Source organism: Salinicola rhizosphaerae, from assembly GCF_014652715.1.
Taxonomy (GTDB): Bacteria; Pseudomonadota; Gammaproteobacteria; order Pseudomonadales; family Halomonadaceae; genus Salinicola; species Salinicola rhizosphaerae.
Map to the genome: position 1 here is coordinate 97,551 of NZ_BMZI01000005.1, position 57,671 is coordinate 155,221.

At 62.6% G+C, this 57,671-nt stretch carries 48 protein-coding genes (1 of these 48 only partly in view); 17 read left to right on the forward strand and 31 right to left on the reverse strand.

Going from position 1 to position 57,671, the window contains the following annotated elements:
* Positions 1–822, reverse strand: an 822-nt coding sequence (locus tag IE125_RS11855; RefSeq protein ID WP_189444895.1) for a creatininase family protein, incomplete at its 3' end; no start/stop codon positions are given.
* A gap of 237 nt (positions 823–1,059) precedes the next feature.
* Here IE125_RS11855 and IE125_RS11860 point away from each other — a divergent pair.
* The 3 genes from IE125_RS11860 (at position 1,060) to IE125_RS11870 (ending at position 3,722) form a co-directional block, all read left to right on the forward strand.
* Positions 1,060–1,902, forward strand: a complete 843-nt coding sequence (locus IE125_RS11860) for an EamA family transporter (protein WP_189444896.1) — start codon at positions 1,060–1,062, stop codon at positions 1,900–1,902.
* 99 nt (positions 1,903–2,001) lie between these two features.
* Positions 2,002–3,018, forward strand: a complete 1,017-nt coding sequence (locus IE125_RS11865) for an amidoligase family protein (protein WP_229809074.1) — start codon at positions 2,002–2,004, stop codon at positions 3,016–3,018.
* Entirely contained in the window at positions 2,982–3,722 is a 741-nt protein-coding gene (locus IE125_RS11870) for a gamma-glutamyl-gamma-aminobutyrate hydrolase family protein (RefSeq protein ID WP_229809075.1), read from the forward strand. The genes IE125_RS11865 and IE125_RS11870 overlap by 37 nt, the downstream gene beginning before the upstream one ends.
* Here IE125_RS11870 and IE125_RS11875 read toward each other — a convergent pair.
* The 15 genes from IE125_RS11875 to IE125_RS11945 form a co-directional block, all read right to left on the reverse strand.
* Positions 3,715–4,065: a RidA family protein gene (locus tag IE125_RS11875; protein WP_189444898.1), complete on the reverse strand. Its 351-nt coding sequence runs from the start codon at positions 4,063–4,065 to the stop codon at positions 3,715–3,717. The two genes, IE125_RS11870 and IE125_RS11875, sit on opposite strands and share 8 nt — an antisense overlap.
* A 48-nt stretch (positions 4,066–4,113) precedes the next feature.
* The gene (locus IE125_RS11880; RefSeq protein WP_189444899.1) at positions 4,114–5,265 is read right to left on the reverse strand and encodes an NAD(P)/FAD-dependent oxidoreductase; all 1,152 of its coding nucleotides are present in this window, start codon (positions 5,263–5,265) and stop codon (positions 4,114–4,116) included.
* Positions 5,262–6,713 carry an FAD/NAD(P)-dependent oxidoreductase gene (locus IE125_RS11885; RefSeq protein WP_189444900.1) on the reverse strand — a complete coding sequence of 484 codons (1,452 nt, stop codon included), beginning with the start codon at positions 6,711–6,713 and terminating at the stop codon, positions 5,262–5,264. The genes IE125_RS11880 and IE125_RS11885 overlap by 4 nt, the downstream gene beginning before the upstream one ends.
* Positions 6,710–7,009 (reverse strand): (2Fe-2S)-binding protein, encoded by a 300-nt coding sequence (locus IE125_RS11890; protein WP_189444901.1) that lies wholly within the window; start codon positions 7,007–7,009, stop codon positions 6,710–6,712. The genes IE125_RS11885 and IE125_RS11890 overlap by 4 nt, the downstream gene beginning before the upstream one ends.
* On the reverse strand, positions 6,984–8,102 hold the full coding sequence (locus IE125_RS11895) for an NAD(P)/FAD-dependent oxidoreductase (protein ID WP_189444902.1): 1,119 nt from the start codon (positions 8,100–8,102) through the stop codon (positions 6,984–6,986). Before IE125_RS11895 ends, IE125_RS11890 begins: the two co-directional genes overlap by 26 nt.
* 103 nt (positions 8,103–8,205) lie before the next feature.
* Positions 8,206–9,012, reverse strand: coding sequence for an ABC transporter permease (locus tag IE125_RS11900; RefSeq protein ID WP_189444903.1), 807 nt, complete (start codon positions 9,010–9,012; stop codon positions 8,206–8,208).
* Between the two features lie 2 nt (positions 9,013–9,014).
* Entirely contained in the window at positions 9,015–9,938 is a 924-nt protein-coding gene (locus tag IE125_RS11905) for an ABC transporter permease (RefSeq protein WP_229809076.1), read from the reverse strand.
* Positions 9,935–11,017 carry an ABC transporter ATP-binding protein gene (locus tag IE125_RS11910; protein WP_189444904.1) on the reverse strand — a complete coding sequence of 361 codons (1,083 nt, stop codon included), beginning with the start codon at positions 11,015–11,017 and terminating at the stop codon, positions 9,935–9,937. Before IE125_RS11910 ends, IE125_RS11905 begins: the two co-directional genes overlap by 4 nt.
* 97 nt (positions 11,018–11,114) lie before the next feature.
* Positions 11,115–12,149 carry an ABC transporter substrate-binding protein gene (locus IE125_RS11915; protein ID WP_189444905.1) on the reverse strand — a complete coding sequence of 345 codons (1,035 nt, stop codon included), beginning with the start codon at positions 12,147–12,149 and terminating at the stop codon, positions 11,115–11,117.
* Positions 12,150–12,305: 156 nt separating this feature from the next.
* The gene (locus IE125_RS11920; protein ID WP_189444906.1) at positions 12,306–13,229 is read right to left on the reverse strand and encodes a LysR substrate-binding domain-containing protein; all 924 of its coding nucleotides are present in this window, start codon (positions 13,227–13,229) and stop codon (positions 12,306–12,308) included.
* 75 nt (positions 13,230–13,304) lie between these two features.
* Positions 13,305–14,615: an MFS transporter gene (locus tag IE125_RS11925; RefSeq protein ID WP_189444907.1), complete on the reverse strand. Its 1,311-nt coding sequence runs from the start codon at positions 14,613–14,615 to the stop codon at positions 13,305–13,307.
* Positions 14,616–14,687: 72 nt separating this feature from the next.
* Entirely contained in the window at positions 14,688–15,995 is a 1,308-nt protein-coding gene (locus tag IE125_RS11930) for an MFS transporter (protein WP_189444908.1), read from the reverse strand.
* A gap of 313 nt (positions 15,996–16,308) precedes the next feature.
* A complete protein-coding gene (locus IE125_RS11935) occupies positions 16,309–16,740 on the reverse strand; it encodes an OsmC family protein (RefSeq protein ID WP_189444909.1) in 432 nt (143 codons plus the stop codon).
* Between the two features lie 132 nt (positions 16,741–16,872).
* A complete protein-coding gene (gene tpx / locus IE125_RS11940) occupies positions 16,873–17,376 on the reverse strand; it encodes a thiol peroxidase (protein ID WP_189444910.1) in 504 nt (167 codons plus the stop codon).
* 78 nt (positions 17,377–17,454) lie between these two features.
* A complete protein-coding gene (locus IE125_RS11945; protein ID WP_189444911.1) occupies positions 17,455–17,976 on the reverse strand; it encodes a DUF1415 domain-containing protein in 522 nt (173 codons plus the stop codon).
* A gap of 221 nt (positions 17,977–18,197) precedes the next feature.
* Here IE125_RS11945 and IE125_RS11950 point away from each other — a divergent pair, with 221 nt between their 5' ends.
* Complete coding sequence (locus IE125_RS11950) at positions 18,198–19,097, forward strand: aldo/keto reductase (protein ID WP_189444912.1); 900 nt, start codon at positions 18,198–18,200, stop codon at positions 19,095–19,097.
* A 60-nt stretch (positions 19,098–19,157) separates the two neighbouring features.
* The gene (locus tag IE125_RS11955) at positions 19,158–20,261 is read left to right on the forward strand and encodes an alpha/beta fold hydrolase (protein ID WP_229809077.1); all 1,104 of its coding nucleotides are present in this window, start codon (positions 19,158–19,160) and stop codon (positions 20,259–20,261) included.
* 21 nt (positions 20,262–20,282) lie between these two features.
* Here the strand turns inward: IE125_RS11955 and nfi are convergent, their stop codons facing one another.
* Positions 20,283–21,032, reverse strand: coding sequence for a deoxyribonuclease V (gene nfi, locus IE125_RS11960; protein ID WP_189444913.1), 750 nt, complete (start codon positions 21,030–21,032; stop codon positions 20,283–20,285).
* A gap of 240 nt (positions 21,033–21,272) precedes the next feature.
* Here nfi and IE125_RS11965 point away from each other — a divergent pair, with 240 nt between their 5' ends.
* The 3 genes from IE125_RS11965 (at position 21,273) to IE125_RS11975 (ending at position 27,649) form a co-directional block, all read left to right on the forward strand.
* A complete protein-coding gene (locus tag IE125_RS11965) occupies positions 21,273–22,499 on the forward strand; it encodes an exonuclease SbcCD subunit D C-terminal domain-containing protein (RefSeq protein WP_189444914.1) in 1,227 nt (408 codons plus the stop codon).
* A complete protein-coding gene (locus IE125_RS11970; protein WP_189444915.1) occupies positions 22,496–25,870 on the forward strand; it encodes an AAA family ATPase in 3,375 nt (1,124 codons plus the stop codon). Before IE125_RS11965 ends, IE125_RS11970 begins: the two co-directional genes overlap by 4 nt.
* Before the next feature lie 483 nt (positions 25,871–26,353).
* On the forward strand, positions 26,354–27,649 hold the full coding sequence (locus IE125_RS11975) for a CitMHS family transporter (protein WP_189444916.1): 1,296 nt from the start codon (positions 26,354–26,356) through the stop codon (positions 27,647–27,649).
* Positions 27,650–27,726: 77 nt separating this feature from the next.
* On the opposite strand, the gene wrbA is transcribed toward IE125_RS11975, so the two are convergent.
* A complete protein-coding gene (gene wrbA, locus IE125_RS11980) occupies positions 27,727–28,332 on the reverse strand; it encodes an NAD(P)H:quinone oxidoreductase (RefSeq protein ID WP_189444917.1) in 606 nt (201 codons plus the stop codon).
* A 318-nt stretch (positions 28,333–28,650) separates the two neighbouring features.
* On the opposite strand from wrbA, the gene argE reads away from it, so the two are divergent.
* Positions 28,651–29,844 carry an acetylornithine deacetylase gene (gene argE / locus IE125_RS11985; RefSeq protein ID WP_189444918.1) on the forward strand — a complete coding sequence of 398 codons (1,194 nt, stop codon included), beginning with the start codon at positions 28,651–28,653 and terminating at the stop codon, positions 29,842–29,844.
* A 214-nt stretch (positions 29,845–30,058) separates the two neighbouring features.
* Here the strand turns inward: argE and fdhA are convergent, their stop codons facing one another.
* On the reverse strand, positions 30,059–31,252 hold the full coding sequence (gene fdhA, locus IE125_RS11990; protein ID WP_189444919.1) for a formaldehyde dehydrogenase, glutathione-independent: 1,194 nt from the start codon (positions 31,250–31,252) through the stop codon (positions 30,059–30,061).
* A gap of 295 nt (positions 31,253–31,547) precedes the next feature.
* Positions 31,548–32,648, reverse strand: a complete 1,101-nt coding sequence (gbcB, locus tag IE125_RS11995) for a glycine betaine monooxygenase reductase subunit (protein WP_189444920.1) — start codon at positions 32,646–32,648, stop codon at positions 31,548–31,550.
* 397 nt (positions 32,649–33,045) lie between these two features.
* On the opposite strand from gbcB, the gene gbca reads away from it, so the two are divergent.
* Both gbca and IE125_RS12005 read left to right on the forward strand, forming a co-directional pair.
* Positions 33,046–34,353: a glycine betaine monooxygenase oxygenase subunit gene (gbca, locus tag IE125_RS12000; protein ID WP_189444921.1), complete on the forward strand. Its 1,308-nt coding sequence runs from the start codon at positions 33,046–33,048 to the stop codon at positions 34,351–34,353.
* 192 nt (positions 34,354–34,545) lie between these two features.
* A complete protein-coding gene (locus IE125_RS12005) occupies positions 34,546–36,030 on the forward strand; it encodes a sugar porter family MFS transporter (RefSeq protein WP_189444922.1) in 1,485 nt (494 codons plus the stop codon).
* Positions 36,031–36,139: 109 nt separating this feature from the next.
* Here IE125_RS12005 and IE125_RS12010 read toward each other — a convergent pair whose 3' ends face one another.
* Together IE125_RS12010 and IE125_RS12015 are read right to left on the reverse strand one after the other, a co-directional pair.
* Positions 36,140–38,320: a TonB-dependent receptor gene (locus tag IE125_RS12010; RefSeq protein ID WP_189444923.1), complete on the reverse strand. Its 2,181-nt coding sequence runs from the start codon at positions 38,318–38,320 to the stop codon at positions 36,140–36,142.
* Between the two features lie 271 nt (positions 38,321–38,591).
* Entirely contained in the window at positions 38,592–40,649 is a 2,058-nt protein-coding gene (locus IE125_RS12015) for a TonB-dependent siderophore receptor (RefSeq protein WP_189444924.1), read from the reverse strand.
* A 220-nt stretch (positions 40,650–40,869) separates the two neighbouring features.
* On the opposite strand from IE125_RS12015, the gene IE125_RS12020 reads away from it, so the two are divergent.
* The gene (locus tag IE125_RS12020) at positions 40,870–41,826 is read left to right on the forward strand and encodes an ABC transporter substrate-binding protein (protein ID WP_189444925.1); all 957 of its coding nucleotides are present in this window, start codon (positions 40,870–40,872) and stop codon (positions 41,824–41,826) included.
* Positions 41,823–43,853, forward strand: coding sequence for a Fe(3+)-hydroxamate ABC transporter permease FhuB (gene fhuB / locus IE125_RS12025; RefSeq protein WP_189444926.1), 2,031 nt, complete (start codon positions 41,823–41,825; stop codon positions 43,851–43,853). Before IE125_RS12020 ends, fhuB begins: the two co-directional genes overlap by 4 nt.
* A gap of 21 nt (positions 43,854–43,874) precedes the next feature.
* Here the strand turns inward: fhuB and IE125_RS12030 are convergent, their stop codons facing one another.
* Positions 43,875–44,684: a sugar phosphate isomerase/epimerase family protein gene (locus IE125_RS12030; protein WP_189444927.1), complete on the reverse strand. Its 810-nt coding sequence runs from the start codon at positions 44,682–44,684 to the stop codon at positions 43,875–43,877.
* Positions 44,685–44,788: 104 nt separating this feature from the next.
* Complete coding sequence (locus IE125_RS12035; protein ID WP_189444928.1) at positions 44,789–45,034, reverse strand: hypothetical protein; 246 nt, start codon at positions 45,032–45,034, stop codon at positions 44,789–44,791.
* Positions 45,035–45,168: 134 nt separating this feature from the next.
* Here IE125_RS12035 and IE125_RS12040 point away from each other — a divergent pair, with 134 nt between their 5' ends.
* Positions 45,169–45,813 (forward strand): transglutaminase-like cysteine peptidase, encoded by a 645-nt coding sequence (locus tag IE125_RS12040; RefSeq protein WP_189444929.1) that lies wholly within the window; start codon positions 45,169–45,171, stop codon positions 45,811–45,813.
* Here the strand turns inward: IE125_RS12040 and IE125_RS12045 are convergent.
* The 6 genes from IE125_RS12045 to IE125_RS12070 form a co-directional block, all read right to left on the reverse strand.
* The gene (locus IE125_RS12045; RefSeq protein ID WP_189444930.1) at positions 45,807–46,733 is read right to left on the reverse strand and encodes an electron transfer flavoprotein subunit beta; all 927 of its coding nucleotides are present in this window, start codon (positions 46,731–46,733) and stop codon (positions 45,807–45,809) included. The two genes, IE125_RS12040 and IE125_RS12045, sit on opposite strands and share 7 nt — an antisense overlap.
* Positions 46,720–47,985, reverse strand: coding sequence for an electron transfer flavoprotein subunit alpha/FixB family protein (locus IE125_RS12050; RefSeq protein ID WP_189444931.1), 1,266 nt, complete (start codon positions 47,983–47,985; stop codon positions 46,720–46,722). The genes IE125_RS12045 and IE125_RS12050 overlap by 14 nt, the downstream gene beginning before the upstream one ends.
* Positions 47,982–49,997, reverse strand: coding sequence for a (Fe-S)-binding protein (locus IE125_RS12055; protein ID WP_189444932.1), 2,016 nt, complete (start codon positions 49,995–49,997; stop codon positions 47,982–47,984). The genes IE125_RS12050 and IE125_RS12055 overlap by 4 nt, the downstream gene beginning before the upstream one ends.
* Positions 49,998–50,171: 174 nt before the next feature.
* Positions 50,172–52,241, reverse strand: coding sequence for a dimethylglycine demethylation protein DgcA (dgcA, locus tag IE125_RS12060; protein WP_189444933.1), 2,070 nt, complete (start codon positions 52,239–52,241; stop codon positions 50,172–50,174).
* Positions 52,242–52,333: 92 nt separating this feature from the next.
* A complete protein-coding gene (locus tag IE125_RS12065) occupies positions 52,334–52,864 on the reverse strand; it encodes a DUF5943 domain-containing protein (RefSeq protein ID WP_189444934.1) in 531 nt (176 codons plus the stop codon).
* A 156-nt stretch (positions 52,865–53,020) separates the two neighbouring features.
* Entirely contained in the window at positions 53,021–53,998 is a 978-nt protein-coding gene (locus IE125_RS12070; RefSeq protein ID WP_189444935.1) for a dipeptidase, read from the reverse strand.
* 243 nt (positions 53,999–54,241) lie between these two features.
* On the opposite strand from IE125_RS12070, the gene IE125_RS12075 reads away from it, so the two are divergent.
* The gene (locus IE125_RS12075) at positions 54,242–54,979 is read left to right on the forward strand and encodes an AzlC family ABC transporter permease (RefSeq protein ID WP_189444936.1); all 738 of its coding nucleotides are present in this window, start codon (positions 54,242–54,244) and stop codon (positions 54,977–54,979) included.
* Positions 54,976–55,323, forward strand: coding sequence for an AzlD domain-containing protein (locus IE125_RS12080; RefSeq protein ID WP_189444937.1), 348 nt, complete (start codon positions 54,976–54,978; stop codon positions 55,321–55,323). Before IE125_RS12075 ends, IE125_RS12080 begins: the two co-directional genes overlap by 4 nt.
* 92 nt (positions 55,324–55,415) lie before the next feature.
* Here IE125_RS12080 and gbdR read toward each other — a convergent pair whose 3' ends face one another.
* Complete coding sequence (gbdR, locus tag IE125_RS12085; protein ID WP_189444938.1) at positions 55,416–56,534, reverse strand: choline metabolism transcriptional regulator GbdR; 1,119 nt, start codon at positions 56,532–56,534, stop codon at positions 55,416–55,418.
* Positions 56,535–56,941: 407 nt separating this feature from the next.
* Here gbdR and efeU point away from each other — a divergent pair, with 407 nt between their 5' ends.
* On the forward strand, positions 56,942–57,671 hold the 5' portion of the coding sequence (efeU, locus tag IE125_RS12090; RefSeq protein WP_189444939.1) for an iron uptake transporter permease EfeU. It continues 131 nt past the right edge of the window; only the first 730 of its 861 coding nucleotides appear in the window; it begins with the start codon at positions 56,942–56,944; its stop codon lies off the right edge, out of view.

A 57,671-nucleotide genomic window follows, 5' to 3' on the forward strand; every position in this document is an offset into this window, starting at 1 on the left:
GGAACCGGCCACGTCGGGAGACTCACGCAACGTTGCCAGATCAAAACCGCCGGCCTCGTCGATCACCGCGGCCAGTCTGGCCGCGAAGTGATCCACCAGCTGACGGCCGGTCGCGGCGTCGGCCTGCAGCGCATTACCGGTGACCCCGCTGGGGTGGAGATCCTGAGCCATCCAGGCGTAACCGGCATCGCCCTCCGGCCCCAATGTCGAACCGGCCTGCTCCCGTCGTCGACCTTCGGAAACGGCATCGATGAGATGTTCGGTACGCACCTTCTCCGGCGCCAGGTAAAGCATCATCGAGGTTTCCAGCTCGCCGCCGTGCAGCCCGTGCCGCTGCTCTTCGGCAGCGATGGCGTGCGGGGGCGCGGCGAAGCGAAAGTAGTTCGCCTTCACCACCAGCATGCCAAGCGAGGCCCGCAGCTTGAGCGCCGCCAGATCGATCACCGCCTTGTTGCCACCGTGGCTATTGAACAGCACCAGGCGCCGAATCCCCGCTCGACTGACGGCCTCGCCGAGCGCCTCGATCACGCCGATGGCAGCCTCCGGCATCAGGCTCAGCGTGCCGGGAAAGGCGGTGTGCTCAAGGCTCGACCCCAGCGCCAGCGGCGGAAGCATGATGACGTGCCGATCTTCCCGCAGCAGCGGTTTGGTCGCCTCGAGCAACCCGAGCCCGATGTCCAGATCGGTCGAGAGCGGCAGGTGCGCACCATGCTGCTCGATGGCCGCCAGCGGCAGCACGGCCACCGTATCGTCGCGGACCAGCGAGACAAGCTCATGGCTGGTCAATGCCTGCCAGTCGTGAACGCGGCGCATTGGCTTCATCTGTCACTCCTTGATTCGAATTCGTTGGCGGCGCAGGCGATGTAGAAGATCAACGCCGGCGCCCCATCGGGCCAGGTTCCGGCGGCCCGACGATCGGTTGGTCTCATCGTAGCGCGACAGGCAGCAGCGAGCACCCGGCATCGACGCCGCCTCGCGGCTCCGGCAAACTGTGGCGGCACTCCGACCGTTTCATGACAATCCAATGACAACTCGGCGTAACGCGCCCTGGGAATACGATTGACCACCACCGTCTTTCTCGCCGTGCTCGCCGGCGCCCTCATGCATGCCAGCTGGAACGCGCTGGTCAAGGTCGGGCTCGACCGCCTGTTGAGCATTTCGCTGATCCAGGCCGCCTGCGGCCTGATCGCCCTCGTGGCGCTCCCCTTCGTGGCGCTGCCGCAGCCCGCGGCCTGGCCGTGGCTCGCCGTCTCGACCGTACTTCATATCGGTTACAACGTCTTCCTGGTCCGCGCTTACCGAAGCGGCGATCTTGGCCAGATCTACCCCATCGCTCGTGGCTCTGCACCACTGCTGGTCACACTGGCCGGCGTCTTCGCGTTGAGCGACCATCCCTCGTGGATCGGCTATGCGGGTATCGGCCTGCTGGTTCTCGGCATCTTCAGCATGGCGATACGCGGCGGCTCGCATCACAAGCTGGAGCGCAGCGCGCTGGTCAACGCACTGGTGACATCGGTGTTCATCGCCGGTTATACCCTGGCGGACGGGAGCGGCGCGCGCGCCAATCACGATGCGGCAAGCTACGTCGTCTGGCTCTTTCTGCTCGATGGCTCGGGCATGCTGCTCACGCTGATCGCCATGCGCGGCGTCTCGGTGCTACCGCAGCTGAGCGCCTACTGGAAAGTCGGCCTGGCCGGCGGCGCCCTGTCGATAGGCGCCTACGGCATCACGATCTGGGCCATGACCCAGGCGCCCATCCCCCTGGTGGCGGCGCTGCGCGAGACCAGCGTGCTGTTTGCCATCGCCATCGGTGTGCTCTGGCTCAAAGAGCCACTGCGACGCGAAAGAGTGCTCGCGGGCGGATTGATTCTCGGCGGCGTCATCCTGACGCACTGGGGCTAGCCGCCACACGAATGCTAAGCTGACGTCATGTATTTTCACCCTGTCAGCATCCAAAGACCGGTTCTACCAGCTGGATCTGCGATCGGCCAGGAGTGCCACGTGTCCCCTAATCCCACACTCGTGCCGCCGGCACATGAAAATACGACCGGCGACAAACCGCGTCGGGTCGGCGTCGAGATCGAATTCGCCGGTATTGGCCCGATCCAGGCTGCCCGCCTGGTCGAGATGACCTTCGGCGGCAACGTCGAACAGCACAGCGCGCACCGGCTGCGAGTCACCGGCACCCCATGGGGCACGTTTCACGTCGAGCTCGACAGCAAATACGTCCACCCCGATGAACAGCTACTCGATCGCGCACGTGCCACCGACGGGCAGCCTCCCGGGCTTGGCGAGCACCTGCGCGCCAGCGTGCACTCGCGGACCAGAGAGTGGCTGGGGGACATGGTTGCCGGCCTGGTGCCCACGGAGATCGTCTGCCCGCCGCTGCCGTGGTCGGAACTGGCTCGGCTCGACGAGCTGTTTGCGGCCCTCAGACGCCACGGTGCCGAAGGCACGGATGCCAGCCTGCTCTACGGCTTCGGCCTGCATCTCAACCCCGAAATTCCCTCCAGCGAGGTCAGCAGCGTACTGGCGCATCTGCGTGCCTACCTGATTCTTGCTGACTGGCTGCGCGACGAAATCGCCGTCGATGTCACCCGAGACATGCTGCCCCACACCCGGCCTTTTCACAGCGACTACACGCGGCGCGTTCTCGCACCGGAGTACCGACCTTCGCTGGACACGCTGATCGACGATTACCTGGTGGCCAACCCGACGCGTAATCGTGAACTGGATCTCCTGCCGTTATTCGCCTGGCTGGCGCCGGAGCACCCCAATCCGCTGCTGCGGGAAACGCTGGTCAAACCGCGCCCCACCTATCACTACCGTCTGCCGAATGCCGCGCTGTCCGACCCCGAATGGGGCGTGAGCGTCGAATGGAATCGCTGGGTGGAAGTGGAGAACCTGGCGGCCGATCCGGCACGCCTGGCCGAGCGCGGTGCAGCCTATCGAGCGCATCTCGCCCAACCGACACTGAGCCGATGGCTCGACTCGCTGCGCCACTGGATGCGCCATTGATGACGGCCGGATTCGCCCGATCGCGACCACTGATCGGCATCACCACCTCGGATCACAAGAGCCGGCTGGCTCGCTGGTGCGACTGGATCTCGGTCTGGCGCGCCGGTGGGCGACCGGTTCGGATATCTCCCTCGCGACCACCGACAACGAGGCTCGACGGCCTGATCATCGGTGGCGGCGATGATATCGGCGCCAAGCGCTACGGCGGCGAGGTACAGCTCGACGTGCGTATCGACCCGGCGCGCGACGATCTGGAGCTGGCCCTTCTCGAGCGCTACCTGCCGCTGAACCTGCCGATACTCGGCATCTGTCGAGGCGCCCAGATGATCAATATCCACTGCGGCGGCAGTCTGATCGGCGATATCCAGACGACCTACCGCCACATCAAAAACCGGCGTACGGTGCTGCCGCGAAAACGCGTCGACATCGAGCCGTTCAGCCGCCTGGCAGAGATTCTCAACCGCCGCTACTGCCAGGTGAATAGCCTTCACCATCAAGCCGTTGATCGACCCGGTGAAGGTCTCGCCATCGTCGCCAGGGACCGCGACGCGCTCATCCAGGCGATCGAGAATCCCGACCATCCGTTTCTCATCGGCGTGCAGTGGCATCCCGAACTGCTGCTGTTCAGCCGCTCCCAGCAGCGCCTGATCAGGGCGTTGGTGAGAGCGGCCGATAAGCAACGAGTCTGCCCGGCGATTACTTGAGGGCAGTAACTACTACTTCCAGCAACGCCCCCGGTGCCAGATCACTGACGCCCAGGGTAGCTCTTGCCGGCAACGTCGCGGGATCAAGCCATGCCGTCCAGACATCGTTCATGGCGTCTTTCTGGCCGAGATCGGTGGCATAGAGTGTCGCTGCAACGATTTTACTCTTGTCGGAGCCCGCCTCAGCGAGGTAGCCATCGATCTTTTCGAGGATCTGGTGTGTCTGGCCGGCCATGTCCTGAGTTCGATCCTCGGCCACGACGCCACCCAGAAACAGAAAACCGTTGGCCTCCACCACACGGTGCATGATTGGAGTTTGAATTCGGCGCTTGATATCACTCATGGGTCATTATCCTCAAGGTTATTGTTGAAAATGCGACGGCAAACACCGTCAGGTTGCATGACCCGCCCTCGCAGTTGAGCGGGGCGTGTCGAAACGCTGGATAGCAAAAGGCGTGATGGGCAGTTTGGGCTCTCGCTCGCAAGCCAGATCTCGGACGATCTCTCCGGTGATGGCGGAGAGTTGAAAGCCATGGGCAGAGTAGCCGAAGGAGTGGATCAAGCGATCGTACCGGGCGCTATTGCCCAGCACGGGAAGCCCATCGATAGTAACGCCCTCGATACCCGTCCAATTGCGGATAATTTTCGTCTCCCGCATGAACGGGAATAGCGCGAGGGCGCTTTCGATATTCTTGGCCAGACGCCGGAAATTCACCTTGCTGCTTTCGCCATCCGTATCGATAGATCCAAACAGCCCGCCACCAATCATCACGGTCCCGTTCTCGCGCTGCTTGAACGAGAGGGCACGCCCCGCGGCGCCGATCACCGGCACGAGAAACGGTGATATCCGCTCGGTAATGGTCATCATCAGGGCCCTTGGCTCCAACTCGACGCGCTCGCCGAGCCACTGGCTGAGTTCCCCGGCCCAACCGCCGGCGCAGTTGATCAACCAGTCGCCTTCGAGACAACGAAAGTCCGAATGGTCGGTCCACAGACGCCAACCTTCACTCCGTATTGTCTCGATATTGGTGACGCGAACACCCTCGAGCCACCGTGCCCCCTTACGCTGCGAGCGGCGTCGCCAAGCCGTGAGCGTCCGGTAGGGATCGGCTGCGCCATCGCCATCGCACGCGAGTGCCCCGACGCAGTGAGAGGCGATCGCCGGTACCCGGCGCCGCAGTTCGGCGCGGGAAAGCAGGATCTCGTGATCGAAGCCCAGCTCACGCACTTGGGCCGCCCGGGCCTCGAGCGCTGTCATCTCGTCAACGTTTTCGGCGACCTTGATCTGGCCACAAGCATGAAAGCCACCGTTGTCACCAATCAGAGCCTCGAGCCGCTGCCAGCGCTCGAGTGCAGCGACCGCTAGAGGAATCTCGGCTGGGTGCCGTCCCAGCCTGCGCACACCGCCGGCATTGACGCCGGAGGCGTGACGTCCGGCGTACTGTTTTTCGATCACCGTCACGTCGAAACCACTGCTGGCCAGATGCATTGCGGCGCAGGCGCCATGCAGCCCGCCACCCACAACCAGCGCACGAGGCTTCAAGAAGAAGCCTTCTCGGTAACTACAGCAGTTGATCCCTGTTGCTGACGCTGTCCGTAGTCAGTACCGTCGGCCGCACTTGCCATCTGGCCCAAGGTAATTGGCTTGAATGGAGGGCGAAGCCGGTAATAACCCGTCTGCTCGATGCTCTGGCCGGTTTCTTCGGCCAGAATCTCGCTCACAGTCAGCCCGCATAGACGACCCTGACATGGTCCCATGCCACAGCGCGTGAAAGACTTCATTTGATTGGGACCGGAACAACCCAGTTTCGCGACCCGTCTAACCTCACCGGCAGAGACCTCCTCGCAACGACATACGATGACCTCGTCAGCCGGCCGCCGCCACCTGTCGCCCGGCCGGTATAGCGCGTCCAGGAACGGACGAATCGCCAATTCCGACGCCAACGCCCTATGCCGCGGAGCAGTCTCCCGGTGCAAGGCTACGTCATCAAGAAGGTCCAATGACGCCAGAGCTGCCAACGCTGCGAGCTCTCCCTGCAGTGCCGCGGACTTGGCACCTCCGATACCGCCCCCGTCACCGGCGATGAAGAATCCCTCAATGTCACTCCGGCCGAGTGAATCCCGGCGAGGACACCAGCATAGTTGCGCTTCGGACCAGTCATGCTCGCCGCCAAGTGCCCGCGTCATCTGGACATTGGGCACGACTCCGTGATGCAAGAGCAGCGTCGTCGCGTCGCACTGCTGCCAAACATCCGGCCTAGCGGCCGTTCGCCAGCGCACGTGCTGAAGACGTCCATTGCCCTCCGCATGCAGCTCGGTGACCTGATGCTCGTGGCGTATCCCCGCACGCTTGAGCTCTTTCAACAACGACAGCCCCTTCCTGAGATAACGCCACCCCTTGACTGCCCCACCGATATGCCCGGCCGCGTGCCGAAAGTTCTCCCTTGGCGTCGTCTCAAGAATCGCGGCGACTGCGGCCCCGGCTCGCGAATACTGCGCAGCAACCAGATAGAGCAGTGGTCCGCTGCCAGCCAGTACCAGTGGTGCCTGCGCCGCGACGCCGGATGTCTTGAGCAGAACTTGCGCCGCACCGGCACCCATGACGCCGGGCAGCGTCCAGCCGGGGATCGGGAACGGCCGTTCCTGCGCCCCGGTAGCGAGAACGATGCGCTCGGCGCGAATCAGTTCGGCACGGTCGCCAGCGAGCAAACCGACCTCACCGTCTCGGTTCAATTGCCACACTGTGTGACCCGGCCGATAGTCGATCGCACCATCGCGCAACGCCTGGACCAGTGACTTGCCATGCCAATAGTCCTCGCCCAGTAATTCGGGACGTCGCAGGGGCGTCGACTCCAGCGCGCGGTAAATCTGTCCGCCGGGGGCCGGCTGCTCATCGAAAAGCACCGGCTTCAGCCCGTAACGGGCAGCCGTCGCTGCCGCCGCCATGCCAGCCGGGCCAGCGCCGATGATGGCCAGTGGGATCGTTCTCATGGCGAGATTCTCCGTGCACCTTGTTGTCTGATCACCGTCATGCCCTCGCTGACAGTAATCTGACATCCCTGTCGATTGGGAACGCCGTCGATCTCTAACAGGCAGTCAAAGCAACCGCCCATCATGCACCAAGGCCCTCGTGGCGACTCGCTCACCGGCGTCGAGCGAAAGATATCGACACCCGAAGCCAGCAGCGCTGCCGCCACGGTATCCCCCTCTCTGACCGCAAGCGCTCGACCCTCGAATTCGATGGTCACCGTCTCCCGCGCGTCAGGCTGTTTCAGGTACGCGAACATGAAATCTCTCCGCCGTGAGTGGAATGATCTCTTCCGGACAGGCGCTACCGGAGATCCAGGGTGCGAGGCGTTTGGCATGTACCGCCGCGAGCGTCACACCGCTGTGGCAACAGGCCAGATAGGCGCCAGGGTGCGTCTCGGAAGCCTGGTAGATAGGACAACCATCTGGCGTCATAACGCGCAGAGCGCCCCAACTACGCACGATGCGCACGTCTTTCAGTCGCGGAAAGGCGCGCAGCGCACGGGAAGCGATATCGGCCAGCACTGCCGTCCGAGTACCGTCGTTCATGCCAACGTCTTCGTGGGAGTCGCCGATCTGCAGCGACCCTTCACCGGTCTGGCGCAGATAAGTAGTCGGCAGTTCCAGAAGCGGCGCGACACGTTCGGTGATCAACACCTCGCCGCGATTCGGCGCCAGCGGCGCCTCCAGTCCCACCTGCTCCGCCAGCCCTCGATTGCCCAGACCGGCCGCCAGAATCACGCTCCCGCACAGGACATCGCCACTGTCACGTTTCAGCCGGAACCCCGAGCCGTCCCGATGAACCCATCGCACCGCGCTTCCCTGGAGATAGTGGCCACCGCGGTGTGCAATGCCTGCATGCAGCGCGCGCAACAGGTAAAGCGGGTTGGCGTGTCCATCCATCTCCGTCCAAGAAGCACCAAATACGTCACCGCCAATAGCAGGCACCAGAGCGGCAAGGGCCTGGTGGTCGAGCATCTCGAAACGAAAGCTGCCCTGCGTTTGTCCGGCCAGCCGATTGAGCGTTTCTCGACGTGCCAGCCAATCCTGCTCGGTATGACAGAGATGGACGCCACCGGGGCGTCGATGCTGAACATCGATGCCGGTCAGCGCCTTCAATTCAGGCGCCAACTCGAGCCATAGTCGGGAGGAACTCTGGCTCCAGTCCGAATAGTTCGGCATGCCAAGCCCTTTGCTCTGAACCCAGACCAGACCAAAGTTGCCTCTCGACGCACGGTAGGCGACATCGCCTTCATCCAGCACTGCGACGCGATGCCCACTACTACATAGGCCATAGGCAATGGCGCTACCGACCAGCCCCCCTCCGACGACCGCGAAATCATAATTGGCCATATGTTTCCAAATCCTGTCCCGCATTGAGGGACTTTTCAGGGTTCGATGACATCGCCACACGGGTAGCGATCATTCGACATGACATCGGCGTTTCGTTACCGGGTTAGCCCTTGCCGCTCAGCACTCGATCCAGACCGTAAAAGCGATCCAGCACCAACATGAATGCCACCGTCAGAACGATGATTACCGTCGACACCGATGCCAGCAGCGGATCGATTGTCTGCTCGATGTAGTTGTACATCTTGACCGGCAGTGTGGTGTTGCCTGGCGATGCCACGAACACCGTCATGGTGAGCTCATCGAAACTGGTGATGAATGCGAGCATCCAGCCGCCGGCCACGCCCGGCAAAATCTGCGGCAGCGTGATACGACGAAAGCCGGTCCACGGGCTAGCCCCCAGCGAGATCGCGGCGCGTTCGGTCTCGCGGTCGAGTCCCATCACCGCCGCCAATACCAGACGCAATGTGTAAGGCATGATGATCACGACGTGAGCAAAGACCAGCGAGGCGAAGGTGCCGCCGATTCCGATCTGAGAGAAAAAGCGCAGGAACGCCACGCCCAGGACGATGTGAGGAATCATCAACGGCGATAAAAACAAGCCGTTGAGGAACTCGCGTCCGGTAAACCGGAAGCGAGCCAGCGCCAGTGCTGCCGGAATCGATAGCACGGTGGCCAGAGTCGCCGAGACCAAACCCAGGTTGAGACTCTGGTAGAACGCCTTGATGAAATCAGGGCGTGCGAGAATTTCCCGGAACCAGCGCAGCGAAAAGCCGTGAGTCGGATACGAGAGATAGCCCTCGGGGGTGAACGCGACCAGTATCACCACCACCAGCGGTGCCAACAGGAAGATCATGAATAGGGTGTGGAACGCGAGCGCTGCGCGTCCGTTGCGACGGCTATCGACACTCATGTTCAGCCCTCCCCCAGCGTGCGACGAAAGCGGCGCTCGACCCATCGGCTGTAACTCATCACGATCACCACGTTGAGGACCAGCAGCACGATCGAAATCGACGCACCCAAGGGCCAGTTCATGGTGCTGAGGTACTCGTCGTAGACACTAGTGGCAACGACCTTCAACCGCCGTCCGCCGATGATCGAGGGCGTGGCGAAATAGCTAGCGGTCAACGCGAAGATAATCAGACTGCCGGAAAGCACACCGGGCAGCACCTGCGGAAAGATAACCCGACGCAGCACGGTAAAAGGCTTGGCCCCCAATGACAGGGCAGCATCACCGGTGCTGAGATCGACCTTGCGCAGCGATGCCCAGACCGAAATCACCATAAACGGTACCAGCACGTGCACCATGGCGATCACTACGCCGGTCTGGGTGTACATCAGACTGAAGCCACGCGTTCCCGCCAGACCCAGCGCCTGCATGAATTGGCTGAGCAGTCCGTTGCCACCTATCAGCAATACCCAACCCAGCGTGCGCACGACGACCGAGATCAGCAGTGGTCCCAGCGTTATCAGGAGGCATATCGAGCGCCATGGTCGGCGCATGCGGTAGATGATGTAAGCCTCGGGCGCACCGAGCACTACGCAGCAGAGTGTGGTGATCAAACTGATCTCGTAGGTGCGCAGAAATATCTCGTGGAAATAGCCATCGAACAGCACATCGGTATAGTTCGACAGGGTCAGCGTCTCGCTGATGCCGGCGGTGTAGTCGAAGGTGTAAAAGGAGAGCACCAGCGTCATCAGTAGAGGCATGCCCAACAGCACCAGGAAGAAGACCGCCGCCGGGCCAGTCAGCCAGAATGGTATCCAGGCAAGCGAACGCGACCTGACACTGGGCCTGGACCGCCCAGCCATACGAGATTCCAGGGTCATCTCGCTCATGACATGCCCCCGGCCGCGGGTGTTGGAGACTCTCGTAACAAGCGTACCGAATCGGGCGTCCAACGCACGCCGACCTCGTCGCCGATATCGAACCCGGCCGGACCACAGTTAGGACAGTTCGCCAACAACAAGCCGACCGATGTTTCGATCTGGTAAAGCCAGTGGTCGCCGGCGAATTGGCGCGTCTTCACGCGACCGTCCACAAGCCCCTGCTGCCATGGGGTCATTTCCACGCGCTCAGGACGAATCGAAACCCGCACCGGTCCGTCTTCCATCATGCCGATGCCGGCGAGTTCAAACCGCTGGCGTCCCATTTCGAAACAGGGGAGTCCTGCGTCATTAGAAGCCATGCGCCCGTCGAGCAGGTTGGTTTTGCCAACGAAGGTGGAAACGAAGATGTCGGCGGGCTCTTCGTAGGCGCGGAACGGTTCTGCGATCTGCTTGACACACCCTTGGTCCATTACCACGACGCGATCGCTCATCGACAGCGCCTCGCCCTGGTCATGAGTCACCATCAGCGTGGTAGTACCAACGTTACGCTGGATGTTGCGCAGCTCCAGTTGCATATCCTCACGCAACTTGGCATCGAGATTGGACAGCGGCTCATCAAGTAGCAGCAGTGGCGGCTCGATCACCAGCGCTCGGGCCAGCGCCACGCGCTGACGCTGGCCTCCCGAAAGCTCGCGGGGATAGCGGTCATTCAGATGGTCAAGTCTCACCAGTTCGAGCACCTGACGGATACGCCGGGTTCGTTCGTGGGCGGCGATTTTGCGCATCTCGAGGCCAAAGCCGACGTTCTCGCTGATGGTCATGTGGGGGAACAGCGCATAGCTCTGGAAAACGATGCCAAAGCCTCGAGCATTGGGCGCCAGGTCGGTCATGTCTCGACCGTCCATGACAAGTCGCCCAGCGGTCGGCGTCACGAAACCGGCAATCATCTGCAGTGTTGTGGTCTTGCCGCAGCCCGAAGGGCCCAGCAGAGAAACGAATTCGCCCTGCTCTATGGAGAGATCCAGCCCTTTCACCGCGGCCGTATCTCCGTAATGCTTGGTCAAGGATTCGAGTGTCAGGAAACTCATGATCAATCACTCCCGGGCAACGCTTCCATGGCGAAAGCGTTACCCCCATGAAGGGTTACCGTTGAGGGTGGTGTAACGTATGAGAGCGGAGTCGGAATCAGCGCTCGATACGCCGGTTCCAGAGATTGGTCCATTCCTGACGATTTTGATTGACCGTGTCCCAGTCCAGCGTCACGAGATTGGAGACACGGTCACCGTAGGGCACCTTGTCAGCCAGATCAGCCGGCAGCTCGACATGCCTGTTGGTGGGGCCATTGCCGCGCTTACGCGCCAAAAGCTCTTGCACATCGGGAGTCAACAAATAATCGATGAACGCCTGAGCCAAATCGGCGTGTTGTGTTCCTTTAACCAGGCAGGCGCCCTGGACCAAGGCAACCGCGCCCTCTTTGGGATAGACGAACTCGATGGGAAATCCGGTGTCCGCGAGTGACTGCACACGCCCACTGCCCCAGACCGACATCACGATTTCATGGTTCTGATAGAGTTCCGATGTCTTGCCGGGAGATGGCGTGAACGAGAGCACATTGGGAGCGATATCACGTTCGAAGGCCTCAAAGCCCGGTTCGATATTTTTTTCTCCACCGCCGTTCATGCGTGCCATCATTACCAGCGCATAGAGGCCGTAGCTGTTGCTGATCGATGGGACGTTGATAGCGCCAGCAAAGCGTTCGTCGCGCAGGTCATCCCAAGAGTCGGGCGCGTCCCAGCCTTCCTCCTGGAAGACTGCCTTGTTGTAGGCCAGACCACCGGCAATGATGCCTACCCCCGTCGCCTTGTCATCGGGGAAACGCGCAAAATCGTAAAGATCATCAAGATTGGGATCCTGGGTCTGGGATTGACACAGCCCGTAGTTGATCGCTTGGTAGGTAGGTCCGTCATCCATGATGGCGACGTCCATCTGCTGATCGTTGCGCTGCGCCTGCAACTTGGCCAAGGTATCGGTCGAGTTTCCGGCAACGTAGGCGATGTTAACGTCATGCGCCTTCTCGAAGGCGGGAATGATGCTATCGCGAAAAATGCTTTCGTAGGAACCGCCGTAGGCGCCCAAATACAGCGTCGGCCGCTCCTGCGCCTGCACGGTAGCCGTCGCGGTCATGGCGATCAATGCGGATACCCATAGCTTGCGTTGCATACTCTTGCTCCATTGTTGTTGTGGGGAGTTGTCGTGAAGAGTTGTCGTTTCAATTGACTGAACCAATGACCCACTGATCGGTGAGGCTTCCCTCGACGCTATCGATGTTTATCCATCAGGCCCAATACCATTTATGCGGTAGGCCATTCGCCAATGTTATGTCCCGTCAAAAATCAGCGATTTATCGTGACCGACCCGTTCGAGCAGCGCCTTGTGCACCTCCTTGATGAATTCGGTGGCCAATCGCGAGGCTGGGCGAAACGCTGGCAGCAGAGCGCTATAGCGAAATAGAATCGCTGGCGCGAAGTCACGGATCTCAAGGCCGCGTGCCTGGTAGCTCATGGCCGTTGCCGGCTCGATCAACGAGATCCCAGCCCCTGCCAACACCATCTCACAGGCCACCGACGACAGCTGCGTCTCCAGGCGCAAATCGCGACGGATACCGGCGCTAGCAAAAATACGATCTATCTCAGGGCGAACATCGAGAAACTGTCCGACCGAGATGAACGGCTGATCGACGAGGTCCTCTACGCGAACGACCGAGCAGGCCGTCAATGGATGGTTTTTCGGCATCACCAGCTTGAGCGGAGCCTCCGCCATCGGGAGCTCCTCAACGCTTGGATCATCAAGGCTCAGCCCGATAAATCCGACGTCACACTGCTGAGTGGAGACCCACTCGACAACTCGTTTTGAGCTATGCGCCTGGAGTGAAATGGAGATCGACGGGTAGCGCAGGGAAAAACGTTGAACGATAGCGGGCAACAACGCTATGGAAAGCGCTGGCATCGCCGAGATGAATAACCGGCCGGAGCGGAATTCGCGGATGTCGCGTGCGGTTTCCGTAATACGCTCAAGGCCCAAGAAGGAGCGCTCGACTTCCTCGTAGAAAGCCAGTGCTTCGGGAGTCGGTACCAATCGCCCCTTTTGACGCAGAAACAGCTCGAAGCCGATGTAATACTCAAGGTCGGCGATCAGGCGACTGACGGCGGGTTGGGAGACGTAAAGCACCTGCGCCGCGCGCGTGACTGTCTTGTGGATCATCACCGCACGGAAGGCTTCGATTTGCCTGAGATTGAGCATTGTTGTTGTGCCATATCGTGAAAGCGGACATAGCACTTTAGGCGTTGGTGCGGGCCGGGCAAAGGACGGCCTCGGTTAGAATTGGCTCATCACCGCCAGTCTTCTGCCTGCCATCGAGTAGAGCAGGTAAAGCCCCAGCAGCATGCCCATCACCGCCAGCGCGCCGACGTAGATCGCCGGCGACATCGGATACCAGCGCATCAGCGTGGTGACGATGATCGGGGTGAAGCCACCGAACAGCGCGTAGGCCACGTTGTAGGAGAACGAGAGGCCGCTGAAGCGCACGGCCGGCGGGAACGCCTTGACCGCAATGACCGGGATGGCACCGGTGATGCCGACGGCGAAACCGGCCAGGGCGTAGAGCGGCATCAGTTGCTGAGGATGCGTGCCGACCACGCTCATCATGAGCCAGTAGCTGACGCCCAGGAGCGCGCTCCAGCCGATCAGCGTCGCACCGCTGCCGAAGCGATCGGCACACCAGCCCGCCAGGACACAGCCGACAATCAGGCAGAGGATCGCGACGACGTTGGCCAGCGACGCATCCAGGCCGCTGTACTGCGCGGCCAGCAACGGCGGTGTCATCAACATCACCACGATGATGGCCGCGGTCAGAATCCAGCTCACCGCTCCGGCCACCAGAACGCCACCAAGATGGTCGCGCAGCACCGTCTTGACCGGCAGCTCGGCTGCCAGTGCGCGGCGCTCGCGCAGTTCGGCAAACACTGGCGTCTCGTGCAACCAGCGCCGCAGGTAGACCGCGATCAGGCCGAAGGCGCCACCGATCAGAAACGGGATTCGCCAGGCGCCTTCGGCCAGCGCCGGCGTCGAGAAGTGAGCCTTCATCGCCGCCGACACCAGCGACCCGATGAGGATACCGGCCGCCAGCCCGGCAGAGAGCGTGCCACAGGCGAGCCCGACATGTCGTCGAGGCACATGCTCGGAGACGAAAACCCACGCGCCCGGCACCTCGCCGCCGACGGCGGCGCCCTGCAGCATCCGCAGGCACACCAGGACGAGTGGCGCCAGATAGCCGATGTCGGCATAGGTCGGCAAGCAACCGATCGCCAGCGTCGGCAACGCCATCAACAGAATCGATAGCGTGAACATGCGCTTGCGTCCGAGCAGATCGCCGAAGTGCGCCATCAGCACGCCACCCAGCGGCCGAACCAGGTAGCCGGCCGCAAAAATGCCGAACGTCTGAATCTGACGCAGCCACTCCGGCATCTCCGGCGGGAAGAAGAGCTGGCCGATCACGGTAGCGAAGTAGACGAAGATGATGAAGTCGTAGAACTCCAGCGCACCGCCCAGCGCAGAGAGCGAGAGGACCTTGACGTCACCGCGAGAGAGCGGCCGCCGGTCGGGCTCGGGAGAGGGTGTCGGGGGCATGTCGGATTTCCTGCAGAGCCAACCGGTGAGACTCACCGGTTGGCGGGACGGGCGTGCCGTCGAATGAATCGTTCAGTGTTGCATCACGGCGAGCCGCTGACCGCTAGGCGCGCGCAGCAGGAACACCCCGATCACCACGCCCAGCAGCGCAAGTGCCGCAATGTAGTAAGCCGGTGCCACCGGATGTGTCGCGACCAGCGTCGAGACGACGATCGGCGTGAAGCCACCGAAGATCGCGTAGGCCACGTTGTAGGAGAACGACAGCCCGGAAAAGCGTACGGCAGCCGGAAACGACTTCACCGCGATTGTCGGTACCACGCCGACAATCCCCACCCCGAAACCGGAGAGACAGTAGAGCGCCATCAGTTGATCGGGGCTTTCCGGTACCACGTGCATCATCAACCAGTAGCCGATGCCCAGGATCAGGCTCCACACGATGATGGTGATGCCACTGCCCAGCTTGTCACAGCTATAACCGGACACGACACAACCGATCACGACGCAGACGATGGCCCAGACGTTGGCGAATGAAGCATCGATCCCATACTGACTCTGCAATAGGCTCGGCGTCATCAGCAGCACGACGACCACGGCGCCGGTCAGAATCCAGGTCACTGCCATCGACAGCACCACGCTGTCCAGATGCCGACTCAATACCCGCTTGACCGGTAGCCCGTCGGAGAGCGCTTTCTTGGCACGCATCTCGGCGAAAACCGGCGTCTCCTCGAGATAGCGTCGCAAGTAGACCGCAAGGAAACCGAATACGCCGCCGATCAAGAACGGTACGCGCCAGCCGTAGGCCACCATCTCATCGGCGGTATAGTAGGACTTGAGAAATGCCGAGATGATCGAGCCGATCAGGATACCCGCGACCAGACCCGATGCCAGCGTGCCGCAGGCGAGCCCGACATGCTTGCGCGAGACGTGCTCGGTAACGAAAACCCAGGCTCCCGGTACCTCGCCACCGACCGCCGCGCCTTGCAGGATACGCATCAGCACCAGCAATAACGGCGCCGCATAGCCGATCGTCGCATAGGTCGGCAGGCAGCCAATCAGTAATGTCGGCACCGACATCAGGAAGATCGACAGCGTAAACATCCGCTTGCGGCCGAGCAGATCGCCGAAGTGCGCCATGATGATGCCGCCTAGCGGTCTGGCCAGATAACCCGCCGCGAAAATGCCATAGGTCTGCACCATGCGCAGCCACTCCGGCATATCCGGCGGGAAGAAGAGCTGGCCGATGACGGTCGCGAAGTAGACGAAGATGATGAAATCGTAGAACTCCAGCGCACCGCCGAGGGCGGAGAGAGAGAGTATCTTGGTGTCGCCGCGTGATAGCGGACGCGACGGAGCCGCATCGTACTGAGGTGCGTTTGCCATAGCCCTGTTCTTTTTTCTGATGTTGCTGTGTCCAGTGTTCCCCTGCCTCGTTGACGGTGCGACTGCGAGAGTCAGCCCTGCCATAAGGGGGCGAATACCTTATCAGACTTTATGGATAGCGTCATTTCGGTTTTGTCAAGTCAAGCACGACGTTACAGCGTCAAAGGTCCAGGAGCATGGGCGTGGAGCAGGAGCATCGGCCAGGCAACAGGGCAGCCGAGAGGAAAAAGCGGCGCCCCGAACGACGAAACCGGCCGCTGGGGCCGGTTTCGGGCTGCTCGCTGGCCTTAAGCGGCAGCGATCTCTACGGGGTTCAGCTCTCGAGCTTGGCGTCGAGCGAGATCTTGGCATTGAGCAACTTAGAGATCGGGCAACCTTCCTTGGCCTTCTGCGCGGCGCTATCGAAGGTCGCCTGATCCGCGCCCGGGATCTTGGCCACGGTCTTGAGCTGCACTTCGGTGATGGTGAAACCGCTGTCGTCCTGTTCCATGATGACCGTAGCGTCAGTCTTGATGCTGTCGGGCTCGATGCCCTCCTCGCCCAGCATCATCGACAGCGCCATGGAGAAGCAGCTCGCGTGCGCCGAAGCGATCAGCTCTTCCGGGTTGGTGCCCGGCTCGCCTTCGAAGCGCGTGTTGAATCCGTAGGGATTCTCCTTGAGCGCGCCACTCTGGGTCGAGACGACACCCTTGCCCTTCTTCAGGCTGCCTTTCCACTCGGCGGAACCGGATTTCTTGATCGTCATCGTCAACTCCTTCTGTGCTGATGCGATAGTCCTGCGCGGCGGTGTCGAAACAGTGGCCACGCAGATGGGGAACCGATCCTCTCGGAGACGGGACAACGAGAGTGTAGACCATGATGACCTGCCGTCACTGGCTTAGCCGGTCAGCGCCGCTGTAGCCGACTCGTAGTCGGGTTCGTTCTTGATCTCGCTGACCAGCTCGGCGTGAAGGATGCGATCGTTTTCATCGGCGACGATGACCGCTCGTGCGCAGAGCCCGGCCATCGAGCCGCTGTCCAGTGCCACGCCGTACCGCTCGCGGAACTCGGGATGGCGAAAGCAGGAGAGCGTGACCACCTTATCGAGCCCTTCCGCCCCGCAGAATCGCGACTGTGCAAATGGCAAATCGGCAGAGACGATCAGCACCGCAGTGTTATCGAGTTCGCTGGCGTATTCATTGAACTTGCGCGTCGACATGGCACAGGTCTTGGTATCGACGCTCGGAATGATGTTGAGCACCTTGCGCTTGCCGGCGAAATCGGCGGTCCCGACCTCTTCCAGCGCATCGTTGGTCAGCGTGAATGACGGTAGCGATTCACCGACTTGCGGGAAGCGTCCACCCACCTCCACGGCGACGCCGCCTCGGGTTACGGTCTGCATCGATTGGCTCCTGTTGAGAATGCGCTTTGCCCAGCATAGTCGATGGCGCTCATACCGCCTCGCCCCTCGCATCCAGTGTCAGCCCCTCGCATCAAGAATGCGCCGCGCCAGACTCAACGCCGGCGAATCTGGCTCGCGCAGCAGATCGATGTTGCGCGCCGGAATGCCCTCGGGGTCATCGTGGTGTCGAAGCGCGCGTTCGAGCGATGCTTCCCGCAGCAGATGCAGGGTCGGAAACGGTGCCCGGTTGGTGAAATTGGCCGGGTCATCACGCTCGGCGCCGTCGAAGACGTAGTCGGGATGGAAACTCGCCAGCTGATAGATCCCCTCGTAACCCAGCGAATCGAGCAGCGCTTCGGCAAGCGACAGCAGCTCCAGATAGTCGTCGAAATCCTCGAGCCCTCGGGGAAAGATCAGCAGCGTCGTCTCGATCTCGGGCGTCGAGTCCAGCCGCTGACATTCGGCGACCAGCGCCTCGAGCATTGCTTCCATCGCATCGCCCGCCGAGACGGCATAGCGGATCGCCCTGCGCCGAAACTCGCGCCCGGCGAACGGGCAGATATCGTGGCCGACCACGAAGGTCTGCAGCCATGTCTGCATGGCCTCGACCGGGTCATTGTCGATACCCGTATTCGGGGAATTATCCAGAGTCGTCTTGATGAGCAGGCTCCATTGATGACAGGAAGGGACGGCAGCCCAGGTTTGCGAACATCGCAGGTGACTACCAAAGTAAGTAAGACCGAGGGTAACTACGACGAAAGCACGTACTACAGGCAAGCATCAGCATACCACTGCCCCCTTCAGTCACGAGGATCATCGCGATGCCATCCAGAACACCCGAGATCGTGCTGCCCGCCACGACCACGGAGACAGCGCTGGCACTGCCCGCCATCGGTCAGGGCACCTGGTACATGGGCGAGAACCTCGCCCCGCGCCATCAGGAGGTCGATGCCCTGCGCAACGGGCTCGACCTGGGCCTGACACTGCTCGACACCGCGGAAATGTACGCCGACGGTGGCGCGGAAGAGGTGGTCGGCGAGGCGGTCAAGGGCCGGCGTGACGATGCGTTCATCGTCTCCAAGGTCTATCCATGGAACGCCGGTCGCGATAGCGCCATCGCCGCCTGTGAGCGCAGTCTGAAGCGCATGCAGCTCGACTGTATCGATCTTTACCTGCTTCACTGGCCCGGCAGCATCCCGCTGGACGAGACCTTCGAAGCGTTCGAGCGTCTGCGGGATACCGGCAAGATTCGCCGTTTTGGCGTTTCCAACTTCGACGTCGACAACCTGCGGGCGCTGACATCGATTGCCGGTGGCACCGACTGTGCCACCAATCAGGTTCTCTATCACCTCGGCTCGCGCGGCATCGAGGTCGACGTGATGCCGTGGATGCGCGACCAGCACCTGCCGATCATGGCCTACTGCCCGCTGGCACAAGGGGGACGTCTGCGCGCCAAGCTGCTCTCGTCGAGCGTCGTCAACGAGATTGCCGAGAAACATGACGCGACGGCAGCGCAGATTCTGCTGGCCTGGGCGATCCGTCCCGTCAACGGTAATCCCGAGGCCCCGCGCCCGGTCATCGCGATCCCCAAGGCGGCAAGCCGAGAGCACGTCAAGGCCAACGCCGAGGCGCTGGACATCACGCTCGATCCCCAGGATCTGGATCGGCTCGACGCTGCATTTCCCGCCCCCAGTGAACCGGTCCCGCTCGATATCGTCTGAAAAGCGGGACACCAAACCGACGCCGTGACGCCATTGCCAACGCCCTCCAGGGAGATCGGAATGAACGATGTATCTCGTAACCTAATTGCCGCTTCACAACGTGTCATGCCCGCCCTCGGCATCGCGCTGAGTACCGGCATTGGCGCCACGATGATCGGCGCGCCGCTGTCGGTCCAGGCCCAGGAGGAGGCCGGCGCCGAGACCGAAAGCCGAGACGAGACGCCGCGCTACGGCGCCGAACTGGAAGGCTTCGACTATCCATGGCCAGTGCAACGCTTCGAGTTCACCTCGCAGCGCCAGGCACTGCAGATGACCTATTTGGACGTGCCCGCCAAAGATCCGAACGGCAAGACCGTTGTCCTGCTGCACGGCAAGAACTTCTGCGCCGCGACCTGGCAGGACTCCATCGAACGCTTCACCGAAGCGGGTTATCGGGTCATTGCCCCAGACCAGATCGGGTTCTGCAAGTCGAGCAAGCCCGCGGCGTATCAGTTCAGTCTTCATCAGCTCGCGAGTAACACGCATGCCCTGCTCGAGCATCTCGATCTCGATGACATCACCCTCATGGGGCACTCCATGGGCGGCATGCTCGCCAGCCGATACGCCTTGATGTATCCCGAGGACACCGACCGACTGGTGCTGGTCAACCCGATCGGGCTGGAAGACTGGAAAGCGATGGGCGTGCCCTACCAGCCGATCGACGAAGCCTACGCCGCCGAGCAGCAAAAAGACGCCGAGGCCATCCGCGCCTACCAGCAATCGACCTATTACGTTGGTGAATGGGAGCCACGCTATGACCGCTGGGTCGACATGCTCGCCGGGATGTATGCGGGGGATGGCGGCGACTTGGTCGCCTGGGACCAGACGCTCACGTCGGACATGGTCTTCACCCAACCGGTGATTCATGAATTCGACGAGATCGAGGTACCTACGCTGCTGTTGATCGGCGAGCGGGACAACACCGCCATCGGCAAGAGCCGCGCCTCGGACGCGGTCAAGAAGACGCTCGGCCACTACGACGTGCTGGGCGAGCGTGCAGCCGAGCGCATCCCGCAGGCCGAGCTGGTGGAATTCCCCGAGCTGGGCCACTCGCCGTACATCCAGCAGCCCGAGCGTTTCCACGAGGCACTGTTCGAAGGCTTGGATCGTCTAGACGCGTCCTGATCACCCAAGCGTCCTGCTCGTTTACAGGGGCAGCCGTCCACTCTCGCGCACTTCGCCCCGGCGCGAGGCGAGCCGATCCGCCAGCCGGGTCGGCTCCGGCAGCTTGGTCTTGCCCAGGCACGCCGTGACCCAATCGACCGCGGTTTCCAGCGAAACCCGATGTCCACCGGAGATGAACAGCGGCTTCACGTTCTCCCGCGAGCGCAGAACCGCGCCGATGGTCACGCGGTCTCCTTCGACGATGCCGATATCGGCGGGATCCTCCGGCCGGCGACGATCGGTCAACGGTGTCCAATGCCCCTTTTCCTCCGGCACGTCACCGAACCGGCCGCAGAGCCGGCTCTTGCCCACGCCAATGGTCGGCAGGTCGAGCCACAGTCCCAGATGCGAAGCGATCCCCAATCGGCGTGGATGCGCAATGCCCTGGCCGTCGATCATGATCAGGTCAGGCCAGCGTGACAATCGCGAAAATGCGCCGAGGGCGGCCGGAATCTCCCGAAACGATAGAAGCCCCGGCACATAGGGCATTCGCGTCGGTTCTCGGTGGACGATCTGTTCGACCAGCGTCAGCGAGGGCCACTCGAGCAGGATTAATGCCGCCCGCGTGATCTCGCCCCCGTCCTCGAAACCGATGTCCATACCCGCGATCGTGCTCACCTCGCCCAGCCGGTCCTCACGTTGGATCTTTGGGGCGAGGCGCTTCTGCAGCGCGATCGCCGCTTCCGGCATCAGATTCCATTCGTGCAGTGCTGGCGTTGGCAAGTCTGGCATGGCGACCTCTCCGAATTGGTGGTGTGAATAGTGTCAGGCGGCACTGAATGACCTGCCGAAAGCGTAACGCGAACGACGCGACTCATTGGGGATGCAGAGTCCATGCAGGTATCCATGCATTGGCTATGGCTACCAAAGGCTAGGTGGCCGTTCCGACGACTGCCAAGCCGATCTTCCCCTCGCGCTCCGGCACGTTACACTGTGGCGCTCGTTCACTCGTCATTCGCATCGGGCCTTGCCGTGAAAATCATCCACACCGCCGACTGGCATCTTGGGCAATCCTTTCACGGCCAGGAGCGTCACGCCGAGCATCGCGCCTTTCTCGACTGGCTGCTGGCGACGCTCGAGACGCGCCGACCGGACGCGCTGCTGATCGCCGGCGATGTCTTCGACGTGGTCAATCCCTCGCTACGTGCCCAGGAACTGCTCTACGACTTCATCGTCAATGCCCACGCCGCCCTGCCGGACCTGCAGATCGTGATGATCGCCGGCAATCACGACAGCGGGTCGCGGATCGAGCTGCCGGCACCATTGATGAAAAGCCTCAACGCGCACGCGCTGGGGCGCGTGCACTGGCTCGACGATGGCCGTCTCGACAGCGATCACCTGCTCGTGCCGCTGCACGATGCCGACGGCCAGCTCGTCACCTGGTGTCTGGCTCTGCCCTTCCTGCGGCCGGCAGAGGTCACCGGCGGCGAGATCGACGACTACCGGGACGGCATCGCCAACGTGCACCGTGAACTGATCGAGGTGGCACAGTCGCGGCGCCAGCCCGGGCAGGCGTTGATCGCCATGAGCCACGCGCATCTACAGGGCGCGGCGGTCTCGGAGGCGAGCGAGCGACCCATCGTGATCGGCGGCGAAGAGGCGGTGTCGGCGGCGCTATTTCCGCCGTCGATCGCGTATGTGGCTCTCGGCCATCTGCACAAACCGCAGCAGGTCGGCGAATCGAGAATCCGTTATAGCGGCTCGCCGTTGCCACTGGATTTCAGCGAAAGTCACTATCCGCATCAGGTCCTCGAGGTAACGCTCGCCGGCGAACAGCTCGAGACCATCGAGTCGCTGGCGATTCCACGCCACGTCGCCCTAGTGCGCGTCGGTCCGGATGGCGCCGACGCCGTCGAAGCGGCCATCGCCGCTCTCGAAACGGACCCGAACCTGCCGCGCGAGCGCTGGCCCTGGCTGGAAGTTCGGGTCGACCTCGACACGCCGCGCCCCGATCTGCGGGCGCGCCTCGAAGCCGCCGTCGGCGACAAACCCCTTCGTCTGCTGCGCATCCACAGCCGCTACCCCAACGCCACGAGCGACAGCGATACCGCCGCCACGGTCGATCTCGAGTCACTCACACCCGGAGAAATCTTCGAACGTACCTGGCAGAGCCGCTACGGTGAGGCGCCGTCGGCCGAGGTTGCGCGGGACTTCGCCGCGCTCGTCCAGCAGGTCCAGGATCAGGAGCGCGATGCATGAAAATTCTCGCCATCCGTCTCGAGAACCTCGCTTCGCTGGCGGGCCATCATGAACTCGACTTCACCGCGCCGCCGCTGGCCGACCAGGGGCTATTCGCCATCACCGGGCCGACCGGTGCCGGCAAGAGCACGCTGCTGGATGCGCTCTGTCTGTCGCTATACGGCAGCACGCCCAGACTACGCCAGGCACCATCGCGAGACTCGCAGGTCGCCGATGTGAAGCAGGATACGCTGGCCACGGCCGACGCTCGCACGCTCCTGCGCCGGGGAGCCGCCAGCGGCTTCGCCGAGGTCGACTTCCTTGGGCGAGACGGCACCCGTTACCGCGCGCGCTGGGCAGTCCGCCGCGCGCGTGACAAGGTCGACGGCAGTCTGCAGAAGGCCGAGCAGTCGCTGACCGATCTCGACAGCGGTCGCGTACTGACCGCCCAGAAGCGCGAGTTCGACAGACTGCTGCCGGAGCGCCTGGGGCTCTCCTTCGACCAGTTCACCCGCGCGGTGCTGCTGGCCCAGAGTGAATTCGCCGCCTTCCTCAAGGCCGACGATAACGCCCGCAGCGAATTGCTCGAACGCCTGACCGACACCCAGCACTACTCCGCGATATCGATAGCGGCCCATGCCCGCGTTCGTGAAGCCCGTCTCCAGCTCGAAACCCTCGATGCCCGGCTTGCCGATGCCTTGCCGGTGGACGACGAGGCCCGCCTTCAGCTCGAGCAGGATGCCGCTGCCGAGGAATCGGCGCTGAATCAGCTGCTGTCACGTATCGCGAAGCACCAACGCGAGTCCACCGAGCTCGAGCGCGAAGCCGACATGGCGAAGACCTGGCAAGCGGCACAAGACGCTCTGCGGCGTGCCGAGTCCGACTGCCACGCCCGCGAGGACGACCGGCGCACGCTCGATCAGCTGCAAGCGCTGGCGCCATGGCGAGAGCGCGCGCAGCGCCGCCAGAGTCTGCAACGAACACTGGCGCACCGGGACGAGGAACTCAGCCGCACGCAGGAGGCACTCTCCCGCGGCGAGCAGGAGGCCGAAGCGCTGGCGGCCGACTGTGCGGCCGCAACGGCGGCGCGCGACGACGCGGAGACCGCCTACCATGCCGACCAGCCGCGCCTGGAAGACGCCCGTCGACTGAGCTCGACACTCGAGCGCCAGCGCCAGCAGCTCGCGCAGCAGCAGGAAGTCCGTCGCCAGCTCGATGAAGAGATCGCGGCGGATCGCCAGCGCTTCGAGGCGCTGACGTCAGAGCGACAGCGAATCGATCGTGAACTCGACGAGCAACGCCTGGCGCTCGCGCGCCTGCTGGCCGAATGCACCGATCAGACGATGGCCGCGCACGCCACGCCGGAAACGCTGAGAGACAGGCTCAACGCACGCCGCGAGGCCGCCCAGACATCGCTGAGCGAACTGCAGACGCTGGCGCAGGCGTGGCAGGCGGTGGCGCAGATCGAGGAAGACACGGCGTCGTTGCGGCAGCGGCTGCTTCAAGAACGGGGCCGTCTTGCCCAGCTCGAGCACGATGGCCGGCAAGCGAAGGCCACGCTGACAGCACAGGAGATCGCAGCGCAACACGTCAGCGAGCAGATCGAGCTGGCTCGCGCCGCGCGCAGCGACAGCGTCGAGCGTCTGCGCCGCCTGCTGCACGACGACGCCCCCTGCCCCGTCTGCGGCAGTGTCGACCATCCTTACCTCGACGACCCCGAGGCGACGCCGCCGATGCCGCCGGAAGAGGCGCTACTGGCGGCGATCGAAACTCAGGAGCAGGAGCAGCTCGCGAGCCAGGCGAGTCAGCTCGAAGCCGCTCGTGAGCGACATCATCAGCTCGGCGCCGAATGGCGCGCCTGTCGTGACGGCCTCAACACGCTGGAGCCGCAGCTGGCAGCATTGACGCCGCGTCGACAAGCCGCCAACGACGCGCTCGAGGCCCTGCCACAGGCGCAGGCCCTGCGAGAGGCCGAGGCCCCCGAGACCTGGCTGCGCGACCGGCGCGAACAATGGCAGGCTGACTACGCGCAATCCAGCGAACAGCTATCCCGCCTTGACGCCATCGAAAAAGCGCAGCGCCCCCGCGAGGCCGAGCGTCAGCGCAGTGCGCTGGCGCTCGGCAAGCTCGAAGAGCGACTGACGCTATCACGCCAGCGCCTCGCGGCGCTGGACGAGACACTGCCGGCACTGACCCACGCCAGCGAAGAAAGCGGCCAGGCATTGCAGGCAGCACTGGGCGAACATGCGTCGACCGCAGCCTGGCAGGCGGTGTTGGAAGGGCGCCGGCGCGAGGCCCAGCAGCGCCTGGAGTCACATCAGGCGCGCTGGCAGACAGCGTCGCAGGCACAGGCCCAGCGCCAGCAGCAGTTCGCCGACCAGCAGCAGCGCCAGCAGGAAGAGCGACGGGAATTCGACGAGCTGGATCACCAGTGGCAGGCATGGCGTTCGGCTCAGTCGGCGCTGAGCGACGCGCGTATCGAGGCACTGCTGGCCTGGCAAGACGCGGCTATCGAGCAGCTCGGTGAAACGCTGGCGCGTCTGGACCGCCAGCGCGAGAACGCGCTGATCACGCGAGACGAGCGCCGTCGCACGCTAGTGGCGCAACGTCGAGCGCTGGTGGCCGGCACCGAGGATAAAGACTCTCTCGATAAGGCCTCTCTCGATAAAGACTCTCTCGATGACGACACGCTGCTCGCCGACGCCACGGGACAGCAGTTGGCCCAGCGCCTCGAGAGCCTTCAGCGGCAGACCCAAGAGCTCGAGCAGCAGCGGGAAAGCCAGCAGGAGCAGCGCGATAGTGCTCAGCACCGATTGCGCGAGGATGATCGCCGTCGCAAGGCCCAGCGAGAGGGCGCCAGCGAACGCGAGGCAGCAGCGAACGAGCTTCATCGCTGGAAACGCATCGGCGATCTGATCGGCAGCGCCGACGGCAAGGCCTTCCGGCGAATCGCACAGGCCTACAACCTCGATCATCTGTTGACCCACGCCAATCAGCACCTGCACGCGCTGACGCCCCGCTATCGACTGATCCGGGGCGGCAGCGACCTGGGTATTCTGGTGATCGATGGCGATATGGCCGACGAGCGCCGCTCGGTGCATTCGCTCTCCGGCGGCGAGACCTTTCTGGTCTCGCTGGCACTCGCGCTGGGGCTGGCTTCCATGGCCTCTCACCAGCTGGCCATCGAATCGCTGTTCATCGACGAAGGCTTCGGCAGTCTGGATTCACAGTCGCTGGCGCTCGCCATGGATGCACTCGACGGCCTGCAGGCGCAGGGACGCCGGGTCGGGATCATCTCCCATGTCCAGGAGATGCACGAGCGCATCCCGCTGCAGATTCGCGTCGAACCGGCCGGCAATGGTGCCAGCCAGCTATCGCTGAGACGCGCATGAGCGATCCAGCGCCTCCGGTCAACCTCCGGGTTCTTTCACCCAAAGTTCGGCTTCTTTCACCCAAAGTTCGAGTGAACAGGATACGGCGCTCCGCCCGAGCGATGCCAAGGCGATTTTCACGAGACGCGATGCGAACGGCGCAACCCGTCAAACCCTATTGAGCACGATATTTAGCAGGCTTTTTATCATTAGACTTTGGTCTACTTATTGACCCGAAACCTTTCTCCACAACCTTTCATATTGGAAAGAAAGCCGCGGAAAATCGGTAGCATGTCGCGATCGAAAAATCCCGTGAAACCAACATCAAATGCCGAAAAAGCGCGCCGCCTTGGCAGATTAAAATACCGGCAAAAACCTTTCTAATCAGTAATTTTTTACAATATTGTAAGAGTTGCCGAGACAAATCACGCCTGACTACTATCCAGCCGATTTCCCTCATATCGCTACCCCTGCGGTGGGATATGCCTGTCGCTGGAGGCTCAATTGCTGACGATCATTGGTCTGGGCATCATCATTGCCATCGTGGCACTTTTGTTGACGGAACGCGTCACTCCCATTATCGCGCTGTCGATGGTGCCGCTGATCGGCGCCCTGATTGCGGGATTCGGTATAGGTGATATCGCCGGCTTCTTCGAAACCGGATTGGAGGACGTCACCGATGTCGCGGTGATGTTCATCTTCGCGATTCTCTTCTTCGGCGTGCTGCAGGACGTCGGTCTCTTCGATCCACTGATCAACCGTGTCGTAGCACTGACGCGAGGCAACGTCATCGCCGTCGCCATGGGTACCGGCGTGATCGGCACCGTGGCACATCTGGATGGCTCCGGCGCCTCGACCTTCCTGATCTCGGTGCCCGCGCTGCTGCCGCTCTACAGGCGGCTGCGCATGAGCCCCTATCTGCTGCTGCTGATCGTCTCGGCGAGTATCGGCATCATGAACCTGGTGCCCTGGGCGGGTCCGATCGGCCGGGCGGCGGCGGTCACCAATATCAGCCCGACCGAACTCTGGCGCGGCATGCTGCCCGTGCAGATCGCCGGCTTCGTGATTCTGATGGTCTTCGCGGCGCTGCTGGGGCTACGCGAACAGCGCCGAATCGCCAGACTGCCCGCCAGCGAAGACGTCCCCACCTCGGCCGAGGTCATCAACGAGGCCGAGAACAACAAGGCGTTGCCGCCGAAATTCTGGCTCAACCTTGCCATCGCGATCGTCACCATCGGCGTACTCGCTTCCGGCATTCTGCCGCCAGCCTATGCCTTCATGATCGCGCTTGGGGTGGTTCTGCTGGTCAACTTCCCCAAGCCGAGCCAACAGATGGAGCGCATCAAGGCGCACGCGGCCGGGGCGCTGATGATGGCGTCGATCATCAGCGCCGCCGGCGCGTTCCTGGGCATTCTCTCGGGTACCGGCATGCTGGAGTCGATCGCGACCGACCTGGCCCAGGTACTGCCGCAGTCGATGGTGCCCTATCTGCATCTGGTGATCGGCGTCTTCGGCGTACCGCTGGACATGCTGACCAGCACCGACGCCTACTACTTCGCGCTGCTGCCGGTGGTCGAACAGGTCACCTCGACCCAGGGTATCCCGCCGGATCAGGTCGTCTACGCCATGGCGATCGGTAACAACGTCGGCAAGATGATCAGCCCCTTCTCGCCGGCCATGTGGCTCGCCCTTGGACTGGCCGGCGCCGAAATGGGTCGTCACATCCGCTACTCGTTCTTCCTGCTGTGGCTGTTCAGCCTCGTCATGCTCGGCTTTGCCTACCTGCTGGGCGTGGTCTAGCCGAGAGGTCTCTCGCGCAAGCCCGTGCCAACGGCACGGGCTTGCGTTCTTTCACCCACCTTGCGCGATCGCCAGGATCAGCCCGCCAACTTGTTGGCCAGCTCGGCCACGTGCTTGCCCTGAAAACGAGCGACCGCCAGCTCGTTATCACTCGGCGTGCGACTGCCGTCGGCATTGGCCAGCGTCGTTGCGCCATAAGGCGTGCCACCGGTGATCTCCTGCATGTTGGAGAGTTCGGGGCAGCTGTAGGGAACCCCGACAACGACCATGCCGTGATGGAACAGCGTGGTATGGATGGAAGTCAGCGTGGTCTCCTGCCCACCGTGCTGCGTTGCCGTGGAGACGAAAGCGCTGCCGATCTTGCCGACCAGCTTGCCTTGAGCCCAGGCGCCACCGGTCATGTCCCAGAAATTGCGCATCTGCGAGGCCATGTTACCGAAACGCGTCGGTGTCCCGACGATGATGGCGTCATAGTCCGCCAGCGCATCCGGCCCTTCGATCAGCGGCGCACTCTGATCGGTCTTGTAGCCGGCGCTCGCGGCGACCTCGTCGGGCACCAGTTCGGCAACGCGACGGAGTGCGACTTCGGCACCGGCGACGCTTTTGACGCCTTCGGCAACCGCATTGGCCAGCGTTTCGACATGACCGTAGCTCGAGTAGTAAAGCACCAGCACCTTGCTCATCGGATCTCTCCTGGGCCGAGATATGGGGGGAAGAAGCCTTCTGAGACTAGCCTTGCCATCAACGCGGCGCCAAACGAGCGTCGCTGCGCTTTTTTCACGCGCGGCAGCGAAAACGTCGAACGTTCCGCGCCCGGCTTCCCGGTCCGGACCGCTGGCCAGACGAGCGAGACGTCGTTGCCCGGCGGCGCATCGGTTTGTTGAGCGCCCACGTTACTCGCTATGCTGTTTCTCTCACGCCACGCGACCGGTATCGGCCGTAACGATCATCGTTGCGACTTCACCTCTCGGACATGCCCACTCAGGAACGCCGCCTCGCCCATGTCAGACGCCACGCTCACCTCCCGCGACCTGCTGCACACGTCGCTCGATCTACTGAAAGCGCTGGTCGGTTTCGATACCGTCTCGCGCCACTCGAATCTCGAATTGATCGAATTCGTCGAGGCCTTTCTCGCCACCCACGACGTGCCTTGCCGGCGGATCGCCAATGCCGACGGCAGCAAGTCGAACCTGCTGGCGCGAATCGGCCCCGCGGTCGAGGGCGGCGTGGTGCTCTCGGGTCACACGGATGTGGTGCCGGTCGACGGCCAGCCCTGGACCAGCGATCCTTTCACGCTGACCGACAAGGGTGACGGTCGGCTCTACGGCCGCGGCAGCTGCGACATGAAGGGGTTTCTCGCCTGCGCGCTAGCCCAGGTGCCCCGCTGGCAGCAGCTACCGCTCGCGCGTCCGATCTATCTAGCCTTCTCCTACGACGAGGAGATCGGTTGTCTCGGCGCCCCCTCGATGATCGATCGATTGATGGCGGACGAACCGCGCCCCAATGCTGTGATCATCGGGGAGCCGACGCTGATGCAGCCGATCGTCGCTCAGAAAGGCATCACCACCCTTCGCACCACGGTCACCGGCAAGGCGGCACACTCCAGTCAGGTCAATCAGGGCGTATCGGCGATTCACGTCGCCGCCAGGCTGGTGACGCGAATCGAAGAGATCATGGCCGAGCTGGTCGATGAAGGCGCCGTGGAGGACGTCTTCAACGTGCCGCACTCGAGTCTTCACGTCGGACGTATCGAAGGCGGCACCGCGATCAACATCATGGCGCGGGAGTGCCACTTCGAATGGGAGATTCGCCATCTGCCGAACGATGGCTTCGAGACCGTTTTCCAACGCTTCGAACAGTTCGCCAAGTCGCTCGAGGCCGAGCTGCGCGAACGCGCGCCGGAGGTATTGATCGTGACCGCGCCCCTGGTCGAGACCGTACCGGCGCTGGCCGATCGCGATAACGCTCCGGCGCTGTCGCTGTGTCGGTCACTGCTCGATGCGCCCGATGCCGAGACCGGCGGGGTCGCTTACGCCACCGAAGGCGGTCAGTTCCAGCGTGCCGGTCTGCCGACCGTCATCTGCGGGCCCGGCAGCATCGCGCAGGCGCATCAACCGGATGAGTATATCGAGAGCGACCAGCTCGCGGCCGGTGATCGCTTCATGCAACGGCTCGGCGACAGGCTCAAGAGCTGACTCTTCGAGATAGGCGTGAGGATCTACCGCAACATGCACTCTCCCGCTCTCGCCATCCGCCGCATACCGCTGGTCGCCGTCTATGGCACGCTCAAACGTGGATTACGCAATCACCATTGGCTCCACGGGGCCGACTGTCGGCGCCGAAAGGCCGCCGATCGAAAGATTGGCGATCAACGGCCTCCCGTCGGTGATGGCTAGGTGAGAGCGCCGTCTAAGCGAGAGCCCCGTGCGGGTCGATGACAAACTTCTTCGCCGCGCCACCGTCGAAATCAGCGTACCCCTGCGGCGCCTGATCCAGCGAGATGGTCTGAACGTTGACGGCGCGCCCGATCTGCACGCGGTCGTGGAGAATCGCCTGCATCAGTTGGCGCTGATAGCGCATGGCGGGGGTCTGCCCCGTGTGAAACGACATCGCCTTGGCCCAGCCGAGCCCGAATTTCATCGAGATGTTGCCGTGCCTGGCATCTTCGCTCTCGGCACCGGGGTCCTCGGTGACATAAAGACCGGGAATGCCGACGCGTCCACCGGCCTGAGTAACTTCCATCGCGGCGTTGAGTACGGTCGCCGGCTGTTCATGGGCATGATTGTGACCGTGACAGTTGGCCTCGAAACCCACCGCATCGACCGCGCAGTCGACCTCGGGCGCCCCCAGCACCGACTCGATCAGTTCCGGCATGCTCGCCTCCTGCTTGAGATCCAGCCCTTCGCAGCCAAAGCTGCGAGCTTGCTCGAGACGCTTGTCATTCATGTCGCCGACGATCACGCAGGCGGCGCCGAGGAGCTGCGCCGAGACGGCGGCAGCCAAGCCGACCGGGCCAGCCCCCGCGATATAGACGGTCGAGCCAGGCTGCACGCCGGCGGTCACGCAGCCGTGAAATCCCGTCGGGAAAATATCGGAGAGCATGGTGAGATCGAGGATTTTCTCGACCGCTTGCGCCTTGTCAGGGAAGACGAGCAGCTGAAAATCGGCATAGGGCACCATCACGTACTCGGCCTGGCCACCGACCCAGCCGCCCATATCGACGTAGCCGTAAGCACCGCCGGCGCGATCCCCGTTCACGTTGAGACAGATGTGGGTATCGCCACGCTTGCAGTTGCGGCAGCGCCCACAGGCGACATTGAAAGGCACTGAAACGATATCGCCGATCTTGACGAATTCGACGTCGCGTCCGCACTCGATCACCTCACCGGTGATTTCGTGGCCCAACACCAGCCCCTCGGGCGCCGTGGTACGTCCGCGCACCATATGCTGATCGCTACCGCAGATATTGGTCGTCAGAACCTTGAGAATGACCCCGTGCTGACACTGGCGATTGCCCAGCGCCAGTTCGGGAAAGGGAATGCTTTCGACGGCGACCTTGCCGGCACCGCGAAAGACGACACCGCGATTGGCGGATGAAGACATGGCGTAGACTCCTGATCTGGTCTCTGGTCACCCGCCACGTGCCGCTCTCGTGGCGGCATCGGGGCTAGGCTCGAGCCCAGACTAGGAGTTGCCAGCAGAAGGAAGCTGTCTCGCCGCGCCTTCGAGTGACGCCACGGCGACAGTGGCGAAGTCTAAAGGTCTTAGGCATCAGGTGACAGACGCCCGAGAGCGCCGACGTCTCGAAGTGCAGGGATCGCGGCGAGGCCGGAAGTCGCTCCCACAGATGGCCGACCCCGACCTCAGGGACCTGCCAGGGCCGGGGCGGTACCGGCGATCAGTAGTCGATGACGACTTTACCGCGCGGTTTGGAGCAGCAGGAGAGAATGAACCCCTCGGCTTCGTCCTCTTCGGTGATGCCACCGTTGTGCTCCATCAGCACCTCTCCCTCCGTCTTCAACACGCGGCACGTGCCACAGATGCCCATGCCACAGGCCTTGGGAATGTGCAGCCCGAGCTTGGCGGCCGCGGCGTGGATGGTCTCGTTCTCGCTGATGCGAATACTTTTGCCGCTGGTCGCGAACTCGACCGGCAGCAGATCGGCCATGTCGACCGCTTCGGCACGGGCTTCGGCCTCCTCGGCCAGCTCGAGCACATCTTCCTGAACGTCGAGCGGCGTCGCGCCGAACGATTCCTGATGATAACGCGCCATGTCGAAGCCATCTTCGAGCAGCACCTGACGCACCGCCTTCATGAACGGTGCCGGCCCGCAGCAGAACACTTCGCGCTCGAGGTAATCCGGCGCCATCAGGCTCAGCATCTGTCGGGTCAGATAGCCGCGGAACCCCGACCAGGCCTGACTGAGTTCGTCGCTCCGCTCGCATACGATATGCAGCCGGAACTCCGGCAGGCGCGAGAACATGTGCACCAGCTCACGGTGATAGATGATGTCGTTCGGTGCCTGGGAGCAGTGCACGAATTCCAGATCGACCGCCGCGTTGGTATCGAAGAACCAGCGCGTCATCGACATCAACGGCGTGATGCCCACACCGCCGGAAAGCATCAGCAGCTTGTCCGCCGGATGGTCGATGGCGTTGAAGTCGCCGACCGGCCCGTGAACGACCATCTCGTCGCCGATCTTGAGATTGTCGTGCAGCCAGTTGGAGACCTGTCCGCCCGGCAAGCGCTTGACGGTGATCGAGAAACTGTAGGGGATCGAGGGCGAACTCGAGATGGTGTAGGAGCGCATGACTTGCTGACCGGCGATCTCGAGCTCCAGCGTGACGAACTGTCCCGGTTTGAAAAAGAACATCACTGGCTGGTCGGCCATGAAACAGAAGGTGCGCACGTTCCAGGTTTCCTGGATCACCTTGACGCAGCGCACCTGATGGCGACCGTTGGTCCAGGTTTGCGTGTTGACCGGATTGGAGAATTGCATCGTCGTCGCGCTCGATCGGAGGAAACGGCGAGGTGATGACAACGCCCCGAGCGTTTCCGTGAATGTCTCGTATGAGCGGATTCTCGCCACGCCGGCGTCCGACGACTTGCCCCGCAGCGACACGAGCATGCCTGCCACCCCCAGCGCCGATCGTTTTGTGGTTTCTGCCAGCGGTGCGAAGGTCGAGAAAAAGCGCGTCGCGGTCGCGCTCGATTCCCCGCATGTCGTGACTGGACAACTTTACCGACAGCGCCTGCGCGACACTTCGCCAAAAGCCATGGGTCGGGATGACCCTGCCATGTCGTACGCCGCCACCTGTCGCCGTCATTCAGCCACTGGGGCATTCCCATTGCCGTGCGCGGGAAAGACCCTACCTGTCATCGATGAGGATTCGACCATGTCACCGCTCTACCGCGACTATCCGGCCCCCGACAATCCCGGCGGAGATGCCCTGGAGGCGACTCGTATCGCCGTGGCGGCAATGCTGGATCATCGTGAACCCGCGTTCTCGCTGCCGCAGCCTTTCTATAACGATCCCAGGCTGTTTCAGCTGGACATGCAGGATCTTTTCGAGAAGCAGTGGCTATTTGCCGGCATGAGCTGCGAAATCCCCGCCAAGGGTAATTTCTTCAAGGTGGAGATCGGCGATAACTCGATCATCGTCGTTCGGGGCGCCGAAAATCGGATTCACGCCTTCCACAATGTCTGCCGTCACCGAGGCTCGCGGCTATGCCTGAAAGACAAAGGCAAGGTCGCCAAGCTTGTCTGTCCCTACCACCAGTGGACCTACGAACTCGACGGCCGCCTGCTGTTCGCCGGTAGCGACATGGGTACCGACTTCGACATGAGCGCTTATGGTCTCAAGCCCGTCGCCGTCAAGAGTGCCGGCGGCTTCGTGTTCATCAATCTCGCCGACGACCCCGAGCCGATCGACGACTTTCTGGTCTCGCTCGAACACTACCTTGCGCCGTACGAGATGGATAACGTCAAGGTCGCGGTCGAATCCAACATCGTCGAGCGCGCCAACTGGAAGCTGGTGATCGAGAACAATCGCGAGTGCTACCACTGCAACGGCGCCCACCCGGAGCTGCTCAACTCGCTGATCGAGTTCGATGACACCGACGATCCGCGCTCTACCGGTGAATATCGCGACCTGGTCGCACGCAAGCAGGCCGACTGGACCGCCTGTGAAGTGCCCTGGCAGCTCGCGCGCTTCGGCAAACGCAACCGCCTGACGCGAACGCCGCTGATCGACGGCATCGTCTCGATGACCATGGATGGCAAGCCGGGCTGCAACAAGCTGATGGGGAGTATCCCCAACGCCGACATGGGCTCTCTGCGCATTCTTCACCTGCCCAACTCCTGGAATCATTTCATGGGCGATCATGCGGTCGTCTTCCGAGTCCTGCCATTGGGTCCGCAGGAAACGCTGGTGACCACCAAATGGCTGGTCCATAAAGATGCCGTCGAGGGCGTCGACTATGACCCGGCGCGGCTGCGCCAAGTGTGGGATGCGACCAACGACCAGGATCGTCGCCTTGCCGAAGAGAACCAGCTCGGCATCAACTCCAAGGCGTATCAGCCAGGGCCCTACTCCAAGACTTACGAGTTTGGCGTGATCGACTTCATCGACTGGTACAGCGAGACGCTGCGCGCCAACCTCGGCGTCGACGTGCCGGCACCGCTTCAGGTTGCCTCATCGTGATGACATGCCGTGCTCGACCCGCCTCGGCCGAGCACGGCTCGCTAGTTAACATGGATTAAATTACTCAAGAGTTTCAGCAAGTTATCCCACACTGAAATCGTTCCCGAGGTGGTCAGCGTCGCAAGGTTCGACTATGGTCTTAGTCGAACGACAGGACGTCGTCGCGACCTCAAACAATCAGGGACGATCATCATGGCTCAAGGTCAATCGGGCGGGTTGCGCTATATCCTCGCCATCTGCCTCGTCGCCGCACTCGGCGGCATTCTCTTCGGCTACGATACCGCCGTCATCTCCGGCGCCATCGACTCGATCACGCAGCATTTCGATCTCTCTCCCACCATGAAGGGGTGGGCGGTATCGAGTGTCGTGATCGGCAGCATCATCGGCGCCGGCATGGCCGGGTGGCTTGCCAACGTACTCGGTCGACGCCTGGCAATGCAGCTGGCTGCCGTGCTCTTTCTGATCTCGGCATTGGGCTCCGCGCTCGCCTTCAGCTTCTGGTTCTACATCTTGCTGCGCGTCGTCGGCGGCATGGCGGTCGGCATCACGAGTCTGGTCTCGCCGATGTACATGGGTGAGCTCGCTCCGCAACATTGGCGAGGCCGCGTGCTGAGCATGTTCCAGCAGTGCATCGTGATCGGCCAGACCGTGGTCTTCTTCGTCAACTACCTGATCGCGAGAGACGTCACCAGCGCGTGGCTGGCCGACGCCGGCTGGCGCTGGATGCTCGGCTCCGAGGCGATTCCCGCACTCGTCTTCGGCCTGCTGCTGCTGCTGGTACCAGAGTCGCCGCGCTGGTGCGTGATGAACAACCAGATCGATCGTGCCCGTCGCATCTTCAAGCGCTTCAACTCGGAGCGAGACAGCGAGGAGATGATCGACCAGATCCGCGAGTCGCTGCAGGGCGGGCAGGCCAGCGGACGCCGCGCCATGAACCAGCAGCGCCGCAGCGAACGCCGCGAATCGCGCAGCGCGATCCGCCGCCCGATCATGATCGGCATTACCGCCCTGGGTATCTTCGTGGCCGCCGCCCAGCAGTTCACCGGCATCAACGTCGTCATGTACTACGCGCCGACGGTACTCTCCAACGTCACCGACTCGACCGGCAGCGCGCTGCTGCAGACGGGCTACATCGGCATCGTGTTCATCTTCGGCAATCTGGCAGGCATGCTGCTGATCGATCGCGCCGGGCGTCGTCGGCTACTCAGTATCGGCAGTCTGCTCTGCGTCGCCAGCATGGCGGTGCTGGGCAGCGTCTTCTGGCTGGGCATTCAGGGCTATCTGGCGATGTTCTGCATCATGTTGTTCGTGATCGGCTTCTCCATCTCCTGGGGCGTCTGCAGCTGGACACTGCTGGGCGAGATATTCCCCAACGCGATTCGCGGCACCGCCATGGCCTGGGCAATGGCCGCCAACTGGGCAGCTGGCTTCATCGTCGCCCAGACCTTCCCCATGATGCGAGGCAGCGAATGGCTCAATGTCCTGTTCAACGGCGCCTTCCCGTTCTGGCTGTTCGGCGCGCTCACGCTGGTCAGTCTCGTGATCACCTGGCGCTTCGTGCCTGAAACCAAGGGCGTACCGCTGGAATCGATGGAGTCGCTGATGCGCGAGAAGTTCAAGCGCGGGCATATCCACGACTACCAGGCCTATCGGGATAGCGATTCCGCCACGACTTGAGAGCGGATGTTTGCAAGGCGTACTGCCACCCGGCTCATCTCACCAAAAAAGCGCCTCCCGAAGGAGGCGCCGACTCACTATCGCGATCGAATTGACGTCTTCGGCGCCATCAGAAATCGACAGTCGCGGATACCTTGAAGGTTCGTGGCTCGCCCTGTGTTATATAGCCGGAGCCAGCGGTGGAAGCCGAAGCCCAGTAGTCTTCGTCGGTGACATTGTCGACGCCGACACGCCAGACCCAATCGGCTTGGCCCAACGGCATCGTGTAGCGCACGCCAAGATCGAGCCGCGACCAGGAGTCGAGCTTCAGATCGTTGTCCGCCGCAACGTACTGCGAACCGGTCTGGAGAAAGCGGCCGGTGGCGGTCAGACGATCAATGTGGGGAATGTCCCATTCGCCGCTAAGCGTGTACTGATAATCCGGCACTCCCTGGGCGTCATTGCCCTGGGTATCATCCTGCGTTTTGGTCAACTCGGGGTCGATGAACGTGGCGCTGGCCAGCACACGCACGCCGGTCAGCGGCTCTCCATAGCCAGACAGTTCAAGACCACGGTTGCGCTGCTCGTTGTCCAAAGACTGCGTCCCATCGGAGAGCGTAGCGACACTTGGCTGCTCGATCTGGAACAGCGCAATAGCCCCGCCAAAGGTGCCGTAATCGAACTTCGCGCCCACTTCATCCTGCTTGGAATGAGAGATACCCAGAGCCTCGCCGTAATTGGGTGCGCTTTCATCGGTGACATTACCGGCGCTCTGCAGGGCCTCGATGTGGTTGGCGTAAAGCGAAATGGCATCCGTCGCCTTGAACACCAGGCCGTAAACCGGCGTGACGCGATGGCCGCGCTCTTCTGCGGAGTCACCTTCCTGATTGACATGGATCTCCTGATAGCGCGCGCCCAGGGTCAGCAGCACGCGATCATCGAAGAACCCGAGGGTATCGGAGAGCGAAGTGCCTTCTGCTCGAGTGTGCGTCACCGACCCACCTAGGGGACCGCCGACGCCATCGTCTTCGTCGATGTCACTCGGATCATAAATGCTAGTCGCGCTACCGTAGGTGTAATAATCGTAGCGGGTGTCGAAGTTACGATAGAAGTTCGAGTACGCGAGATTGAGCTGGTGGCTTATCGGCCCGGTGTCGAAATGGCCACGTACGCCTGCCTGACCCGCGAACGTCGATATCTCGTTGCGTGTCGGGAGCACGCCACCGAGCGTCGCACTGCCGTCGCTATCGTTGAGTGTCGGAATTGGCGAGGCGAGATACTCGTGGGTCTTGTTGCCGCCGATTGCCGCGAAGGCCGTCCAGTCATCGGTAATGTCGTACTCGCCACGCAGCATCCCGAAGGTCGTCTCGAGATGCGTTTCGGCCCAGTCCGGGGTGTAGTTGATGTCGCTAGACGGCGCATGAGGAATATGATCGAGACCAGCTCCGGTATAGAGCGATGAGCGCGCGCCGTTGATCGTGTTCTTCTGATGACCGACATCCAGTGACGCTCGTGCGCGATCACCACGATAGTCGAGCCCGAGCACTGCCGAGGTATCAGCTGAAGCTTCATCGTCGATGGCATGGTCACCTCGACCTCTTTTGACGCTCAGGCGCGCACCGAACTGGTTTTGATCGCCGAAGCGACGCCCGGCGTCGAGTCCGGACTCGATGTAACCGTCCGAGGTATAGCCGGTGGAGAGTCGCGTGATCGGCTCTTCGGTGGCGCGTTTGGGTTCGATGTTGACCGAACCCCCAACTCCGGAACCACCGATCGGGATGCCGTTGGCGAAAGCGCTGGCACCTTTGAAGACTTCGACACGCTGCATCATGCTGGTGTCGATCAGCTGCCGCGGCAACACGCCGTAAAGGCCGCCGTAGGAGATATCGTCGCCGTAGAGGTTGAAACCGCGCAGCTTGAATGACTCGCCGTAGACACCGTAGCCACGCCCCACCGAAACCGAAGCATCGTTGGAGAGCACATCGCCCAGCGTATCGGCCTGCTGATTCTCGATCAGCTCGCTGGTGTAGCTGATGACATTGAATGGCACGTTCATCGCATCCTGCTCGCCGAGCACGCCTATTCGTCCGCCGGCGGCCACCTGCCCGCCCGCGTAGGCCGGCGGCGGCGTATCGCCCTGAGTCGTGATCGCTTCGCTGGTCACGGTGACGGTGTCGAGAGCCTGCGTGTCATCACCGCTCTGTGCCCATCCAACGCTGACGAAGGGAGGCGCCCCCATCACCATGGCGACGAAAACCAGCTTGCCTGCCGTTTTCTTGTTGTTCAGCGCTTCAATACCTGATCGTTTCATGATTCCAGAGGCCTATCGTTTCGGAGGCAGACGCGTAAAGAGCGAGACATTCTATAGCGAAGTAACAGAGAGTTAAACGACAATCATTATCAGTAAACAACGATTCATATCTCTGAAACGACAGTCGCTGATCCTGCGAGACCCCTGCCGGTGTCAGCCATTGATCGAATGCTCGAGATCGCCAATGCTGTCGGAGACTGGCTTCCGAAAACGGAAACGCCTGACAGATCGTCAGGCGTTCGAGAAGGCGACCCGTCTTACAAAGGGTACGTCACCAGTGATATTGGAGGCTGCCAATGACGCTGCGCGACTCTCCGTAGTAGCACCAGTAGTCACATCCGCTGACGTAGTCCTCGTCGGTCAGGTTGGTAACGTTGACCTGGGCCGTCCAGTGCGAGTCGATCGCGTAGCTCGCCATGGCATCGTAGAGCGTATAGGCCGGCACCCGGGTATCGCTGTATTGAGGTGAATCCACGCTGGTACCAATGTAGCGAGCCCCCGCCCCCAGACCCACCCCATCGAGCACCCCTCGATTGAAATCGTAATCGAGCCACAACGATGCCTGATGACGCGGAATCAAACCGGCGCGGAGGTCGCTCAGCGTATCGGTGACATCGACAGTGACGTCAGTATAGGTGTACGCCGCGGTGACCTGGAGATTGTCGGTGACATAGCCCACCCCTTCCAGCTCGAACCCGCGCGAGTGACGCTCCCCGCCCTGGTTGCTGGAAGATCCACCACTGGGATACAGCGTGTCACTCTCCTTCAGGTCGAAGACCGCTGCCGTCACGTAGCCATCCAGCCACTCCGGGGCGTACTTGAGCCCCAGCTCCCACTGCTTGCCTTCGCTGGGCTGGTAAGCGTCTCCATCGAGATCGTTGCCAATGTTGGGCGTGAAAGACTCGCTATAGCTCAGATAGGGCGACAGACCATAGTCACCGAGATACATGACGCCGCCGGTATAGGACATCTGGGAGTCGTCGTAGCTCTGATCTTCGCCACCATCCTGCTTGTTGGTGACGTCGACGCTGTCATGACGAGCGCCCGCCAGTAGAATCCAACGGTCATAGAGACGCAGTTGATCCTGAACGTAAACACCGATCTGTTCCTTTCCCTGATCGTAATACGTCGGGGCATTGAGAGGATTGGTCGTTATCTCACCCGGATCGAAGATATCGATCGTGCCATAGTTGAAAGTGTCACGACTGAGATAGTCCGCATCCAGATGCTGATAATCCAGCCCCACCAGCAACGTGTTCTCGGTATTATCGGTGTACCAGGTGCCGATCACGCGGTTATCAATAGTAAAGGCGTCGTAGCTACCGTCGCGGTAAGTCACCCCTCGAACCGCATTACGATCGTCAATCATGTACGACGGGTACGCCGTGCGCAGGAAAAGATCCAGGGACGCGAACCGGGCGTTCTGCTGAAACTCCCAGGTATCGTTGAAGGTATGCTCAAGCTCGTAACCGACCGCAATCTGCTCGTGCTCAAGCCTGTCATTATCGTTGTCGCCCAGATCGGTATCGCGGTCGACCTTGCCAAACGGCGTATCATTGACTGAGCCATAAGGGAGGTAGAAGACATTGGCGGGCGTGCCGTGATCCCGCTGATAGCTGGCCAGCAGCGTGAGTGTGGTGTCGTCGGAGAGGTCTACCGCCAGACTCGGGGCGAAGTAGACCCGCTCGTTGTCCGTGCCGTCGAGCTCACCATCCTGATCGCGGAATAACCCGACGAAGCGGTAGCGCACGTCACCAGCATCGCTGGCCGGCCCGGAGGTATCGATCCCCACCTGGCGATGCCCCTTGTTGCCCCCCTGAATCTCGAACAGCCCTTGTGCTTCATCGGTCGGACGTTTGCTGATGGCATTGACGATGCCACCGGGAGGCGCCTCACCGTAGAGAATGGATGCTGGCCCTTTCAGGAAGTCAACGCGCTCAAGACCGAACGGCTCTGTCTTCCACCACAGATACCCAGCCTCTCTGAATAGGCGCAACCCGTCCTGATAAGTGGAATCCTCCCCTGAGAATCCTCGAAAGAAGAACCAGTCAGCCTTGGCGTCGTTTCCGTAGGGAGCCGACAGGGCTCCAGCACGATAACGAAGCACCTGATCGTATTTGTTGACTGCACGACGTTCGAGTTCATCATCAGTGACGATCGATGCCGAACGCGGCGTTTCCACCAATGGCGTATCGACTTTGAGCGCCGTGCCGGTCACCACGACGGTGTCGTTGGTCACAGTCGCATTTTCAGGCTGAGCGTGAGCGGAAGCTGCCAAGAAGCAGAGCAGCGCGCCACCCCCGGCAATGGAGAGGTTCCCTGATTTCATCGGATCGGATGCCCGTTTTATACGTTGTCGTCTTGTGACGTTTCAATTACCACTGCCCAGAGGGCCGGTGCTCATTGGTTTATTCCCGACAGGGATTATAAATGACAATCATTCTTATGTGTATTAACCATTAGCCTGCGATTACTTTGCTGTTCATTGATAACGATTGTCGTTCGATCTACCATCTCGCCCCTGTGCGCGCCCTATTCATAGGCACTCAATGGGCGCATCGATCGATTACCACTGCCATCAGGAAGTCGCCATCTTGCCGCGCGTCCGCCATCTATTCGTGCTTGCCGCTGTCGCCACGCTCTGGCTACTCGGAACCGACACGGTGATGGCGCAGCCTGCATCGACCCAGGCAGACGCTAAACCTCCTCGAATCGCCTCCGCCAACTGGACGACGACCGAAACCCTGATCGCCCTGGGCGTGACACCCTACGGGGTCTCCGATATCGCCAACTACAACACCTGGGTCAAGGAGCCGCCGGTACCGCCCTCGACGATCGATATCGGCCTGCGTAACCAGCCCAATCTGGAGCTTCTGGCACAGAATCCCCCTGACCTGCTGTTGAGCAGCGCGCTTTTTTCCCGTGACAACGCGCGTCTCGAACGGCTGATGCCGGTGCGTATCGTGGACAACTTCTATACCGGCCAACCCTTCTACCCGGCCACCCAGGCGATGACCCGAGAGATCGGCGACCTGACAGGCCATCAGGCGCAGGCCGAACGGCTGATCGACCAGACAGACCAAAAGCTGACCCGTGCGGCTCAAAGCCTCGCGGATATCTCGCGGCCGGTTTACGTCGTCCAGTTCAGTGATACACAGCACGTTCGCGTTTTTGGCGGCGGCAATATGGTCGGGACGGTGCTGGATCGCACGCACCTGCGCAATGCCTGGACAGGGCCAACCAACGCCTGGGGTTACGCCAGCATCTCGATCGATCGCCTGGCGGAAACGCCGGACGCCAGGATCGTGGTGATCAAACCCTACCCCCGTCAAGTGGAGAGCGAGCTCGAGAACAATCAGGTATGGCAGCATCTGCCGGCGGTTCGCGAGGGCCGCGTCAGCGAGATCGCGCCAGTCTGGCCTTACGGCGGCCTCGTATCGATGCAGCGCCTGACCCGCTCGCTGGTCGAGGTGATGACCGGCTCGGCGGGAGCGCCCGACGCATGAGCGTATCCCGAGGCGCCAAGTCCCCTCTCTGGCTGGTGGTCGTCCTTGCCTCAATGGCCCTCGGGCTCGGCTATACCACTCTGCAGACGCAGTTCGGCGATCTCTCCGGCCACTGGCTCCAAGCGCTGGTCGCACCGGACGACGACAGCATCCGCCAGGTTGTGATGCATTTCACCTTCGCACCGCGCCTGATCGTGGCGCTACTGGCCGGCGCGGCACTGGCGCTGGCCGGCTGCTTGATGCAGCAGGTCCTGCGTAATCCGCTGGCTTCGCCGGCGACGCTTGGCGTGACCAGCGGGGCCCAGCTTGCGCTGGTGGTGGCAACGCTGTGGGCGCCGGGCTGGATGCTGGCCGGCCGGGAATGGATCGCGCTGCTGGGCGGTATCGGCGCCACATTACTGGTGTTCGCGCTGTCGTGGAAACGGCGGCTGGCGCCGATGGTCGTGGTGCTATCGGGCATGGTGGTCAGTCTCTACTTCAGCGCCATCAACAGCGCCCTGCTGCTGTTCCATCAGGAGAGTCTCTCGGGTCTTTTCATCTGGGGTTCCGGAGCGCTGGCGCAGGATAACTGGCACGACACGCGATTTCTGATCCTGCGTCTGGCGATCGCGACGCTCGCCGCGCTCTCCCTGTTACGCCCGCTGGCGCTACTGGACCTGGAGGAAGACGGCGCGAAAAGCCTGGGTATCTCGCTGCGCAAGCTGCGAATAGCCGCGCTCGGTCTCGGTATCTTCATTACCGCCTGCGTGGTCAGCGCGGTTGGACTGATCGGTTTCATCGGGCTCGCCGCGCCCGCCATTGCGCGACTATCCGGCGCGAGAACGTTCTCCCAGAGGCTCGTCTGGTCGATGCTGCTCGGCGCCCTGCTGCTGACGGTCACGGACCTGGTGGTTCAGCAGCTCTCCCCGTTTACCGCATCGCTGCTACCGACCGGCGCCATGACGGCCGCACTCGGCGCCCCGCTGCTGCTCTGGCTGCTGCCGCGTCTGAAAATCGGCGGCTCGCGGCCCACGCCCAGTACGGGACTCAAGCTACCCCGACTGGCCAATCCCGCCCGCCGGCTCTGGTGGCTCGGCTTGACCACACTTGTCGTCACCGGACTGGCGCTGACGCTGGGCTTCATGCTCGATGGCGCTGCAGCTCAGGCGGCGCATCCTGGTCATGGCGCCCAACTTCGCTTCGCGGGACTGAATGATCTTGGGCTGATCGTCGATTGGCGCCTGCCAAGAGTCGCGACCGCCGCCGCTGCCGGGCTGATGCTCGCATTCGCCGGCACGCTCCTGCAGCGAATGACAGGTAACCCGATGGCAAGCCCGGAAGTGCTCGGCATCAGCGCCGGCGTCGCCATCGGCGTCATCGCGCTGATGCTGCTGCCGCTGGGCATCGCACCACTCAACGGTTCGATCATGGGGTTCTGCGGTGCGGCGGTGGCCCTGCTGGTGCTGGTGGTCAGCAACCGGCGTAGCGGCTTCGCGCCGGAGCGGCTGTTGCTGACGGGTATCGCCATCTCGTCGCTGCTCGACGCCATGCGCGCCATTGTCCTGGCAAGCGACGATCCTCGGGCTCAGCAATTGCTCTCCTGGCTCGGCGGCTCGACCTACTATGCTGGCCTGACATCCAGCGGTTGGATCATGATCATCGCCATCGTACTGGCGCTCATGACGCTGCCGCTGGAGCGATGGCTGACCCTGCTGCCGCTGGGCGCACCGACTGCCAAAGCGCTCGGCGTGGATGTGGACCGCAGCCGGCTACTGTTGCTGACGCTGGTGGCGCTGCTCACCGTCGCCGCAACGCTGGTGATCGGGCCGCTGTCGTTCATCGGCCTGATGGCGCCGCACATGGCGAGACTGATGGGCTTTCACGGGGCGCGGCAGCAATTGATCGGCGCCGGTCTGCTGGGGATGCTGGTGATGATCGCCGCCGACTGGCTGGGCCGAAACCTCTTCTTTCCGGACCAGCTGCCGGCGGGATTGATCGCCGCGCTGATCGGCGGCGTCTATTTCATGTGGGGGCTCCGGCGCCTGTAACGCGAAGCATTCACCCTTCGATCAGGCTGCGTATCCGCGCCACACATCCAGCGAGCGAGCATATTCGTCCTCCAGAATGCGACGATTGCCTTCGCTGGTGACCGGCGAGCTCGGATCGTGCATCGGCGGCAGGCACTCCATGACCACCGGCCCCTGGAAACCGATGCGTTGCAGCGCCTCGAACTGCGCGCGGAAATCGACATTGCCGCTGCCGATACCGCCCCGCGTCGAGTCGGAGATATGATAGATCGAGAGAGTATCGCGGCTCGACTCGATCGCCGCTACCGGATCGTCTTCCTCGAAATGCATGTGATAGCTATCGAGAATCAGGCCGACGTTCTGCCGGTCGACGGCTGACAGCAGGCGATTACCCTCTTCCGCTGTGAAGATCATCGGTACTTCATCACGATTGACGACTTCGTAGACCAGTTTCGGGCCGTTCTCTCCGATCTGCGCTGCATAATCGGCCAGTGAACGACACCCCTCGACCAGCGCGTCGAACGGTGCCTCGAGCCCTTGGACCCATGCCGAAAGAATCGGCAGCGTCACGTAAGGTGCGCCGAGCTGGCTGGCGACATCGATGACGTGACGATAGGCCTCGAGCCCACGCTCGAGATCCGGCGCCTCGCCGTCCTGGGGCGCAATCCGCTGCGCGTCGACGGCGATCAACGCAAGCCCGCGTGATGTGATGGCCTGTCTGATCTCCTCGACCGAGTAGGTCTCCCAGAGATCGTTGATCTGGACGCCGTCGAACCCCAGCTCCGCCACCTTGTCCATGAGCGTATCCAGATCGTCGAGCCCCAGCGTCCAGGTGCAGATGCCAATCGTCATGCCTTGCGTCCTTTCGTTGCGTTACGTTGGACACTCAGCATAGGCGACGAACGTCGATGGCGGAAAGGACGAACGTCGATGGCAAAAACGTGTCGCGGCGGCGATCAGCGCCCGCTGAAAGTCGGCAGCAGGTGGGCCTCGATCGCGGCCTTGACCGAGGGCAGCATGAGTTCGGTGTGCTGCATCAGCTCACGAATCGAGGCCTCGAGACCTTCGACACCGCGCGTTCGATGGCAGCCGGCTGCGAGTCGAGCGCAGGTTTCGGGACAGGCTTCCTCCGGGACGTGAACTCCCAGGGCGATCAGGCGCTGGCGAAAATCCTCGCCATCGATAAGCTCGGCAATCATCATGTTCCACCTCCGGTTCGGCATTGTTGATCGAGGTTGGGCAGCAGACCAATATGTATCCCACCGCTCGGGGCGAGTCGATACCCGAATCGTCGAGCTGTCGGTTTCGGAAAACGGGAAGTCACCTACGGAGCATCATGTCGCTATCGCCCTTCCTGAAATCATTCGCGCGCCGTCTGTGCGAGCGCGGTATCCGGCCGATGCTTGCCGGTGTTCTGCTGCTGCCGGCAGCGGCGCAGGCGGCGAGTTTCCGCTATTGGGACGACCCCACCGCCTCGGTGATCACGCTGACACGCGCACAGTTCGTCGAGCAGGTCAGGCAGCACCACGGCGAGGCGAGGCTTGTCTTCGTCAACCGCGTGGTCAACAACGCGGCTCGCCAGCAGTTCGAGGCGGTGGATACCTGGAAGGGGTTCGATCGGCTGGTCAAAGACGGCTTTGGCGACTGCGAGGATTTCGCCATCGCCAAGTACCAGATTCTGATCGACGCCGGCACGCCGTCGGATCGGCTCGATCTGCTGGCCGCCAAGGACACCATGACGCCCACCTATCACGCCGTACTCCGCTATCGAGAAGACGACGGCAGTCATCTGATTCTCGACAACCTCACGCCGATGATGCTGCCGGAAGCTCGCCGCACCGATCTGGAACCGTTGGTCGCCTTCGACCGCCAGCAGGCTCGCTATTTTCATGATGGCGCTTTTCACCCGGTGGACCCGACACGCATCGAGCTAGGCGGTCAGCGGCTGTCGGAGCGTATGCCTCACCTGATGGACTATTGATCGCCCTCGGCGGCGCTGATTTTCTCCTGACGGAGCAGGTTTTCTCGCCGCAGATACTCGATCAGCTTTTCTGCCGCCTGATCTGCCGTCAGATCGCTCAATACCCGCCCACCAGAAGCCTCGGATTTGGCCGCCGCGGCCTTGAATCGATCCCGGGCGTTGGCAGACTTGACCACCTTGAGGCGCTTGGGTCGGGCCCGTGCCGGCATGAACTGCCATGCCGCCCGATCCGCGTCGGGCGCTGGCTGGCCGATTTCGACGACATCGACCCGGCCGCGCCGCGCCGGACCGAAGGCGCTCTGCCGGGGCGCGGGGGCGACGGCATCGACCGCGACCAGGCACGGCAGCGTGACCGTAAGCCGACGCCGCTGTCCCTGAGGTAGCGCCTGAAGCAACGTGACGGCCTCACCATCGACCGACTCGATTGCGGCAACGCCGGTCACCACGGCCCATCCCAGGCGCTCGGCCAGGAGGTAAGGCAGAAGCCCGGAACCCTCGCCGCACTCGGCGCGCTGGCCCGTCAGAACCAGCTTGGCCTCATGGGCTTCCAGCCACTCGGCGAGCATCGGCACGGCATCGTCGGACGGCGCCATGGACAAGAGATCGAGCCTGCCACAACCGCCGCCACTGCCGCGCCTCTCAACCATGTCGACCCCACGGGCCATGTCGAACCCACGGGCCATGTCGAACCCATGGTACATGCCGAGATAGCCACGCAGGCACTCGACGAGCGTCGGCTCTTCAGGGTCGCCGGCGTGAACCAGCGTCAGCGCATCGCCGGCGAGTTTCAGCCCCATCTCCACGGCACGCGCGTCCTCGCGGGCACGATCGGAACGACCGGAAACGACATGCCGGCCGGCGGAAACGAGTGCGATGGTCCGGACATCACTCGCGTCGGCCTTCGACTCAGGCAGCGTCATGGCATCTCTCCTCGGTGGCGGCGGGTACCGGCGTCGGACGCCCCAGTTGCTGACAGACCGCCGCCAGCACAGCGTCGCCATCGGCGATGATGGCAAGATCCGCGCGTTTGACCATGTCACAGGTCGGGTCCCGGTTAATGGCAATGACCCGCTGACACCGGGTGATGCCCTGCAGATGCTGAACCGCGCCGGAAATCCCGACCGCGATGTAGCAGCTTGCGGCGACAAAAGTGCCGGTCGCACCGACCTGACGCGCGCGCGGCATGTTGCCGTCATCCACGGCGACACGCGACGCGCCTTCGCTGGCTCCGAGCACATCGGCAGCATGATGGAATCCAGCCCAGTCCGCGACCCCCCGCCCGGCGGAGAGAATGAACGGCGCCTGAGCCAGCGGAATCTGCTGCGGGTCGACCGCGACCCGGCCCCGATCGACGATGCCTGCGGTTATCTCGATCGCCGCGTTATCCGCTTCGAGCGTCATCGGTCGCGCTTCGTGCCGTGTTTCGCTGACCGGATCGGCGCACTCCGCCAGCGCGATCAGAATCTTCGGTACGTCGCGCTGAATATCCTGACGATCACCGGCCCGGGACAAGCTCCTGCCATCGGCGACCTGCCACACCCGTGTCGCCGGGCGCGCCTCTTGTACGCCGTCGCTCGTCAGCCGGGCGGCCAGCCGGCGGCCGAGATCGCCACCACCGGGAAAATCGTCAGCGAAGATCCAGTGTGATGGCACCAGTTCGCGCTCGGCCGCGACCAGCGCTGCCAGCCGAGATTCCGGATCGTACGTCTCGGCATCGACGAGATTCGCCAAGTCGAGTCGACGGTCGGCTCCGGCCTCCTCGAGCCCGGCAACGTCACTCAGAAAGGTCACCGCGGTGACCGCCAGGTCGGTATCGCCCGCCAGCTGTCGCGCCAGGCCGAGCAGGTCGCGGTCGTGATCGCTCAGACGCCCCTCCGCCAGCTCCGGCACCACCATGATGTAACCGCTTGGCACCTCGAGCGTGATCTGGCGGCGCGCCGGCTCGGTGCTTGCCTGCCCGCCACCCGCGATGCTCGCCTCGACCGAGGCGCCGCTGCGGTCGAGGCGCTTGATGCCATTGGGGCCGATGGCACCGAGAGCGTGGGGGTTGATCCGGGTCACGCCTTCGGCACTCGTCCAGCGCCAGGCCGGGCGCGCGAATTCGCGGTGTCTCGGATGCAATCGATTGCGACGAATGCGCTCGGCGTGGGGATCAATGCGTCTCACACTCATGCCGGAATCTCCTCGTCGGGCTGCACTTTCGCGCGTGCCGGCGTCGGCGCGGTGGCAACCACCTCGTCGAAGCCGGGCTCGATCAACGCTTCCGCCACCAGCTCCGCGAGGTCGCGAATCTGCGGTCTCGGCTCGACCACGCCTTCGAGCATCGCGGTACATTGCGGACAGGCCACGGCGACCGTGGTCGCGCCGGTCTCGCGCACGTCTTCCATGCGCATATCGGGGATTCGTGCCTTTCCGGGGACATCCGATAGCGCGGCACCGCCGCCGCCGCCGCAGCAGCGCGAGCGATAGCCGGAGCGGGCCATCTCCGCGACCTCGAGCCCCAGCGCCGCCAGTAGCTGACGCGGCGCAGCGAACTCGCCGTTGTAGCGGCCCAGATAACAGGGATCGTGATAGGTCACCGTCTCGCTGTGCGGATTCACCCCCACCGAAAGACGTCCGGCCTCGAACAGCTCGGCCATGAACGTCGAGTGATGCAGAATCTCGAACGTGCCACCGAAGGCCGGATATTCACGCCCGATCACGTGAAAGCTGTGCGGGTCAGCGGTGACGATACGCCGGAAACGATAGCGCGACAGCGTGGCGATATTGCGCTCGGCGAGACGCTGGAAGGTCGCCTCGTCGCCCAGGCGTCGCGCGACATCACCGCTGTCACGCTCCTCCTCACCCAGCACGGCGAAATCGACGCCACCGGCGCGCAATATCTTGACTAGCGCGCGCAGGGTGCGCTGATTGCGCATGTCGAAGGCGCCGTCACCCAGCCACAACAGCACGTCGACACCTTCCGGCCGGTCCTTGATCCGATCCAAATCCAGATCCGCCGCCCAATCCAGCCGCGAAGCGTTGTCGAGCCCGCCCGGATTGTCGGTGGCGATCAGGTTATCGATCGCCGCTGCGCCCTTTTCCGGCGTCTCGCCCATTTCCAGCGTGATGAAACGGCGCATGTCGACGATGGCATCGACGTGCTCGATCATCATCGGGCACTCCTCGACGCAGGCGCGACAGGTCGTGCACGCCCACAGCGTCTCGGCTTCCACCAACTGCGGCACGATGGGCGAGGCGCTTGAGCCGTGGTGTTTGCCCACGTCGATGCCGGGATAGCCGGAACCGGCATAGCGCGCGTCCGTACCGCCGGCCATGCCGACGACCATGTCCTGAATCAGTTTCTTGGGATTGAGCGGCTGTCCGGCGGCGAATGCCGGGCAGACCGCCTGACAGCGGCCGCACTGCACGCAGGCATCGAAGCCCAGCAACTGCTCCCACTGAAAATCCGACGGCTTTTCGACGCCCAGCTTCGGCGCCGCGAGATCGAGCGGGAACAACGCCGTGGAGCGGCTGCCGCGATGCACGTCATGCGGGTTCGTCGATTGAGGCTCGCCGTGCTGGTCATCGAAGCGCTCGGGGCGACGGTGAAACGCCAGATGCAGGGAGCCGGCGAACGCATGCTTCATCGGACCGCCCCAGCCCATGCCGACGATCATTTCCAGAAGGCCCCAGGCAACCAGCAACGTCAGTACCAGGACCAGCGCGCCGCCGCCCAGTGTCGTCGGTGCCACCCCGACCAGCGGCAAGCTGACCAGGAACATGCCCACCGAATAGGCCAGCAGACTCTTCGACAGCCGCTGCCAGGGGCCTTTGGAAAGCTTTGCGGGCGGATTCAGCCGCCGGCGGTTGACCGCGAGCGCCCCGACGAACATGACAATACTCGCCGCCAGCAGCAGCCCGCCGAGAATCGGGCCGTGCCAGCCGAAACCATGCACGACGATCGCCAACGCCATCGCCGCAACGAACCCACCCGCCGTGGCCACGTGGGTATGCGCCATCGCCTTGTCGCGGGCCACGACATGGTGCAAATCGTTGAGATAGCGCTTCGGCATCCGCAACAGGCGCTGCCAGCGCATCGGCGAGCGCCGCCCACGACGCCACAGGCGAATGCGCCGCGCCGCGCCGATCGCACCCACCGCCAGCGCCGTAAAAATCAGAATGGGGAGTAGCGTCTGCAGCATGGTGCTTCTCCAGAAAAGTCACTGGGTCCGGCGGTGAACGACTTGGTCCAAGAACGGCTACGAGCGAAGAAGAGACAAGGCGAATTTCGAGGAGCCAGCGGAGTGGACGTGTTTGTCCATGAGCATGGCGACGAGGAATTCAACGCCGACTCATCGAGCGCAGTCCGTTCCTGCTCATAGGTGCATGCAGAGGCGAAGCGCATCATATATCGCCGCATGCGTATTCCTCGGCGCCACACAGTCGCCCAATCGAAACAGCGCAAAATCGCCGCTTTCCGCCAGTGTCGGCTGCGGTTTGATGGCGTAGAGCGCTTCGAGATCGATCTGGCCGTGATTGCGCGAGCGATCCTTGAGTGCGTAATAGAGGCCTTCATCCGGTCGCACGCCGTTCTCGACGATCACCTGATCGATCACTCGCTCTTCATGCTCGCCGGTATATTCGTTCTCGAGCACCGCTACCAGCTTGTCGCCCTCGCGATAGACCTTGTGCAGCGCCAGGTCGCCGGTCATCACCACCGCCTTCTGATAGAGGCTGCGGTAGTAGGTCGGAAAGGTGGTGCCGCCGATCGCCACGCCCGGCTTGGTGTCATCGGTGACGATCTCGACCGTCGCCCCCTGGCTGGCACAATAATCCGCCGTCGACATGCCGCTGAACTCGCACATGGTGTCGTAGATCAGCACGTTCTTGGCGGGCTCCACCTTGCCGGAGAGAATGTCCCAACTGCTGACGACCAGGCTCTCGTCGGAATTGTCCGAGTAGCCCCACTCGGGCACCTGCTCGAGAAACGGATGCCCGCCGTTGGCGAGCACGACGATGTCCGGCTGCAGGTCGCGGATCGTCGAGTCATCGGCGCGGGTCTCCAGTTGAATGTCGACGCCGAGACGAGAAAGCTCCATCTCGTACCAGCGGGTAATGCCGGCGATCTGGTCGCGCTGCGGCGCTCTGGCGGCGAGCGTGATCTGTCCGCCCAACTGCGGCTCGGCCTCGAAGAGCGTCACGTCGTGGCCTCGCTCGGCCGCCACGCGCGCCGCTTCCATACCGCCAGGCCCACCGCCGACCACCACTACCTTGCGTTCAGGCCCGGTCGATTTCTCGATGACATGAGGCAGACCCAGGTATTCCCGTGAGGTCGCGGCGTTCTGGATGCACAGCACGTCGAGTCCCTGATACTGGCGGTCGATGCAGTAGTTGGCGCCCACGCACTGGCGAATCTGATCGGTCTGGCCCGCCTTGATCTTGGCGATCAGGTGCGGGTCGGCGATGTGCGCGCGGGTCATGCCGACCAGATCGACATAGCCGCCCTCGAGCACCCGCTCGGCCTGGGTCGGATCCTTGATGTTCTGGGCATGGATCACCGGCACCGAGACGACTTCCTTGATGCCCGCCGCCAGATGCAGAAACGGCTCCGGCGGATAGGACATGTTGGGAATGACGTTGGCGAGCGTGTCGTGGGTATCGCAGCCGGAGCCGACCACGCCGAAGAAATCGACCATGCCGGTGGCGTCGTAATACGCCGCGATCTCCTTCATGTCGTCCTGGGAGAGTCCGTCGGGGTGGAACTCGTCACCGCAGATGCGCATGCCGACACAGAAGTCCTCACCCACCTCGGCGCGCACGGCCTTCAATACTTCCATACCGAAGCGCATGCGGTTTTCGAAGCTGCCGCCCCACTGGTCGGTACGCTTGTTGACCCGCGGGCTCCAGAACTGGTCGATCAGATGCTGATGCACGGCGGAGAGCTCGCAGCCGTCGAGCCCGCCCTCTTTCACTCGGCGCGCGCCCTGGGCAAAGTCGGAGATCACTCGCCATATCTCCTCCTCCTCGATAGTCTTGCAGGTGGCACGGTGGACCGGCTCGCGAATCCCCGACGGCGACATCAGTGTCGACCAGTTATGGCCGTCCCAACGCGAGCGGCGACCCATATGGGTGATCTGGATCATGATCTTGCCGCCGTGCTTGTGGACGGCATCAGCCAGGTTCTGGAAGTGCGGGATGATGCGGTCGGTCGAGACGTTGACCGAGCTCCACCACTGTTGCGGGCTGTCGATGGAGACTGGCGACGAGCCACCACAGATGCAGAGCCCGCAGCCGCCCTTCGACTTCTCCTCGTAGTATTTCACGTAGCGATCGGTCGTCATGCCGCCATCGGTCGCGTAGACCTCGGCGTGGGCGGTGCTGACGACCCGATTACGGATCGTCAGCTTGCCGATCTGGATCGGTTTGAAAAGGGCTTCATGGGCCATGGGGTGCTATCTCCTTCAACGACGAAGCGTGATCCCGCGCTTCGCTTCCGCCCTCTTGTCGGGGCGTCCCAACGAATGGAATGGCAGGGGCGTCAGCGAGGAGCTACCTCGAAATAACCGACTTCACATCCCGCTTCGGCACCGCTCTGCGTCTGCTCGGCGATGCTCCTCAGGCTGCTGCCACGCGCTTCAAGAACCTGATCCATGGCGCCGGCAAACCACCCGGTGAACATGTAGTCGACCTTGGTGCCGGTCTTGCCGAGCTGATAGACAAAGCAGGAGTGCTCGAGCCGCACCTTCGCCGTGCCCGCCGCGAGATCGATCTCCTCGGTGATGAACTTGCCCCAGCCACGCTGGGAGAGACGGTTCATGTAGTGCTCGAAGACCGCAACGCCTTCGATGCCGTGCAGCTCCGCCTCCTTCTCGCACCAGTACCAGGCCGACTTGTAGCCGGCGTCGTAGAGAATCTTCGCGTAAGCCTCGACGCCCAGCGCCGCCTCGATCGCGACGTGGTTGTTGATGAAGAAGTGGCGCGGCACGTAGAGCATCGGCAGCGCATCGGTCGTCCAGATGCCGGTATCGCTGTCCACGTTGATCGGCAGTTCGGGGGCCATCAGAGTCATATCGGTTACCTCGAAAATTGTTCTTGAGCTGCGAGCAAGAAGCGTCAGCTTCGGGACGCTGAAAGCAAGCGCTTCGGGACGCTGTAAACAGAAGCTTCGAGCAAGATTGTGCTCGCGGCTCGCGGCTCGCGACTCGCGGCTCGAAGCTCGCCGCTGTTATTCGCCCCAGACGTCTTTTAACGTGCGAAGCCAGTTCTCCCCCATGATCTTGCGCACCACCGGCTCGGAGAGGCCGTGATCCAGCAGCGCCTGGGTGAGGTTGGGAAACTCGCCGATGGTGCGGATGCCCTTGGGGTTGATGATTTCGCCGAACCGGGTCAGGCGGCGGGCGTACCCCTTGTCGTGGGTCAGCCATTCGAAGAAGGCTTCGTCCTGGCCCTGGGTGAAGTCGGTGCCGATGCCGATGGCGTCCTCGCCGACGATGTTCATGATGTAGACGATCGCTTCGACGTAGTCTTCGACCGTGGCGTTGACGCCGGCGCGCAGGAAGGGCGTGAACATGGTCACGCCGACGAAGCCGCCATGATCGGCGATGAACTTGAGCTCTTCGTCGGATTTGTTGCGCGGATGCTCCTTGAGTCCGGTCGGCAGGCAGTGGGAGTAGCAGACCGGCTTTTTCGATTCGAGGATCACCTCTTCGGAGGTTTTCGAGCCGACGTGGGAGAGATCGCACATCATGCCGACCCGGTTCATCTCGGCGATGACTTCACGGCCATAGCCGGAGAGGCCGCCGTCGCGCTCGTAGCAGCCGGTCCCGACGAGATTCTGGGTGTTGTAGCAGAGCTGCGTAATGCCGACGCCGAGCTTCTTGAACACTTCGATGTAGCCGAGCTTGTCTTCGAAGGCGTAGGCGTTCTGGAAGCCGAGAATGATGCCGGTCTTGCCCTCTTCCTTAGCGCGGGTGATATCGCGCGTGGTGTGAACCGGACGCACGAGTTCCGCGTTGTCACGCATCAACTGGTTGACCGCGACGATGTTGTCGACCGTCGCCTCGAAATCCTCCCACACCGACACCGTGCAGTTGGCGGCCGTGAGCCCGCCCTTGCGCATGTCCTCGAACAGCGCGCGGTCCCACTTGGCAATGATCAGGCCATCGATGACGATAGCATCGTCGTGCAGGGATGGTGTCGACATGGAATAGTCTCCTCTTGGCTGGCTGGTCGCTGGGGCATGTTGTGATTGGACGTCGGTAACGCGTCGACCAGGCGTGTTTCGCGCAGCATATCCCCGGGCCGGCGGCGCCCGCCGACCGAAAGCGAATCCCAGTGTTCCGATTGCGTCACGTCAAAATATCCCTGAGCGACACCGACGGTGTTACGCTCCCGCCATTTCCGGCCCATTCCTCGATCTTTGCTTATCAGTACAGGAGCCGACGCCATGGCAGGGACCCGCCCAACAACGGCCATGTCCGGATGGTGGCTAGGCCTGCGTGAGGCCTTACCGCTACTGGGCGGCTATATCCCGGTGGCGATTTCGTTCGGGCTGATCTCCACGCAGGCGGGATTCAGCACGGTCGAGACACTCGTCATCTCGACGCTGATCTACGCGGGCGCCTCGCAGTTTCTGTTCGTGGGCATGGCGGCCAGCGGCTCACCGCTCTGGCTGACCGTGGCGCTGACGCTACTGATCAATTTGCGACATCTGGTCTATGCGCCCAACCTGGCTCCGTGGCTGCCGCAGAGCCGCTGGTGGCCGTGGCTGATGCATGGACTGACCGACCAGGTCTTCGCCCTGGCTCACATTCGGCTGCCGCAGCTGCCGGAATCGCAGCGCGTCGGCTGGTTCTTCGGCGCCGCACTACTGGCCTGGCTCAGCTGGATCGCCGGCTCACTGCTGGGCGCCGTCGGCGGAGAGTGGCTGACCAGCCGCTGGCCGTTGCTCGGCGAAGTCATGCCTTTCGCCCTGCCCGCCCTGTTTCTGGTGCTGGTCGTGCCGAGATTCACCTCGCGACGCTGGGCCGCCGCCTTGAGTATCAGCATTGCCGCAGCGCTCGTCTGTACGCTGACCGGGTTGACCAATATCGCCATTCCTCTGGCCGCCGCCTGCGGCGCGCTCTGCTTTTATCTGATTCGCCTGCCGACGACGCACGGGCCGGAAGCGGGAGGTAAGCCATGAGCCTCGAACTCTGGATCGGCACGCTCGTTGCGGCGCTGGGCACCTATCTGATCCGCCTGCTGCCGCTTCTGTGGATGCAGCGCCGAATGAAGAGTTCGGATCGTGGCGAAGGGCCGGAAGCGATGCCCCAGTGGCTGGTGATCCTGGGGCCGATGATGATCGCCGCGGTGCTCGGCGTCTCGCTGGTACCGCGCACGCCGGACGCCGCTGGCTGGGGCGCCACGGTCATTGGCCTGGGCGTGACGCTCGCCGTCTGGTGGCGCACTCGCTCGCTGGGCTGGCCGGTGGTGGCAGGCGTATTGGCTTTCGGTGGCGTAGTGATCGCGGCGAGAATGGTCGTCTAGGATCGGGCAGACGATGCCCTGCGCAAAAACCGATCGGGCGACCTGATGGTCGCCCGATCCCTGCCAAGACTCTTCACAGCTCGCCAGCTTCGTCAGTTGAGCGCCACGCTTGCGTAGGTCGGCTCGCCCCGGGCATCGTTCAAGGCAACGCTCGCGCTCGAGTACTGCATCAGAGACTCGGACTCCGTTACCGGCGAAGGAATCGGTTCGAGACGACGAATCTTGAGCGACTCGCCCCGATCCTCGCGCGGCGGCGTACCGAAGTACTCGCGATAGCACTTGGAGAAGTGCGGCGTGGAGACGAAGCCGCAGGCAGAAGCGATCTCGATGATCGGCAGCGGGGTCTGCTTCAGCAGCTGGCGTGCCCGTGTCAGGCGCAACTTGAGGTAGTAGCGCGACGGCGAACAGTGCAGATGGCGCTGAAACAGTCGCTCGAGCTGACGTCGAGAGACATCGACGTAGCTGGCCAGCTCGTCGAGTTCGATCGGCTCCTCGATATTGGCCTCCATCAGCGCCACGATCTCCAGAAGCTTCGGCTGCGTGGTGCCGAGCACATGCTTGAGCGGAACCCGCTGCTGATCCTCCTCGCCGCGCACGCGCTCGTAGATGAACATCTCGGAAATCGCCGCGGAAAGTTCACGACCATGATCGCGGCCGATCAGATTGAGCATCATGTCCAGCGGCGCCGTGCCGCCGGAGGCAGTGAAGCGATCACGATCGATGGAGAACAGGCGCATGCTCCAGGCCGCGCGCGGATAGGCCTCCTGCATGGCCGCCTGGCACTCCCAGTGAATGCTCACCTCGTAGCCATCCAGCAGGCCGGCCTGCGCCAGGGCCCAGCTACCGGTACAGACGGAACCGATGCGGCGCAGCACACGCGAGCGGCTCTGCAGCCACGAGACCAGCGCCGGCGTGACGGACTTCAAGGGTGCCACGCCGCCGCATACCACCAGCCAGTCGAGACGCAGCGGCGACTGAGCGCTTGCGTCGGGCGTCACCTGCATGCCGTCACTGGCCCGCACCGGGGCGCCGTCGAGCGTGATGATGTACCAGCGGTAGAGCTCGCGGCCGGCCAACTGATTGGCCATGCGCAAGGGTTCGATGGCCGAGGCCAGCGAGATGAGAGTGAAGTTGTCGAGCAGCAGAAAGCCGAGTGTCTGCGGTTCGGGGACGGTGCCGGTGGCGGCACCGGGATGCGAGAAACTTGCCATTTCACGTCTCCTCCAAGGATGGGTAGATGGTTATTGTTATTGCGATTTCCCTGGTGTCTGCCGGTCGCGATCCCGCCCTTTTCTTGCGCGGTGGTGGCGATCTCGAACGCCGGTGACATTGACCGTATAGTCGGCTTTCCTTGAGCGTTTCGGCCTTGACCCGACTCTAATCCCTGTGGCGCATGGGCGCATGTCTTTTTATCTCTGCGCGACAACGTCAACGCCGCTGAATAGCCCGATGTCGCTTTTGGAACAGAATTCTTGCAATACGTATCCAGGGGGTCGCATTGGTGCCATATGGATAAAAATAGCTCCCAAATGAGAATAAAAACTCGTATCATTCCTTGCTTCGAGCCGGCGTTGTAGACCACACTCCATTTCCTGTGCCGGCCGCAGTCGGGCCAGACATGCTCATCCCATTTCTCATCATGCTCAGAGAGGGTCTCGAGGCCGCGCTCGTCGTCGGGATCATCGCCAGCTATCTTCACCAGAGCGGCCGTCAGGCATGGATACCCGCCATCTGGATCGGTATTTTCCTGGCGGGCGCTCTCGCCCTTTTCGTTGGCGCCGGCCTGCAGTTCGCCAGCGCCGAGTTCCCCCAGCGCCAACAAGAGCTATTCGAAGCCGTCGTCGGGTTGCTGGCCGTCGGCGTGCTGACCTGGATGGTGCTCTGGATGCGCCGAGCCGCCAGCGGCATGCGCGCAGAGCTGAACGACGCCGTCGAGCGCGCTTTTCATAGCGGACGCCGCCACACTTATGCCTTGATCGGCATGGTCTTTCTCGCCGTCGCGCGCGAGGGGCTGGAGTCGATCTTCTTTCTGCTGGCCGTGTTCCAGCAGAGCCAGAGCGCCCACGCCCCCCTCGGCGCCCTGCTCGGACTCGCGGTTGCCGTGGCGGTGGGAATCGCGCTCTACCGAGGCAGCCTGAAGCTGCCGCTCGCGCACTTTTTCCGCGCGACCGGGCTCTTCATTCTGCTGGTCGCCGCCGGTCTTCTGGCCGGTTCGGTGCGTGCGCTGCACGAAGCGGGGATATGGAATCACGCTCAGCAGATCGTCTTCGATGTCAGCGATCGCCTGCCGCTCGACTCCACGCTGGGGTCACTGTTCTCGGGAATCTTCGGCTACCAGCCGGCGCCCA

What these genes read in the sequence shown, in the direction of transcription:
- IE125_RS11870 (WP_229809075.1), top strand. Translation starts at nt 2,982, where the DNA reads ATGGCTCGACTCGCTGCGCCACTGGATGCGCCATTGATGACGGCCGGA.
- IE125_RS11875 (WP_189444898.1), bottom strand. Translation starts at nt 4,065, where the DNA reads ATGAGTGATATCAAGCGCCGAATTCAAACTCCAATCATGCACCGTGTG.
- IE125_RS11885 (WP_189444900.1), bottom strand. Translation starts at nt 6,713, where the DNA reads ATGAGAACGATCCCACTGGCCATCATCGGCGCTGGCCCGGCTGGCATG.
- IE125_RS11890 (WP_189444901.1), bottom strand. Translation starts at nt 7,009, where the DNA reads ATGTTCGCGTACCTGAAACAGCCTGACGCGCGGGAGACGGTGACCATC.
- IE125_RS11895 (WP_189444902.1), bottom strand. Translation starts at nt 8,102, where the DNA reads ATGGCCAATTATGATTTCGCGGTCGTCGGAGGGGGGCTGGTCGGTAGC.
- IE125_RS11900 (WP_189444903.1), bottom strand. Translation starts at nt 9,012, where the DNA reads ATGAGTGTCGATAGCCGTCGCAACGGACGCGCAGCGCTCGCGTTCCAC.
- IE125_RS11905 (WP_229809076.1), bottom strand. Translation starts at nt 9,938, where the DNA reads ATGAGCGAGATGACCCTGGAATCTCGTATGGCTGGGCGGTCCAGGCCC.
- IE125_RS11910 (WP_189444904.1), bottom strand. Translation starts at nt 11,017, where the DNA reads ATGAGTTTCCTGACACTCGAATCCTTGACCAAGCATTACGGAGATACG.
- IE125_RS11915 (WP_189444905.1), bottom strand. Translation starts at nt 12,149, where the DNA reads ATGCAACGCAAGCTATGGGTATCCGCATTGATCGCCATGACCGCGACG.
- IE125_RS11920 (WP_189444906.1), bottom strand. Translation starts at nt 13,229, where the DNA reads ATGCTCAATCTCAGGCAAATCGAAGCCTTCCGTGCGGTGATGATCCAC.
- IE125_RS11925 (WP_189444907.1), bottom strand. Translation starts at nt 14,615, where the DNA reads ATGCCCCCGACACCCTCTCCCGAGCCCGACCGGCGGCCGCTCTCTCGC.
- IE125_RS11930 (WP_189444908.1), bottom strand. Translation starts at nt 15,995, where the DNA reads ATGGCAAACGCACCTCAGTACGATGCGGCTCCGTCGCGTCCGCTATCA.
- IE125_RS11935 (WP_189444909.1), bottom strand. Translation starts at nt 16,740, where the DNA reads ATGACGATCAAGAAATCCGGTTCCGCCGAGTGGAAAGGCAGCCTGAAG.
- tpx (WP_189444910.1), bottom strand. Translation starts at nt 17,376, where the DNA reads ATGCAGACCGTAACCCGAGGCGGCGTCGCCGTGGAGGTGGGTGGACGC.
- IE125_RS11945 (WP_189444911.1), bottom strand. Translation starts at nt 17,976, where the DNA reads ATGCAGACATGGCTGCAGACCTTCGTGGTCGGCCACGATATCTGCCCG.
- IE125_RS11950 (WP_189444912.1), top strand. Translation starts at nt 18,198, where the DNA reads ATGCCATCCAGAACACCCGAGATCGTGCTGCCCGCCACGACCACGGAG.
- IE125_RS11955 (WP_229809077.1), top strand. Translation starts at nt 19,158, where the DNA reads ATGAACGATGTATCTCGTAACCTAATTGCCGCTTCACAACGTGTCATG.
- nfi (WP_189444913.1), bottom strand. Translation starts at nt 21,032, where the DNA reads ATGCCAGACTTGCCAACGCCAGCACTGCACGAATGGAATCTGATGCCG.
- IE125_RS11970 (WP_189444915.1), top strand. Translation starts at nt 22,496, where the DNA reads ATGAAAATTCTCGCCATCCGTCTCGAGAACCTCGCTTCGCTGGCGGGC.
- wrbA (WP_189444917.1), bottom strand. Translation starts at nt 28,332, where the DNA reads ATGAGCAAGGTGCTGGTGCTTTACTACTCGAGCTACGGTCATGTCGAA.
- argE (WP_189444918.1), top strand. Translation starts at nt 28,651, where the DNA reads ATGTCAGACGCCACGCTCACCTCCCGCGACCTGCTGCACACGTCGCTC.
- fdhA (WP_189444919.1), bottom strand. Translation starts at nt 31,252, where the DNA reads ATGTCTTCATCCGCCAATCGCGGTGTCGTCTTTCGCGGTGCCGGCAAG.
- gbcB (WP_189444920.1), bottom strand. Translation starts at nt 32,648, where the DNA reads ATGCAATTCTCCAATCCGGTCAACACGCAAACCTGGACCAACGGTCGC.
- gbca (WP_189444921.1), top strand. Translation starts at nt 33,046, where the DNA reads ATGTCACCGCTCTACCGCGACTATCCGGCCCCCGACAATCCCGGCGGA.
- IE125_RS12005 (WP_189444922.1), top strand. Translation starts at nt 34,546, where the DNA reads ATGGCTCAAGGTCAATCGGGCGGGTTGCGCTATATCCTCGCCATCTGC.
- IE125_RS12010 (WP_189444923.1), bottom strand. Translation starts at nt 38,320, where the DNA reads ATGAAACGATCAGGTATTGAAGCGCTGAACAACAAGAAAACGGCAGGC.
- IE125_RS12015 (WP_189444924.1), bottom strand. Translation starts at nt 40,649, where the DNA reads ATGAAATCAGGGAACCTCTCCATTGCCGGGGGTGGCGCGCTGCTCTGC.
- IE125_RS12020 (WP_189444925.1), top strand. Translation starts at nt 40,870, where the DNA reads ATGGGCGCATCGATCGATTACCACTGCCATCAGGAAGTCGCCATCTTG.
- fhuB (WP_189444926.1), top strand. Translation starts at nt 41,823, where the DNA reads ATGAGCGTATCCCGAGGCGCCAAGTCCCCTCTCTGGCTGGTGGTCGTC.
- IE125_RS12030 (WP_189444927.1), bottom strand. Translation starts at nt 44,684, where the DNA reads ATGACGATTGGCATCTGCACCTGGACGCTGGGGCTCGACGATCTGGAT.
- IE125_RS12035 (WP_189444928.1), bottom strand. Translation starts at nt 45,034, where the DNA reads ATGATGATTGCCGAGCTTATCGATGGCGAGGATTTTCGCCAGCGCCTG.
- IE125_RS12040 (WP_189444929.1), top strand. Translation starts at nt 45,169, where the DNA reads ATGTCGCTATCGCCCTTCCTGAAATCATTCGCGCGCCGTCTGTGCGAG.
- IE125_RS12045 (WP_189444930.1), bottom strand. Translation starts at nt 46,733, where the DNA reads ATGACGCTGCCTGAGTCGAAGGCCGACGCGAGTGATGTCCGGACCATC.
- IE125_RS12050 (WP_189444931.1), bottom strand. Translation starts at nt 47,985, where the DNA reads ATGAGTGTGAGACGCATTGATCCCCACGCCGAGCGCATTCGTCGCAAT.
- IE125_RS12055 (WP_189444932.1), bottom strand. Translation starts at nt 49,997, where the DNA reads ATGCTGCAGACGCTACTCCCCATTCTGATTTTTACGGCGCTGGCGGTG.
- dgcA (WP_189444933.1), bottom strand. Translation starts at nt 52,241, where the DNA reads ATGGCCCATGAAGCCCTTTTCAAACCGATCCAGATCGGCAAGCTGACG.
- IE125_RS12065 (WP_189444934.1), bottom strand. Translation starts at nt 52,864, where the DNA reads ATGACTCTGATGGCCCCCGAACTGCCGATCAACGTGGACAGCGATACC.
- IE125_RS12070 (WP_189444935.1), bottom strand. Translation starts at nt 53,998, where the DNA reads ATGTCGACACCATCCCTGCACGACGATGCTATCGTCATCGATGGCCTG.
- IE125_RS12075 (WP_189444936.1), top strand. Translation starts at nt 54,242, where the DNA reads ATGGCAGGGACCCGCCCAACAACGGCCATGTCCGGATGGTGGCTAGGC.
- IE125_RS12080 (WP_189444937.1), top strand. Translation starts at nt 54,976, where the DNA reads ATGAGCCTCGAACTCTGGATCGGCACGCTCGTTGCGGCGCTGGGCACC.
- gbdR (WP_189444938.1), bottom strand. Translation starts at nt 56,534, where the DNA reads ATGGCAAGTTTCTCGCATCCCGGTGCCGCCACCGGCACCGTCCCCGAA.